The sequence below is a fragment of the Gemmatimonadaceae bacterium genome, assembly GCA_030647905.1.
Taxonomy (GTDB): domain Bacteria; phylum Gemmatimonadota; class Gemmatimonadetes; order Gemmatimonadales; family Gemmatimonadaceae; genus UBA4720.
On the sequence record JAUSJA010000026.1, the window covers coordinates 512215 to 567495 of the forward strand.

A 55281-nucleotide genomic window follows, 5' to 3' on the forward strand; every position below is an offset into this window, starting at 1 on the left:
TGCGGCGTCAATCTCCGCCTGAAACGCCGTCTTCGACTGGCCGAGCATGGTGGCGGAGTTGATCGTCGCGCGCCACGTAGTGGTGAGGAGCTCGGCCGCCTTGAGGAATACCGCGGCGCGATCCTCCCACGACCAGTTGGCCCAGTCGTGCTGCGCTTCGCGCGACGCGGCGATCGCGGCATCCACATCAGCGGCGGTGGCCTTGTGCCAGTCGGCAAGAACATGATGGTGATCGTGCGGCATCACCGACTGTGCCACATCTCCATTTCGCGCCTCACGTCCGCCGATGATACACGGAACGTCCGGCTTCTCGTGCGACATGGAGCGAAGGCGGTCCTTGAGCGCGGTGCGCTCGGGAGATCCGGGTGCGTAGCTCTTCACCGGCTCGTTCACCGGGGGCGGCACGCGGCGATTGCCGTTGAATCCGGAGACGACGCTCGTTGCGGGGGAGTGGGTGGAGGCGGTCATGCTCGTGGTCCTCTGTTGTGGTGCCGATGTGCTCTCAAAGATACCAGTCGCGGGAGTGGCGGCGAACCTCCGTGCATCATTCGCCGCGCGCCGAATAGCTTTAGGGATGCGAAGAACAGCCGGCGGCCTTCTGTTCACCGTCGTCCTCGCCGCGTGCGGCGGAGAGGCGGTGCAGTGGAGCGACATCGTCTACAGCGGCGCGCCCCCGGAGCCGCTGGACGCTCCGGCTGAGACCGTCGAGCCGTCGCTCGCCGCGGGAGCGTGTCGCGCATCGCTTCGGATCGCGTCGGCGGGCGGTGATTCGTTCGCTACATGGTGGCAGGTGCGCCAGGATTCGAGCGTGATGCTGATGGTGTCCCGCGCGGAGCGCGAGCCTGGCGTCGCGTGGTCTCCTCCAGTGATCGCCGATTCCACCGATCATGGCGTGAGAGGCTGCGGGCGTCCCGCGCCCGCCATCGCGGCTGACGCGGTGAGCGGTTATGTGCATCTCGCGTACTTTGCCGAACCGACCAGCGGCGCGGGACTGTTCTTCGCGCACTCGATGGACAGCGCCGCGTCATTTCACTCCCCGGTGCCGATCGTGTACGGTGAAAATCCGTCGCGTGTGAGCGTCGCCGCGGAGGGCGACAGGGTCGCGGTCGCATACGAGGATCCGAACGCAGGGCAGCCGCTGATCGGCATCGCCCTGTCGGCCACGATGGGTCACATCTTCGAGAATAGACTGAACGCGACGAGCGACAACGGGCGCGCGCGGCAGCCGGTGGTGCGACTGGCGGGCGATTCCATCCGGCTGTGGTGGAGAGAGTACTCTCCGTCTCCGACGGTGAACGCGACGCGGCCGATGTACCGTGCTGGCAGATGGGACTGAGCAACGCACGGGGCCGGGAAACTACGGTTGCACTTTTGTTCTGGCGATCTAGCTTCGCCCCTTTGCGGCAATGCGTCGCAACCGTTCCGCGCCGGGTGCGGAGCGTCACCCCGGCATGGAGAAGCGGAATGCACCGAATCGGGAAGCAGCTCTCAGCGTTGATCACTGTCGCGGCGCTCGCCGCTTTCGTTCCAGCGTCAGGCGTGAGCGCGCAGGAGAATCTCGCGAGCCGGTTCACGGCGGGTGCCTTCGGAGGAATCTCCCTTCCCACTGGTGACCTCAAGAACGAAGCGAACGTGGGCTGGCACGCCGGCGCGATGGTCAAGGCCGATGTGTACGGCGCGCTCGATCTGCGGCTCGACGGCGCGTACTCGAAGTTCGGTAAGAAGGACGTGGATCTGGGCACGGCCAAAGTCACGACGAAGACGGGCATTGTGCTTGGAACGCTCAACGCCGTGCTCAACCTGGGTACCGATTCGGCCGCCTATCCCGGCGACAATACAGTTTCTCCCTACATCATCGGGGGATACGGAGTGTACCGGTTCAGCTTCGACGATGTGTGCTCGGGCTCCTGCACGGGATTCAACCTTGTCGGCGACCACACGTATCGCGGTTTCAACATCGGCGGCGGCGCCACTGTGCCGATCAGCGGGATCAGGACGTTCGTCGAGGCGCGATATCACCGCGTCTCCATCTCCAGCAACGAGGGCGGGAACAGAACGATGCTCCTCGCGTCATTCGGCGTGAAGTTCAGATAACCCGACGGACGGCAAGCATGCTTCCTGCCTGAGAACCGCACATGGCCAGATTCCTCGGTGCGCACACGATAAACAACGGCGGCATCCACATGGCGGTGAAGCGCGCCGGCAACGCGGGAATGACCGCGATGCAGCTCTTCACGGCGATTCCGAAATACTATGGCGACAAGGTCTCGATAAAGCCGGAGAGAGTGGAACGGTTCAAGGCGGCGCTGGCGGAGACCAGGATCCGTCCGGAGAACATCGTTGTGCACGCGGCCTACGTTCTGAACGTGGCCACGTCTGATGACGAGAAGTGGATGCGCGCCGCGGGAGGACTGATGAAGGAGCTTGAGCGCTCGAGCGCGCTCGGCGTGGGCACGGTGTGTTTTCACCCGGGGTCCGCGGGCACGAGCGAGAGGTCGGATTCGGCGAAGCGCATTGCTCTCGCGATTACCAGGGCGCTCGAAGCGGTCGATTCATGCACCCGTCTTCTCATCGAGAATACCGCCGGCGCGGGCCGCACCATGGGGAGAACGGCCGAGGAGATCGCGGAGATTCTCTCGCACATTCCGAAGGCGGTGAGAGGGCGGACGGGCTACGGGCTCGATACCTGTCACCTGTTCGCGTCGGGATACGACATCTCGGAATCGAAGAAGACGTTCACGGCGATACTCGATGAATTCGAGGAGAAAATCGGCGAAGCGCCGTCATTCTTCCACCTGAACGACAGCGAGGGCGCGCTCGGCTCGAACAAGGACAGGCACGTGCTGATCGGAGAGGGGCAGATCGGCAGGGATCCGTTCGACTGGCTGATGCAGGACCCGCGGTCGAAAGACGTGCCGCTGATTCTCGAGACGCCTCAAAAGAACTACGACATTGGTGACGACGATCCGTCTCCCGATCCGTACGATGTACGGATGATGGAGCTTCTCTCCTCGTAGAAACCCCGGTTTTCCCTCTTGCAATTGGCTAATGCGGCTATACTTTGCCTCGCGAGACGGCGCACCGGCCTCGGTGTAAACGGGCCACCCCGATTCAATCACTCAGGAGAAGCGATGGCAACTGCGAAGAAGAAGAGCTCGGCGAAGAAGTCCTCGAAGTCAGTAAAGAAGACTCCCGCCAAGAAGAAAGCTCCCGCCAAGAAGAAGGCTCCCGCCAAGAAGAAGGCCGCGAAGCGCGTGCCGAGCGCGGCATTCATGAAGCCGATGATGCCGAGCGCAGCGCTGAGCATGGTAGTGGGAACTGCTCCGCTTCCGCGCACCGAAGTCACGAAGAAGCTCTGGGCCTACATCAAGCGGAAGGGACTCCAGGATTCGAAGAACCGTCGCATGATCAACGCTGACGACAACCTCCGCCCCGTGTTCAACGGCGTTAGGCAGGTCTCCATGTTCGAGATGACCCGCCTCGTCAACAAGCACCTGAAGTAGACAAGCACATTGGCTGTCGCGTCGAACAAGGGGCGTGCTCAAGAGGCGCGCCCCTTTGCGCAGCGGTCCGCGCTGCGCCGGTTCTGGGAGAATTTCAAGGCGCTGCTCAGCGCTCTCTTGTTCTTCATCGTTCTCCGCACCTTCATAGTTGAAGCGTATCGGATTCCGTCGGGGAGCATGATTCCGACGCTGCTCGTCGGCGACTGGCTGTTCGTGAACAAGCTCGTGTACGGGCCCCATGTCCCGTTCACCAGTATCACTCTTCCGGGTTATCGCGATCCCCAGCATCGCGACGTCGTCGTGTTCAAGTCACCGACGCAGGCTGATCAACTGTGGGATCCCAATCCCACTCTCGTGAAGCGGCTGATTGGAATGCCGGGAGACACTCTCTACATGCGGAAGGGAGTGCTTTTCATAAACGGAGTGCAGCAGCGGCAGCCGGGCCCGGTTCCGGCGGACCAGGTGATCGATTCGATTGATCCGCTGTTCGACTGGCAGAAGACGCTTGGGCTTAAGGCATCGAGGTTCGGCCCGGCACCGGCGCAGCCCACGCACGATAACTGGGGACCACTGATCGTGCCGGCGGGGCACTACTTCATGATGGGCGACAGTCGCTACAACTCGAAGGACAGCCGCTACTGGAGCTTCGTCCCGAGGGAGAACATCCGCGGCCAGCCGATGTTCGTGTACTATGCCTACAACGCCGACGACAGCGATCGCCCTCTTCCGTTCATCACCGACATCCGCTGGAGCAGGATCGGGCACTGGATCCACTGAGCTCGGGCCGCCCGATCCGGATTTCTATTCGGCGACGAGTGCGAGCGGCCTGGTGAAGGTCGAGTCGAACGTCACAGCACGGTGATAATCGTCCGGGCGATAATCCGGATCCATGACCACGTAGCGGTCGCCCACGCGAAGGATGTGCACCTTGCGGTCCGGCGACTCCGCGTGCAACGCTCGTCCGTACGCGATCGCGGCGCGAGCGCAGAGAGCAGGATCACTCACCGGCTTCACGTCACGCGACTTGACGCGCATCACGTTGTATACCGCGAGGGTGCGCTCGGCGATTGCGTCCCTGCGTCTCATCAGCGACGTGAACAGCCGCTGATTGTACCGTGCCCCAGGCGCCGGACGCACGCAGCCAGCTTCGTGGGTGGCCGGAAACGCCACGGGGCTAAGCGCCAGAATCGGCGTCGCCGCGACGGCCGCGGCAATCCAGAGTCGAGTATGCATGGCAGGAATACGACTGATCGCTCCGGGCAGAGGTAACCGGCGGCGCCTGTATCAGGCGGCCGGAACCCGCTCGGCACGATGAGCACCGTCTTCGCGTCGCAACCGGGAGTGCCTCCGCAATAACGGGATTCGCGCCGGACAGTACATTCTCCGCATGCGCGATTTCATCGCCAGGCAGAACAGCGAGCGTCTTCGTCAGCGGTTGTCGGCGGGAATCAGGGTTCGCGAGCCGGCGGCATTCGGGAAACTGGCGCGATCGCTTGTGGAGATGGCGCTCATCACCGGTATCGTGGCGCGCGTGTACCGCGCGATGGTGCTGAGCCGTTCCTCGGGCGCGAGTGGCGCCTACATCGCAGTGGCGCTGACCGTCGGCGCACTTTTCCTGCTTCTGATGGCGACGCTGCACCTGAGCCGTTATCCGCTTCGCGACTGGACGTGGCGCGCGCCGGTATTCGCGTTCGCCGAGGGCGGGTTCGAGATGCTGACCAGTCTCGCGTTGATTGGGATGTCGCGCGAGCCGCTCGGCACATCCGCGGCGCATCTGCGCGACTGGCCGGGAATGGCCATCGGCACCGTCGGATGGCGGGTCTTCACGATTTCGTTGTTCGCGCTCCTGCTGGCGGGTGTCGTGAAGTGGGTGCGCTACGTGCTGCTCCGAAAGGAACATGCGGCGTGGACTGACGGGACGGTGAAGGCCGGAATTCGCGGCGAGAGCTTCGTGGAGCGGCGCCGCCCACGCTAGGGTCCTCCCGGGAACCTCGTTATAATTCGAAAGCAGGCATTACAACAACAAGTGGGGTTACGGGATGTACGATGAGAGAATTGTCACGCCGATGCGGCAGGAGCTCACGCGGCTCGGTGTCGAAGAGATGCGGACACCGGAAGAGGTGGACGCCAAGCTGAAGGATGCCAGGGGAACGGCGCTCGTAGTGGTCAACTCCGTCTGCGGCTGCGCTGCGCGCAACGCGCGCCCCGCCGTGGCGAAGGCACTCGAGCATGCAGTGAAGCCCGACGCGCTGACGACCGTTTTCGCCGGCCAGGATATACAGGCCGTGCAGCGGGCGCGCAGCTATTTCACCGGCTACCCGCCTTCCTCACCGCAGATCGGGCTTTTGAAGGACGGCAAGCTGGTGTTCATGCTCGAGCGCCATCAGATCGAAGGACGCACGGCGAACGAGGTCGCCGAGGATCTGGTCGGAGCCTTCGATAAGTACTGCGAGGGGACCGTGGCCGTACAGGCGATGGCCTGATCGCTTGAAGGCGTTCTCGGTTGCAGTTATTTAGTATTAATAAGTGACTAAAGTTTACCGAGAGTAGCTAATCCACCGTCCCATCTCCCTCATCGTCGGCCGCTTGCCGTACATCAGCAGCCCCACCCGGTAGATCCGTGCGGCCAGCCACGTCGCGCCGAGGCAGGCGAGAATGAGCCCGATCAGCGTGCCGACCAGCTCGTACCACGGCACACTCCCGAGACTCAGGCGCAACGGCATGATGATCGGCGCGGAGAAGGGAAGCCACGACATCACGCTCGCCAGCCGCGAAGTCGGATTGAGCAGAATGGGGTTGATGAAGATCGCCGTCGCCACGAGCAGGATCAGCATTGGCTGCACCGCCTGCTGCGCTTCCTGCTCGGTGTTCACGGACGACCCGACTGCCGCGTAGAGCGACGAATAGAAGATGAATCCAAGCACGAAAAACAGCAGCAGCAGCAGCGCGAGTCCGATCGAGATCTCGGGGAGCGCGAAAGGCATGGTGCTGATTCCGAACTTCTGAAGTATCGGCTGCCGCAGCTTGAACATGATGACGGTGGTGATCACCCACAGTATCTGCTGGGTGAGACCCACCGCACCGACGCCGAGGATCTTGCCCGCGAGCAGCGTCTCCGGGGGCACACTCGACACCACGACTTCGGCCACGCGGGTCGTCTTCTCCTCCAGCACTCCGCGCAGGACGTTCTGTCCGTACAGCACGATGGACATGTACAGCAGGAAGGCGATCGCGCCGGCGAAGATGATGCTCACGGTGCCCGATCCGCCGCGCCCCTTGTCCGTGATCCGCTCGGAGTTGAGCCGGAGTGGAATGAACGTCAGAGCGGTTACCTTGCTGGAATCGATTCCGGCGTTGGTGAGCCGCTGCGCCAGGAGCGCCTCCTTGACGGCCGCCCGCAGCCGTTCCATGTCGCCGAGCGATGTGGCGTTTCGGCCGGAGTAGCTCGCTTCCTCGCCACCGATGGTGCGGCTGTCGGCGACGAGATATCCGCTCAACTGCCTCGCCATCACCTGCCTGGTCGCGGTGCTCTCGGCCTGCGTGAGCTCGCCTGGCTTGAGCACCACCACCTGCGGAGGAACGGAGCCCGGCTCGCGGCCGCGGCTCATCACGTCCGCGATGCGCTGTCCGATGCCAGTGGTGGTGGCGTCGAGGATCCGTGTGTTGGTGAACTCGGCGGTCGACTTCGACCGCTTGGCCAGGACCGCCGGAACGATGATCATCGCCCCGAAGAAGAGCGGACCGAAGATCGTCGCGAAGATGAACCACTTCGTGCGGACGCGCTCGAGATACTCGCGCTTGATGATCGCCCAGAGCTTAGCCATGTCCAGTCATCCCCATTTCAACGCCGGCGGCCCCGACTCTCTCGAGGAATATCTGATGCAGCGACGGTTGCACGATCTCGAATCTGTTGATGGAAGCCCCGGCGGTAACGATCCTCTGCAGAAGAGCCTGCGGATCTGCACCCTTCGCCAGCTCGATCTCGAAGTATCGGTTGGAGTCATCCACCCGGTCCACCAGCGATCTGTCGCTTAGTACCGCGGAGACGGCGGCGGATGGCTGGCCGCCAAGGCCAAGTGCAATGTTGCGCGTGCCGTGCGACTGTTTGATCTCGGTGATCGAGCCGTCGAGAACCTTCTCGCCCCGCGCGATGATGCACACCGAGTCGCAGATCCGCTCGGCGTTGTCCATCAGGTGTGTGCTGAAGATGATCGTCTTGCCGCGTTGCTTGAGCTCGACGATGGTGTCTTTCAGCGCCTGCGTATTGATCGGGTCGAGTCCGCTGAACGGCTCGTCGAGGATGATGAGATCGGGGTCGTGCAGCAGTGTGCCGATGAACTGTACTTTCTGCTGCATGCCGCGGGAGAGCTCGTCGATCCTGGAAAGTCCCCAGTCCTTTTCTGCCGTCTTGAGGTCCAGCCGCTCCAGCCACTCGGTGATGCGACGGTCGGCCACGTCCCGCTTCATCCCCTTGAGCTCGGCCAGGAAGCGGAGGATGCGACGAACCTGCATCTTGCGATATAGCCCGCGCTCCTCGGGGAGGTATCCGATGTGATCGGTGAGCGCGGGGTCGTTCGCGGGGCGTCCGAGAATGCGGATGGAGCCCTGATCCGGAGCGATGATGTTGAGGATCATCCGGATGGTCGTTGTCTTCCCTGCGCCGTTCGGCCCGAGAAGACCGTATACGGCTCCGCGCGGAACGCGAAGCGACAGATCGCGCACCGCGACATGCTCGGCGTAGCGCTTGTAGGCGTTATCTATTTCTATGCTGAAGTCGGCCATGTAGTCCAGGTTCTCGCGTTGCCGTACAATATAGGTGTGACATTCCCGGAACGCGGTTGACCGCGAACAGAGTTTACAGGTCGTTCGCACATGCGTTCTCCCGGGACCGCATCCGCTTCGACCGGAACGAGTTGGCGGGCGCGTTTGGCGACATCGGCACCGATTTGCCTCTGCTGGTGGGGATGATTCTCGCGGCGGGTCTTCACAGCGCGAGCGTGCTCGTGATGTTCGGGCTGATGCAGTACATGACCGCGATATCGTACGGCATGCCGATGCCGGTGCAGCCACTCAAGGCCGTCGCGGTGATCGTGATCACACAGAAGATCGCGCCGGGCGTTCTGTACGGCGGCGGTCTGGCGATCGGCATCGCGATGCTCGCGCTCACCGTGACCGGCGGAATTGACTGGCTCGCGCGTGTGGTGCCGAAGGCGGTAGTGCGCGGACTTCAGCTCGGGCTCGGAATTCAGCTGTCGTTGCTGGCGCTCCGCGACTACGTGCAAGCGGACGGCCCTCGCGGATATGTCCTCGCTATCGTCGCATTCGCGCTCATCATCGCGCTCTTCGGCAATCGCCGCTTTCCGCCTGCGCTCCCGGTGATCGCGCTCGGCATCGTCTACGCGCTGGTATTCAAACTGAGCGGCACGGACTTCACGGCCGCAGCAGGGCTGACGCTGCCGCGCATCCAGCCGGTGAGCACGGCGGACATGGTAACCGGGTTCCTCGTGCTCGCGCTCCCGCAGATACCGCTCTCACTCGGGAATTCAGTTCTCGCCACGCGCCAGGTGGCGGAGGACCTGTTTCCGGAGCGACGGATACGCGTGAAGCGCCTCAGCCTGACCTATGCGCTGATGAATCTCGTGAATCCGTTTTTCGGGGGCGTGCCGACCTGCCATGGGTCGGGCGGGCTCGTCGGGCATTACACGTTCGGCGCGAGGACGGGCGGCTCGATCATCATCTACGGCTCCATTTTTCTCGTGCTCGGGTTGTTCTTCGCTCACGGATTCCAGCAGGTGGTGGAGGTATTTCCGCTACCGATGCTGGGCGTTCTGCTCTTCTTCGAGGGTGCGGCACTGATGTTGATGGTGCGGGATCAGGCCGGTGACCGGAACGATCTGTTCATCGCTGTGGTCGTCGGGCTTATCGCCAATGGCGTTCCCTACGGCTATGCCGTCGCTCTCGTGATCGGGACGCTCTTATCATACCTGAGACGCGCACCGGGCAACGCAGATTCGAAGTAGAGCAGGAAGTGTCGAGCCGCTACCTGAGCTCGATGTTCCGGGTAGTCGCAGCCCTCTGGCCGCCTGAATCTCCCGCTTCGATACGAAGCACGTACTTCCCCTTCGGAATCAGGGACAGGTCGAGAACCACAGACCTGGCGGTGACACTCCCGAGCGCCGCTGTCTCGTGCCACGAGATCTTCAACGGGCTGCTTCGCGAAGCGAGGCCGATTGATTCACCAAGGCGGCGGAGCGCTCCCGCCGGGACGCGGGTGAGTGTGAGCGAAACGGGGAGGGCGCTATCGGTTCTCACGAGTCCGTACGCTTCCCAGTAGAGTCCGAGCTTGCGGCGCGCGACCTCGGTACCACCGATCGCCGTTTTCATCGCCGCGCCGAGATCGCCGGCTTCGCTCTCCACCGGCTCGAACAACAGAACGTCCGACATCGTCACCGCGCCTTGCTCGTGCAGGGAAAGCATGAGCCCGGTCCTCTTCCATGCGGCGCGCCGCTTCTCCGTCGCGATGACCTCCAGACTCATGATGGCCGGCCGTGAATCCACAATCACGCTCACCGCCGACCTCGTCCCCTCTGTGAACCCGATGTACGGACTCGAGTTTTCGTCGCGCGCGATCACCAGCGCCGCACCAACGCGCGATGAATCGAGGTCGGCACTATGCGACACGTCGTACGCCACCACGACGAGCGCCGAATCCCCACGCCGGAATACCGCCACCTGCGGATCGAGCTTGAACACGCGTTCCGCCATCACCGGCGCGTAGCGTTCGGCGGACGCATTCGTGTCGAGGTCGAACGCCACCACCGGGACGGAGTCGAGACGCAGTGACACGGGGATGAAATGATAGTTGGGCGTCGCCTCGTGTCCGGAAATCGGTCCGTTGTACGGATCCATGGATGAGCCGCGGTCTCGAGTCCAGTAGCGTGCCCAGCCGTACCGCACGATCATCTCGCGCATGTCGTTCGCCCATCTGAGGTTGAACGTGTTGCGCGCCGGCTCTAGAATGCGCGCCATGGTGTGACGCGCGTAGTGCTCTGTTCGCCTGTCGTTGCCGGCAAGCGACCAGAATGGGTCGGCCATCCACCACAGGCGCTCGGCGACCTCCTCGTTGCGGCCGCATCCCACCCGGCCGAACCGCTTTCGCTGATCTGCGTCGAGAATCGGCGACATATCGGTCCACCGGCACCGCTCGGACGCAGGCATCGCGCGGAGCGCACGTGTGAACGCGCTGTCGGACCCCGCGCCCGACGCTGTCTCGTGAAGAGCGAGGCCCTGGAGCGCGGCGCACCACCACTCTGATGCCTGGCATTCGTTTGCCACTCTCACCGCGGCGGTGTCGTTCCCGGACTCCAGGAGATAGCGCAAACGCTGGCCGGTTATCCATCCGTCGCGTGGCGACTTTGCGGCTGCGCTGTCGAGAGTTGCGAGGAGCGCTGTGCGAGCGCGCCGGATGGACCTCGGGTCCTTTGCCTCGACGGTGTCATCCTCCGAATTCCATTGGCAGAAGCGGCCTATGCGAGCGTCGCAACGATGGGGGTCTCGTCCGCCAAGCTGGAACGGGAGATTCTGGCGCCGGACACTCTCGAAGCGCTCCTGTGCGCGGACGACACGCCGGTGCACCCGGGCCGAGTCGCTCTTCTGCTGTGCAGCAGCGGGATGGGAAGCGAAGACTGCAAGCGCTGCCGCCGTCGTCGTGAGGAATCCCGTCGCATGAAGGAGAGAGGCCCTGCCAGCGCGCATCGCTACATCCCCGCTTTCTCTGCTATTCCGCGCGCTTCGCCAGTGCCGTCTCGAGTGCGTTCCAGGCGAGCAGCGCGCATTTTACCCGTGCAGGAAATCTGGCGACTCCGCTCAATGCGCGCAGCGACCCGAGCGCCGCATCGTCCGCCGCCTGCGCGTCGCCCATGACCATGCTGCGGAAGCGCGCGCTCAGCGCCTCGATCTCGGCGACGCTTTTTCCCTTCACGAGCTGTGTCATCATGGACGCCGACGCCTGCGAGATGGAGCAGCCGCGCCCGGAGAAGCTGAGATCGCCGATCGCATCACCGTCGTAGCGGACGTGAACAGTGATCTCGTCGCCGCAGAGCGGATTCTTCATCACCACCGATGCATCCGGGTTCGCGATCTCACCCTTGTTGCGTGGACGGCGGTAGTGATCGAGGATCAACTCCTGGTAAAGCGCGCCGATCTGCGCCGAGCGGTCAGACGGCGGCATGTCCGAAGATCTCCTTTGCCTTCATGACCCCTTCGATGAGCGCGTCGAGGTCGGTGCGGTCGTTGTAGATGTAGAACGAAGCACGGGCTGTCGAGCTCACGTCGAGACGCCGCATGAGCGGCTGCGTGCAGTGGTGGCCGGCGCGTATGCAGACGCCGTCTCCATCGAGAATCGTCGCGAGGTCGTGGGGATGCACGTCGCTGAGGGTGAAGCTGATGACCCCGCTCCGCAGCGATGGCACGGGTCCGTATATCGTCACGCCGTCGATGGCGGAGAGCCGCGCGTACGCTTCGGCTACGAGCTCGCGCTCGTGCTTCAGCACCTCGTCCATGCCGATCGCGTCGAGATAATCGGCGGCGGCGGCGAGGCCAACGGCGCCAGCGGCGTTCGGCGTCCCCGCCTCGAACTTGTGCGGCAGGACATTCCACGTCGTCGTCTCGTCGTAGACGAACTCGATCATGTCGCCGCCCATCTGGTACGGCGGCATCGCCTCGAGCAGGTCGCGCCGGCCGATCAAACCGCCGATACCCATCGGCCCGCACATCTTGTGGCCGCTGAAGGCGTAGAAGTCCACGCCCAGCTCGTCGAATCCGACGCGCATATGGGGAACCGCCTGGGCTCCATCGCATACGACGATCGCCGATGTCCGCTCCCGGGCCATCCGGACGATCTCGGCGACCGGATTGATGGTGCCAAGCGCGTTCGACACGTGGTTGAACGCGAGGATCTTCGTCTTCGGCGACAGCAGGCCGGCGAGACAGTCGAGGTCGAGCTGCCCGTCCGGCGTCAGCTCGCAGACCTTGAACGCCGCCCCCTTCTCGATGGCGAGCTGCTGCCACGGGACGAAGTTGGAGTGGTGCTCGAGTGCGGTGACGACGATCTCGTCGCCGCGCGAGACATTCTGGCGTCCCCACGACGACGCGACGAGGTTGAGCGCCTCGGTGGTGCCGCGTGTGAACACGAGGCAGTCAGGGTCGCCAAGGCCGAGGAACGTCGCCATCCGGCTGCGGGCGTGATCGTAGCAATCGGTGGCGGCGACCGAGAGCGCGTATGCGCCGCGGTGAGGATTGGCGTAGCTCGTCTCGTAGAAATCGCGAATCGCATCGAGGACGACAGTGGGCTTCTGTGCGGTGGCTGCGGAATCCAGGTAGTGGAGATCCGGGTTGGATGCGAGCAGCGGGAAATCGGCTCGTCGGCTCATCGGGTTTTCTCCGCGTGCGATGCGTGTTCGGGGACGGGATGCAGAGCGCGAAAAGGCCCTCGCCGCACGGCGTGCGACCGTGCTTAAACGACTGTCTGGCAACGACATACGCCATGTTTGCCTAACGCCGGTTCGCTTGACTATCCCGACAAGTTTACTTAGGATTCAATCTACGTCACGAAGTGCCGTAACGCCAAGGAGTTAGGGATGAGCTCGGCAATCGAATCACTGGTCGGTCGGGAATATCAGTACGGCTTCGTCACCGACGTCGAGGCCGACACGATCGGTCGCGGACTGAGCGAGGATGTGGTCCGGCTTATCTCTTCAAAGAAGAACGAGCCGGCGTTCATGCTCGAGTGGCGTCTCAAGGCCTATCGCCGCTGGCTGACGATGAAAGAGCCCCACTGGGGCAACCTTCATTACGATCCGATAGACTACCAGAACATCATCTACTATTCGGCTCCGAAGAGCGTAAAGCCGCTCCAGAGCCTCGATGAGGTGGACCCCGAGCTCCTTCGCGCGTACGACAAGCTGGGGATCTCGCTGACCGAGCAGAAAAAGCTCGCCGGAGTCGCGGTGGACGCGATCTTCGACAGCGTCTCCGTCGGCACGACCATGAAGGAGGAGCTTTCCAGGTACGGGATCATCTTCGGCTCCTTCGGCGACGCGGTCCAGAATCATCCCGAGCTCATCGAGAAGTACCTCGGCACTGTAGTCCCGCACAGCGACAATTTCTTCGCCGCCCTGAACGCCGCGGTGTTCAGCGACGGCTCCTTCTGCTATGTGCCGAAGGGCGTGAAGTGCCCGATGGAGCTGTCCACCTACTTCCGCATCAACTCGGCGGACACGGGACAGTTCGAGCGGACGCTCATCATCGCCGACGAGGGCGCATCGGTCAGCTACCTGGAGGGCTGCACCGCGCCGCGCCGCGACACGAACCAGCTGCACGCGGCTGTCGTCGAGCTGATCGCGCTCGACAACGCGTCGGTCAAGTACTCGACGGTGCAGAACTGGTACGCCGGCGACACCGAGGGCAAGGGCGGCATCTACAACTTCGTGACCAAGCGCGGAAAGTGCGCCGGCGTCAACTCGAAGATCTCGTGGACGCAGGTCGAAACCGGCTCGGCGATCACGTGGAAGTATCCGAGCGTGATCCTGCAGGGCGACAACTCGACCGGCGAGTTCTACTCGGTGGCGGTGGTGAACAACCACCAGCAGGCGGACACGGGCACGAAAATGATCCACATCGGGAAGAACACGAAGAGCAACATCGTGTCGAAGGGCATCTCGGCGGGCCACGGCAACAACTCGTATCGCGGGCAGGTGAAAATCCTTCCACGCGCGACGGGCGCACGAAACTACACGCAGTGCGACTCGATGCTCATCGGCAACGAGTGCGGCGCGCACACGTTTCCGTACATCGAGGTGCAGAACAACACCGCGACGCTGGAGCACGAGGCATCCACCTCGAAGATCGGTGAGGACCAGATCTTCTACTGCAAGCAGCGCGGGCTGAGCGCCGAGCATGCGGTGTCAATGATCGTGAGCGGGTTCTGCAGAGAGGTGTTCCAGAACCTGCCGATGGAGTTCGCCGTCGAGGCGCAGCAGCTGCTTGGCATCACGCTCGAAGGATCCGTCGGATAGAAGGGCCCGGTCACCGGGCCGTCGAATAATTCAACCAGAAAGACATACAAGTGCTTGAAATCAAGAACCTGCACGCCGCCATCGGCGAGAAGGAAATACTGAAGGGAATAGATCTCACTGTCAACGCGGGCGAGATCCACGCAGTGATGGGTCCCAATGGCTCTGGCAAGAGCACGCTGGCGCAGGTGCTTGCGGGACACCCCGGTTACGAGGTCACTGAAGGCGAAGTGCTGTACGACGGACGCAACCTGCTGGAGATGGACCCCGAGGTGCGCGCCCAGGAAGGGATCTTCCTCGCGTTCCAGTATCCGATCGAGATTCCCGGCGTCACCAACGCCTACTTCCTGCGCTCGGCGTACAACGAGATCCGCAAGGCGAAGGGGATGACTGAACTCGATCCGCTCGAGTTTCTCGATCTGATGGACGAAAAGACGAAGCTCATGGACATAGATCCGGCGATGATGAATCGCTCGGTCAACACGGGATTCTCCGGTGGTGAGAAAAAGCGGAACGAGATCCTGCAGATGGCGGTGCTCGAGCCGCGTCTGGCGATTCTCGACGAGACGGATTCCGGGCTCGACATTGACGCGCTCAAGGTCGTAGCGAATGGTGTGAATGCCCTTCGACGCCCTGACAATGCGACGATCGTCGTCACGCACTACCAGCGGCTGCTGAACTACATCGTTCCCGACTTCGTTCACGTTCTCGCGAACGGCCGGATCGTGATGTCGGGTGGCAAGGAACTGGCGTTCGAGCTCGAGGAGAAAGGATACGACTGGATTCCCGGTGCAGCCGCGTGAGTGAAGCGGTGATGCAGGCGGCGCCGCCTTGCGAGCCCGGGTGGCTGCGCGACTTTCGGCGTTCCGCGATGGCCCAGTTCGAGTCGAAGGGATTCCCGACGATGAAGGACGAGGACTGGCATTTCACCAGCGTCGCTCCGATTGCGGAGAGAACGTTCGGCGTCGCGCACCCGGGAGCCCCGGTTTCCGCGGACGTCCTGAAGCGGTTTGCGCATGGGCAAGACTGGCACACGTTCGTCTTCGTGAACGGCTGGCTGGAAAGCAGCGCGGACAGCCTGCCTTCGGGAGTGACCGTCGGCGGTCTCGCCGACGCAATCGAGAACAGCGCCGAGCTCGTCGAGCGTCATCTTGGTAAGCTTGCGACAGCGGAATCGGGTGCGTTCACCGCGCTCAACGCAGCGCGGGCGACCGATGGCGCGGTGATCCGCATTGCCGCCGACGCGGTCGTGGACAAGCCGATCCACCTGCTGTTCATCTCCGATTCCGGCGCCGAGGGCGCGGCGGTGCACACCCGCAATCTCGTTTTTGCGGAGCGACATTCGCAGTGCACGCTCATCGAGAGCTACGTGAGCGTCGGCGGGGACAGCTACTTCACCAACGCGGTGACCGAGGTCTACGTCGCCGACGGGGCGCGGCTCGGCCACTACAAGCTGCAGACCGAGAGCCGCAACGCGTTCCACGTCGGGACGGTGCAGGTGCATCAGTCACGCGACAGCCGCTACGAGTCGTTCTCGTTCGCGACCGGCGCGAAGTTGTCGCGCACAAACGTGTACACCACTCTTGCCGGAGACGCGGCAGAGGCGGTGCTCAACGGGCTGTACATGGTGGACGGCTCGCAGCACGTGGATCACCAGACGCGCATCGAGCACGTCGCGCCGAACTGCCCGAGCCACGAGCTCTACAAGGGCATTCTCGACGGCAACTCGCACGGTGTGTTCAACGGGAAGGTGTACGTACATCCCGAGGCGCAGAAAACCGACGGAAAGCAGACCAACAACAACCTGCTGCTGTCGGATGCAGCGCGGATTGATACCAAGCCGCAGCTCGAGATATTCGCCGATGACGTGAAGTGCACGCACGGCGCTACGGTGGGGCGCCTGGATGACACGGCGCTGTTCTACATGCGGAGCCGCGGGATCGAGCCGGCGCAGGCGAAACGGCTGCTTACCTACGCGTTCGCTGCTGATGTTCTGGAGAAGATCGAGCTGGAGCCGCTCAGGGAATCACTCGAGGCGCAGGTCCTCGAGCGATTCACTGGCTGAACTGCAGAACTGCTGAACTGCAGAACTACGTAAGTTAGAACTACCCGGCGACCGGCTGATGGCTCAAGACTGCGCGGTGGGCTTTGGGCTTGGCTGCGAGGTTGGCCCAAAGCCCACTGCGCCTCACCAAGCCCACCGCCGGTCGCCGGGTAGTTCCATCGTTGTTCTTCAGGTGCCGCCCGCAAGCGTAACACCAGCCCAAGCAGTGCCTGCGGATCGATCGCCCGTCGGCCGGAATCCCGAACCATTTCCTCTGGGCGTGAGCTGCTCGTATCGTCCCGCGATCCAGAAAGCTGCGGCGCTGGAGCTCTGCCATCTGATCGCGCCCGAAAATGCCTGCGACATCGAGCCCGACGTCTCGATCGCCAACTCCGGAGCGAAGAACCTCTTGTAGATATCTCCGCGGGAGAGCGGCGAAGGAACCGAGCCGTTCACGGAGTAACCCGCGATTGCGTAGCCGCCAATCACGAGCATCCGCGGTGACAACAGTCGGCCGAGCTCGATCAATGCGGACGGCGTCACTCCATCGACCGTCGTGCTGACCTTAGCGATCGCATCGGTTCGCACTCTGTGTTCGGTCTCAACGCCCAGACCAAATGCTCCCGTCCACCTGCTTGCGCCGGGAGGAATGCGGATCTCTCCGTGCGCCCGTGCCGATCTCTCCTCCGCATCGAAGCCTTTGCGCGGCGGAAGTACCTGCTCGGCGTGCCCTGTTAACGACGTCAGAACGGCGTCAGCGGTTACCAGAGCGCGGCCATGTATCACGGGAAGTTGCAGCGCGATGCCACCGCTTCCGCTCGTCGTTGCCCAGAGATCTGTCGCGGGATTGTCCTGGTTCTGGCTCGTCAGTCGCTGGCGGAAATGTCCTCCGCCTCCGTACGCAACCCATCGGAACGCGCCACTCCGTCCTCCCAGGCTGACCTGACCTGACCGCGACTCATCCAGCATTCTTCGCGAATAGAACAGATCGGTCTCTCTCGGCAGAATTTCCCGGTAGCCTTCCAGTGCGTAGAGCACCCCTTGCTGCGCATACTCGAAGAGGCTGATCGACTCCTTTCCTCCATTCCAGTTTCCCACAAGTCCTGCCTGTAATCGATCATCATTGAAGGAGCGAACGACCCCAACCCCGACGCCTGACTGCACGGTCCGATTGCGTCGCGCAAACGGCGAAGAGATTGTTGCAGTGTTGCGTGTATCGTAACCGAGCGAAAGCCCGAGCCCCCAGTTTCCCAGTCGCCATCCGCCCGCGCCTTCGAGTCGGGCACGGCTCTGGCGAACGGCCGACGTTGAAGAATCGGTGACGACGAATGGGCTCGACCCGTACGGATCGTTCACGTCGCTTCGGGTGCCGGGATTCTTGATGTTGCGGTTGAAGATCGTCCGGCCGATCAATGCGCCTCTCTTCTCGACCGGCTGCCATCCCATGCCGGAGATCTGCGTGAGCCGCGTCGCAGCCGGATCGAGCGGACGCCGATACGTGCCATCCTGCGTCGAGCGCGCCGCAGCGATGTCGCCTCGCTTGTCGCTCACGTCCCACGGGAGTGCGGCGGGATTGGCGGCACTCCAGAATAGTCCGACCTTGGGCGCAGGCATGAGCAGCGACGGCAATGCAACAGACGCGCTTGGTAACTTCCTCGGCAGATCTCCCTGCGGTGTCAGCGGGCTCCACGTTTCGAGCCACTGAGGAAGATCACGTCCTGATGCGACGCTGAGTGATTGCGCATCGGCAACTGAGACCGGCAACGCCGCTGTTACGATCGAGCCGAGGACGATCAAACCATGAGCTCTCAGCGCCATGCGAAAAGCGCCTCCAACGGCATCGTGACCTCGAGCCCGAATCGTGTTGACTGATAGAAGTTCGGCGCTCTTCCGCCGCCTCCGAATCTGCCGATCTTGTCGAACGCATTGAAGGCGTAGAACGACAGCCGACCATCGAGGGGAAGCGTCTTCGCCGCCTGAAAACTGAACAGCCAGTCGCTCGCGCCATTCTGTCCCGCAGCGATTACGTTGCGACGTGGAATACGGATCGTGAAAAATTCAGGGCGGTTCTTTTCTGTCTCGGGGACAGGCACGAGCGAGCCACCGCGTGTCACGTAACCGACGAACGAAAGGGTGTCCGTGCGGCCGATGTTCTGTTTCCTGTCGCGGAGCGTGTGTTGAATCGTGCCGGTCAAGGCGAGGCCAACCGCGGGCTGGTGATGTATGACTCGCGTGGCCAGCAGGAGGCGTTGACCCGTACGAGCGATCGGATCGTAGTAGGGCGAACGTGGCTGATTCTGCGCGATCTGGAATTCGTCGAAGTTGCCCGCGAACTCGAGCCCATCCTTATCGAGACGACTTTTCACGAGCGCGCTCTGGAATTCGACTCGCGTCCGGATTGGCGTTATCTCCGGAAGGCCTGCCGTCAACTCGAACCCGCTGCTGGTCTGGTCCAGGTTGTTGGCGCGGCGGTCTATGAGTACGGGCACCGAATCCACCGAGCTCGCGGGCTCGACAATGACGGGAGGCTTTCCCGAGCCGGGAGCGGTGTTGGTCAGAGTAAAGTGCTCGCGCAGAAGAAACGTCGGCTCGGCCCTGATTCCAACTCCTCCAGTGAGCTTCTCCCGGAAGGCGACGAAGCTGAGATTTCCGCCGCGGCCGAATCGCATCTCCAGTCCGGCTTCGGCCTTGTCGGCAATGGAGTAATGCAGGTCAGGATTGCCGGGGTCGAATGTGGACGTGGTCAGAACAGCCAGCCGCTCCGCCGGATTGTTGGCGAAGAAGTTCACGTTGATGACGTCGTAGTACTGAAGTGCAGGATACAGATCATCGAGCGACGGGAGTTTCGCCACACGCCCGGCACCAGCGCGCAACCGCAACCACGGGCGCGGCGCAAGCTCCGCATTGAGGCGTGGCTGGATTACACCGTCACGCGAGCCCGGTGCCCAGGTGCCTCCCTGGTGCAGCACGTCGGCACGAACTCCGCCTTGGATGTTGAGGAGCATTCCACTGGCGAAGGAGCGCGAAAGCCGGTCGTCGAGATAGAAGGCGCTAGTCGCGAGAGCCGGAATCTCAGCGTATGTGCGCGGGCGCGCGAACCCGCGCGCGCCATTGAACTGATCCTGGGGTGGAAACTCGATGTCAAACTGATATCCCGCGCCCGAGTTCACTTCACGGCGCAGTTCGCCGCCGAGGCGAATGTCGTGTGAGAAACCGAGCATGTCACGGGGACTGCTCAGCTCAGCGCGTGTATAGAACATTTGCGGCTTGCCGTCCACGTTCACGCGCGCGTTGTAGATGCCCGCCACGTAACGTCCAATCTCGCGGCCCGGTGTGGTTCTATTGGTCACCGGTGTCGTGGACCGCAGCTTGTTCTGCCGCGAGAATGATTCCTGGCGTCCGGCATCGAATGCCCCCGTGAGCTCAAGGCGAGAGCGCTGGCCTATACGGAGCCGTGCGCGCTCAGAGATGCGGAGCCCGGAATCTCGAGATCTTGACTCCATACCCGGGAGTGCTGCCTGCTCCGGCCGCTGATCGAGCAACTGGAAGAAATCGGCGCGCGTATCGAGAACGAGCCGGGCATCGAGCGGGCTGCCGTCGAGCACTGACTCACCGGTTCTCTGCCCGAAAATGGCACGATGGGCGAGTTGGCTGGAAAAGTGCGTTGCTTGGTCGTCGCGGGTGCCGCTGGGCACCCGTGTACGTGCCAGATCTGCTGTCACGCTGCCGGTCTGGTGTGGGCCCAGCCGTGTTCCCCCGACGATGCTTGCTTCGGTGGTTTGCGCATCCGCGCGGAGCGATGCTTCGGGAGGAATTACGCCTGCCCTTGTGTCGATGATGATCGCGCCCTGGGTGAGATCACCGAATCTCGCGGACGGAATTCCGCGGATAACCTCGACACGCTCGATGGTCGTCGCCGGAATTCTGCGAAGGTCGATGCCACCGCCCGCCGAGCTGCTGAAGCCGAGCTCCGCACGTGAGCCGAGTGACTGCAGGTTGGCGTTGTTGGACAGGGGAACGCCGTCGAGGATGATCAGGGTTCCAAACGCGGCGAGCTGCTGGGCAGAGCGATCGGAGGAGCCGGGGTCGCCGCCGGAAATGGGCACAGCCCGAAGCGATATCTGCTGGACGTTGTCGAGGCCGGGCGCCTGGAGAGGTACGCCGGGAAGAAGCTCGAGAATTCCGGAGAGGCTTGCGGCTGTCTGGTTCTTGATCGCTTCCTGCTCTATGACGCTTGCTGTGCCGAGCTCTCCGCGCGCGCGGCTGGCCGGATCGGCCGTCACGGTGATGCCGGTAAGCTCCAGCGCGTGCTTCGCCATCGCGATGTTCCGCCGGAGCTCACCAGTCGCGGGAACGACGATGTTAATGCGCGTAGGTGCATAGCCGATGCGTTGCGCACGGAGAACCTGAGGTCCGGCGGGAGCGCGCCCTATGCGAAAAGAGCCCGTGCTGTCTGTCGTAGCGCCCACACGGGTTCCTTCGAGTGTGACGCTTACCCCGACGAGTGGACGGCTGGTGCTCGCTTCGGTGACCTGGCCGGTGATGTGTGCTTCACCGGCCGCTCCTCCCTGCGCGAAGGCTCTCGAGGAAATCGAGGTCATCGAGCCAATGAGCGTGGCGCCGAGAACCACATACTCAAGCCGTCGTGCGATCGTGAACTTGTCAGTCTTCATATGCTGCATCTTCTCCATCACGGACTCTCGCGAATATGCACGCAGGTAGTGCGGTATGTCAGCCCGTTGATCGAGCTGGAACACGTGCCGTTGGCGACATGGCCTGCTTTTCGGTCGCCGCCGGAGGAGCAGGCGGCCGCAGCGCTTCGTTGACGACTGAATCTTCTACGGCCACTAACTCGATGACTCCGCTTCTCGAGTAGAGAATTCGTCCTTCGGAATTCAGAATCAACGTTTGCGGTACGACTGCTGCGCGCGAAAGGCGTACCAGTTTGCGTTCGGGAAAGACGAGCAACGGAAACGGGAACTTTCCCCTTTTCTGAAATCGCTTTGCTTCCGGAAGAGAGTCCGGAGTGAGACCGAGCACCGTTATTCTGCTCCGAGGCTGTGAGTTGAGTCGCGCTGCGATTCTGCGCCAGGAAGGAATGGTCCTGCGGCAGTACGGGCAGGCCAGTCGGTGAATCTGATTCTTCGCATTGTCTTTCCTGTGGTGTGTGCCGGCAGCCGAGGGGAAATCGGACTGCATTGGTGAATGCGTTCACAGGAGATGACGGAAGATGGTTACCACGTGGGGATGTAACCCACATCCGTCAACAAGGCAGAGGGAGAGACGTGCTCTTTCCTCATGAGCGGCTCGACCGCTCGTCCATTCTTCATGGAGAGAAAAATGCGTAGGACAAAGCTGGTAGCGAGGGCGGCTCTGCTGTTTTCGCTGGTTGGGAGCCTGACGTTCGGCGCGTCAGAAGTTTTCGCTGCCGATCCCGCGAGAACATGTCCGAACGACGGGTACAACGCGTTCGGTGAGTGCGTGAGTTTAGAGAATTGCCAGTTCCTCTGCGAAGGTGTCGGGGGCATTCAGGGCAATTGTATCTCCGCGAACTGCTGCTTCTGCGAACACTGAGGTCAGAAGCCGGCTCGGTCATATGACCGAGCCGGCTCGCGGTCTTGTGCGGGGACGTTCCGCGTTGGTATCATCCGAATAACCTCAAGGAGCTCGACATGTCAGTCTGGGGTAAATTTCGCGGTGCTATGGCCTCGCATCATATTGCTGGGCTCGCCGCTTTCCTGGCACTGGGCTGCTCAGGCGGGGAAGTGAAGATCGTCGATCCGCCCCCCACGGGCAGCTCAGGTCTCAAGATCACCATTGCGCCTGAGCCTGCAGATCAGTCGTTCGCTCAACTCCTCGGCTGGACCAGTGGAATTCCTGGTGCTGAAATCAGAGTCACTCCGCTCGATTCTACCGTCGGCCGTTCTCAGACCTTCACTGCCGACGCCTCTGGATCAGCTTCAGTTTCGGGCCTGGCACCGGAGCAATACGTTGTCGAAGCGAGGAGACTCCTGTCCGCATCTGAACTTGCAAAGTTCGGCACGGGGCGTGACCCGACAGGGTTCGCAGGGAGGGGAACGATTCACGTTTCTCCGACTGTGTCATCGGCCATTGTCACCATTCCTGCCAGCCGCCGCCGATCACTCCTGATTAACGAAGTGTCCTGGCAAGCTGTGTTCCAAGCCCTGCCGGATGGAGCGACCTACTACGATAACGGCTTCATCGAGATGTACAACAACTCGGACACGATTATCCACCTGGATGGGATGACCATCGGACAGCCAATAAATATCTTCCGTAACTACCCGGACTTTCCATGTTCGATGTTCGAGAGGTTTCGCAACGATGCGACGGGAATCTGGGCTCAGGTCATTTTTGTGTTTCCCGGAGCGGGGCAGGATTATCCACTGGCTCCCGGGAAGCTCGTGGTTGTAGCGCAGGACGCAATTGACCATTCCGGTATTTTCCCAGGGTTGCCGGATCTGAGTGGCGCCGCTTTCGAGTTCACTGGAAGACCCGGCGATGTAGATAACCCGGCTTCCGCGAATTTGATTAGCCGTGGGGGTTACACTGCTCCTCACGGGATGCTGAATATGTCGCTCGGTGGAACCATTTTTGTTGCAGCTCCTGTCAACTTTGCGGACCTGGAGAGTGGGCGTGATCCGCGCAATGACAATGTTCTCAGTAAATTTCCGGCGGCCACGATACTTGACACCTTCTCCACCGTGTTCCCAAATGACGACTATCCTGAAAACCCATATTGCTCGGAGCTTGTGAACCGCGCCTTCGACCGCGAAACCGGGAAGTTCTTCTCAGAGTCACGGGGTAGCTTCCAAATCTCCCAATCACGCAGATCGATAGGCGTCACGGCCGACAGCCGGCCAATCGTTCAGAGCACGCGTTCGAGTGCGATGGATTTTGTGAACGGCCCTTTCAGTCCAGGAAGGATGTAGCCGCCCGAGTTCGGCTGAGGCGGACGCGCTCTTAAGCCGTCCGTCGAAACCTGGCGATTACCGTCCCGAGGACGAGCGACAAGTCCTTTGGAATGTCGAACGAGCGAGAACGCGGGTTAAGCGAGGTAAGCTTCAATCGCGAGTTCGTGATCTCCTTCACGCGTTTTACGACGTAGCCCTCATCCGGGCGGCGCGCAACGATAATGTCGTTTATCGTTACCCTCGCTCCAAGCTTCACGACGATGACGTCGCCGTTTTCCAGAAAAGGAGACATGCTTGCTCCCGAAACGTGCAACGCGACGTGCCCCGCAGCAGAATTCCCAAGCGGAAACTCGATCCATCTTTCTGCTTCCTCGTCGAGCAATTCCCGCCCTTCGCCTGCAGCGACTCGGCTGTCAATCAGCGGTACGCATTCGAGCGACGCGGCAATTGGAAACACTTCGCGTACGCGACCCACGACGGGAGCGGGGATGTCGTAGAGATGCATGACAGGCATCTCTTTCATTATACGCTCGGCGGCAAGACGCGCCTCGAGCTGCTCAGCAAAAGTCTGAGCATGTTTCTGAGTATCCCGCTTTTCTTCCACGGTCATCGCGCGCACAGTATCCCTGATGAGCCAGTCAACGAATCCCTCATGATCCAATCCCGTCGCATCAGAGCGTTGCGCAACCAGTTTCTCTATCGAGGGCTGTCTTGATTCAGAATCAGTCATTCTCCCTCCTCTGACTGTCCCAGCTCGGGGACATACTTCGCCAGTTCAGCTCGCTCTTTCTCATCGAGTCTCCTGGCATAGAGAGCTGCCGCGCGCTTCAACCTGTTGCGAAGACGGTGAATTCGAACTTTCGTCGTGGGTGCGGAAATGCCGAGCCAGTTTGCGATGTCGTGAGCAGGAACCCGATAGGATATCCAGGTGAGAACCGCACGATCGGGGTCGCCTAACGGAGCAAGGATCTCGTCGAGCATGGCCGTTAGAACCGCCGGTGCCGGTTCTCGTGCGTAAGAATCCGGTCCAGCGGCAGACCGCAAGGCATGCTCCGAGCAGCAACTGATGATTGCTTCCTCCGCGGAGCCCGCGAGCCTGCTCATTGCTTCACCCGACATCCAATCGCGAGACGAAAGGGTGGCTGTGGAGTCGGGCGCGGGTCTGGTCAAGAGTCGTCTGCATGACTGGCCACGCGCTGCGAACTCTCCTGCGATTCCAGCCATTGTCTCAACTTGCTCGCCCAGCTTTCGAGTCGAGCCGGTTTGGGGAGACGATGATGGTTGAGACGCCGCCTGATCGGTTCGCTCATTTCCGTTGCGAACCCAAGCTGCTCGGCCTCGGAGAGGAGTCTCGACACTTCGGCGGCGAGCCGCCGCGCATCGGCGAGCTTATAGGAACTTGCGATACCAGACCTCTCCCGAATTCTTTTCGCGCGGGCAACCTTGGCCATTTCTTCCGAGCTCGGACGAAAAGTTGATGCCGTGAATCCAAGATTCGCGAGCGCACGCCCGATCGCGGATGTCTCCGTATTCTCGAGACAAGCGTAAGTGTTGATCTGTCCGTCGTCCTCGCGTTCCGAGGCCCACCCAGTCGAGGAAGGAGCCGCATCCTCCGCCGTTCGGAAGACCTGGGACTTGAAGGTGATTTCTCCGTCTTCGCGCGACATCAGCTCAGTGAGAATTCGACCTGTCGGATGACGCTCGTAGAAGAGCGTTATACGGTCGGCGACCAGCGCATATCCGCCACTCCGGATCGAAAGCACCTTTGGCACGTTCACCTTCCAATGCGTCACAAGGAGGACCGAATAAACGCCGAAGCGACAGAATGTGACTTAGCGACCCTCTATTGGTAAGACGTAAACGGGTTACACGGTCAGGCGATGACCAAGCGGGTTGTCGTGACTCGTATCGCGGAGAGACGGTCCGTGCGATCGTGAACGACCACAGGATTACAGTGCTGGTTCCACACGCGCAGCCGCGGCGTGGGATCCGCGCAGGCGAAGCGACTGCTCACCTACACGTTCGCTGCTGATGTTCTGGAGAAGATCGAACTCGCGCCGCTGCGCGAAGCGCTGGAGGCGCAGGTCCTCGAGCGATTCATCGCATGACGAAGTAGTACACCGCCGCCGCGACCAGCAGCAGGAAAAGGAAGCGCGTCGGTACGGCGCTCTTCCTCTTTTCCGACGGTGCCTGAGAGGCGCCGAGGATCGGGTTGGTGATCGTGCTGCGCTTCGTCATTGCATCGGGATCGTGCCCGAGCGGGCTGGCGGTATCCACGACCGACACACCGAGTGGCAGGCGTCCACGGCGGAAGGTCAGCTCCGCCGACCCGATCTCGATGCGGTCGCCGTCGGTGAGCTTCGTCGGTACCGTCGCCGGGACCCCGTTGAGTCGTGTCCCCGTCGCTCCCGTGGGATGGAGAATGAAATCATCACCTTCGGGGCGCACCTCCGCGTGAGAGCGGGACACCGCCGGCTCACGCACGACGATGTTGCTGCCCGCGTCGCGGCCGATGGTGAATGCGCCATCAGACAGTGGGTAGGCCCGGCGCTCGAACTCGTACACGAGGTACGGCGCCTCGCTCATTGAATCGTTTGTCATCCTATCCATGGAAACCGGTTGTAGCGAAATTGCCAGCGTGGTGAAGATGCATCATTCGAACCCTGACTCCGAGGAATTTAATGGCTACGAAACTCGACAAGGTCCTCAAGCGGGAGATCGAGATCGACGGGCAGGCCTACATCGCCGCGATCTCGCCTGACGGGATCAAGGTCACGAAAAAGGGTTTCCGGAAGGGCAACGAGATCTCATGGCGCTCGATCATCAGTGGAGATGCGCAGCTCAACGAGGATCTGAACAGTTCCGTGGAAGCGACTGATACCGGAGTATAGTCGAAGATCGGAATCAGCATTGAACTGGATCGGTGGCTCAATGCTCCCGGGCTGACGATGCCGCCGGAGCTCGGCGCGCGTCGTTGATATGTGGCCGCTGCTCATACTGTCACCATGTTGAGACAATAATTGTCATCGGCAGAGGACAAGAAAAGGGTGCGATCGCGATTCCAAGGGGGAAACTGCAATGGCTCGGCCGTTGCACTCCGGGGTATCAGTTTCTGCGGCCCGAATGCCAGACCGGCAACGGGTGACTGCCCGGGCAGGACACGGAGGACAAGGTGCGAACGATAGTCAGGCTGGCTGGTATCGCCGGAGCATTGACGCTGGCGGCGTGCAGTGGGAAAGATGCGGCGATGAATGCCGATCTGAAGAAGGATCTCGAAATGGCGTCGCGCTCCGACGCGATCTCGCTTCCGACGTCGCAGCCAGCGGCGCAGGTCGTATCGGCTATCGAGCGCACGACTCCGCCGGCACCCCGTCGGATGGCTCCGTCGCAGAGGGTGGCGAAGCATCGGGCGGCTCCGCGCGGAACACCGGCGCCCGTCGAGGTCGAGCAGGCCGATGTGAGCGAGGACGTGCAGCAGACGCTGGTGGAACCATCCCCGGCGCCAGTCGAAGTGGCTCCGCTGCCGAGCCCGCGTCCGCGGCCCGTCGCGTCGAGCGGCGCTGGATCGGGTGACGGCAGCATCGGCCGTGGCAGAGGCGACCAGGGCATCGGCATAGGCACGATTATCGGCGTCATCCTTCGCGGTGGAGTTGTGGACGGCGACCAATGCGATCCGCGCACCGACGGCAGGCGCGGCGGCATTCACACGGCAGTCAACAATCGCATCCCTGTGATCGGGACGTTTCCCGGCAGCGGCCGCATTGGCGGCGGCTTGCCGCGCGGGCGGACGCGCTTCTAGATCTATACTTCACGCGGCGCCGCGGTAATTCACCACTGTGGCGCCGCGTGTTTCGTCATACCGTATCCAACATGAAAAGACATCTCGCACCTTCTTTCGCCCTGCTTCTCGCCGTCGCCGCGCTCGCCGCGTGCAGCGATCGCAAGAGCAACGACGACGTTCTCGCACAGGATACGAGTCTCACGCGCGATCTCGCTCTCGCGAACGAGGACACGGCATCGCGTCCGCAGCTTCAGGACGTGCCGGTGAGCCCGGAGCCGGCTCCCGTCGTCAGCGAGCTCGCGCCCGCGCCGCGTGTCGCGAGAAGAGCAGCAGCGCCAACGCGGACTGTACCGCGCCGTACGACTCCAAGGCCTGCACCGGCTGCTGCAGCGCCAGCCGAGCGTGTCACCGAGAGCGGCAACACCGAGAGGGTCAGCGAGCGCGGCTCTGAGCGACCGCTCGGCGTAGTCTCGGCGGGATCCGAGATTGCCCTCTCTGCCGGCCAGAGGATCTGCACGAACACGAATGCAGTCGGCGACAGGTTCACGGCGCAGATCGCCGATCCCGTGATGGGTGCGAACGGCACCGTGATTCCAGTCGGTGCAACGGCGACCGTATCCATCTCTTCGCTTCACAAGAGCAAGCGCGCGGGCGACAACATCGAGATCGGGCTGCGCGTCGAATCGATCACCTTCCAGGGCAAGACATACCCCGTGAGATCGGAAGTCACCTACGCGCAGGTGGACAAGGTGCGCGCGTCGTCGCGCGGTGATGACACCCGCAAGGTCGTCACCGGCGCGGCGATCGGCGCGGTGCTCGGCCAGATACTCGGCCGCAAGACGAAGTCCACCGTGATCGGCGCGGCGACAGGCGCGGCGGCAGGAGCGGTGGTCGCGAGCCGCAATGCGAACTACGACGGATGCGTGCCGAGCGGCGGCAGGATCACCATCCGGCTTACCGAGCCGCTAACGATTCAGGCGACCGGGTAAATTTGCCGTCGCCTCGAGCAATTGACTCGAGGCGACGCGATCGTCAGGGAGCCTTTTCGTTGACTGTCGGATAGGGCGCGGCGGGATAGGAACCGATCTTCGCGAGGGTGTATTCGCTCGCCCAGAAATCGGGCGGACCGTCGCTGTCCTTGAGAAGCACGGAGTGGCATTGGGCACTAAGGCACACGGCCCGATCTTGAATTCCATCTCGGGGCCGGTCGCTCCCGCAAGCCATCCCTTCGCCGCGGGATCGGATCAGCCGCCATGGCATCCACCACAGTCGTGCTCGATTACCATCTGTCGCCCGCGAAGGATCTGCTCCCGCGTTGCCTGATTCTTCGAGGCATTCGACGTCGGTGTCGCCGTCGCCTGTCCTACGCAACCCGCCACAGTGACGGCAATGAGTGATGAAACACCGGCGAGCCGTGCTCTGCTTAACCATCGCATCATGTTCGTCTCCTTGTTATTTGACTTCGAGAACGCCCATCATCCCATGATCCTCGTGATCAAGGATGTGGCAGTGGAACATCCACTTCCCCGGGTAATCGGCGTAGTGCACGATGAATCGGACAGTGGTGTGCCTGGGCACGTTCACGGTGTCCTTCCACGTCCGCTGCGATACGGGCACTCCGTCGCGGTCCAGCACCTGAAATTGAAATCCATGCAGATGGAACGGGTGGTCCATGCCGACGACGTTTTCGATCTGCCAGATCTCCGTCGCGCCGAGCGGTGCGGTAACGTCCATGCGGTTCATGTCGTGCGTCCTGCCATTGATGAGGCCCTGGCTGAGTACCATCAAGCGGGTCGCCGTCACCTTCGTCGTGTCAAGAACTGGAATCGCGCGGAGCACTTCGGGCAGCTTCACCGGGGTGACCGGCTTCCGGGACGTGTACTGCAGCGTGAGCAGATCGCGCGGCTTGTCCCAGTCGGCTGGCCGCGTCTGCGGTACGTAGCGGTCATACGGAAGTGTCTGCAGCACTGTGCGCTCGCCCGGCCGGCCAGTGCCTCGCACCAGGAGCTCGACGCGTTCGCTGTTGGCGACGAGGATGTCCTTGACCTCGACCGAATGCTCGAACAGCCCGCCATCGTCGCCGATGTGAAGGAACGTATGGCCCGGGATCGCGAGCCGGTAAACGCGGGCGGCCGACGCATTGATGATTCGCCATCGCTGCACCTCGCCGCTTCGGATGCTGATTGTCGGCATCACCTGCCCGTTCACGAAGAGCACGTTGCCTTCGCGTCCGTTCTCCTCGTCAATTTCGCCCGCTAATGATTCCGGATCGGGCAGGTCGATAGATCCGTCGGGGAGGAATTGATTGTCGGAGAGAATCAGGAGGTTGTCGGTCACACCGGCAGGAACTGGATCTACAGGCGGCCGGACGATGATCCCTCCGAACAGACCTTTCGCGATCTGCCGTCAGATGTGACCGGGATGTGCAGGCCGTGCCAGTGAATCGTCGTCATTTCCGGCAGGCGGTTCCGGAAGTGAACGATGACGCGATCGCCTTCGTGCACGTCGAGTGTCGGTCCGGGGACCCTGCCGTTATAGGCATACGCGGGTGTCGTTCCACCCGGCACGATCGACAACCGCGTCGGCTCGGCGGTAATGGTTACTTCTACGGTGTGAGGAACTCTGGAGACGTTGACGAGGACGGGGGGCCCGGGGACGACGGCAACGGATGAAAATGGAGAGACACAATATCAGCGGGGGGGCGTTTCGCGGAAGGAGGATTAATGTCAGAGGATGCGGCGACGCTTCTGGCAGCGGGTTTATCTCCCCGGTTCGGCGGTCAGCCTTCCGCCTCGCACGGTTGCGCCCAGTATTAGCGCTTTCACGCGACGCCTTAACCCGACAGCCGTTGCAGCAGGAGCTTGCGAATGCGCTGCTCGAGCTCGCCGGTCGAGACACACCGAACGGCGCCAGTGCTCGTGCCTTCCACCGATGTCGCAGAGCCTGACACTTCAGTCGTGAGACGGGTGCGGTCGGCGGCCTCAGGCTGCACCGTCGTCGTGATCGAGAGACGAGTCCGATACGCTCCGCTTGCCGAAGGGCCGGCGCCCTGGTTGCCGCAACGCACGAGCTCGGCGGTGCGCTTGCCGGCAAGACGACTCTGCGTATAGCTCCTGATGCCGAAAGTGCGAGTACTGGCGTCGAGGACATCACCCGCGATCTCGAGCTCTTGATAAACCTCCGGCAACAGGGCCCACACCCGATCGGGCGAAGCCGCGACGATGGCGGTGGTTCCTCCCGATTCCTCGTTCAGTCGCACGAAGTTGCCGGTCTCCGTCTCGGTGATGCTGGCGGGCCCTGTGTTTCGTGCGGGAGCAGGAGCCGAACTCGCGGAGGCGCAGGAAATCGTCGCCAGTGCCAGCAGTATCGCTTTCATCGATCGGTTCTCCCGGGTTGAAGTGCATGCAACGGGTCGCGCGTCGGCACAAACTCGATCGGCACGTCCTTCATGAATGTCGCAAGCCAGCGTGCACACTCCTCCATGCCCGCTTCCTCAGAAGGTATATGGCCGATGACGATCAGTCCTTTCTTCTTGCCGACCGTTACCGCATCCACGGCCAGCTGGACCGCCTGCCGCTTGAGACGCTACGCTGAACGGATGCCTGGTCAAGGAGCGGCACAGCCCCTCCCGTGCCAGGCCTATTGCGGCCAGAGCCAGCCGAACGCGCCAGCTGTGAGCAGCGCGTATATGAGTCCGTCCACGGTCGCCTTGATCGTCGTGCTCCATGAGCGACGGTACCAGATGGACATCTGCCACAGCGCGACCGAGTGGCCGATGAATGCCGTCGCGGCTGCGAAGCGGAAGACCTGCATGTATTCCGTGCCGGCGGGAAGCGCGCGCCCGCTGATGTATCCGGCGAAGACCCCAACTGCGAGGAGATACGCGAACCACATGCTGAGGTTGCGCCCCATGGACCAGGGGCCGTTGGGGATGACTGTCAACACCATGTTCGGCCCTTCAGCCATCTTCGCCGCGAATTCCGCGGACTTCATCTCTTCCATGCTTGCCGCGTGGGGCAGCATGTAGTCGCCCGGCGGAATTGCGAAGGGCCGCAGCGCCTGCCTCACTTCATCCTGGTGCGGCACCGCCAGATAGTCCGACTTGTGCCACGGGGAGGCCATGTGGATGATCGAGCTCACGATGAACACGATCACGGCTGACAGCAGTATCGGGAGCCAAAGCGAGGACAGTCCGACCATGACGACCTCCTGATTGGGATTGGGCTTCTCACTCCGCCGTCCGGCAACCGGCGAGACGACGGCACTCATAAATGTGTATGGAAATCATCTTTCGCGACAGTTTCGTAGTCAAATCGCGCGAGCACGGGCTCGATTGACCCTTCGCCGCGGTGGCGGTATACTCGGCCGCTGTTCTTCCTGGTAACACATCTTCGTCTCATCATTGCCCGCCCATGACTTTCGCCGGTGTTGATCTTGGCGGGACCAAGCTTGCCGCCGCGGCCTTCACGGATGACGGCGAGTTGCTGCATCGCGAGAGCATCGCGCTCGCGGGACGCGACGGCGCCGATGTCGGAGCCCTGATCGCTGAGCGCATCAATGCACTGTGCGCGGACTACGACTGTGAGGCTGCGGGCGTGTGTGTGCCGGGTATTTACCGTTCCGCGTCAGGCACCGTCTGGGCGCCCAACATTCCCGGCTGGGATGACTACCCGCTTCTCGACGAGCTGCGCGCAGCCGTTGCCCCGGGCGTGGGCGTCACGATCGACAGCGATCGGGCCGCATGCATACTCGGCGAGACATGGCAGGGCGTGGCGCGCGGCGCTCGCGACGCGATTTTTCTCACGGTAGGCACCGGCATCGGGGCGGGCATTCTCTCCGCCGGTCGTGTGCTTCGCGGTCACGGGGATATCGCCGGCGCGATCGGCTGGCTGGGCCTCGATCGCCCTTTTGCGCAGCGCTACGTGCAGCACGGCTGTTTCGAAGACCAGGCGTCGGGCCCGGGTCTCGTGCGCGTCGCGCGTGATCTCATGCACAGCGATCCGGACTACGGCGGCGAGCTTCGCGAGCGTGGCGATGATCTCGATTCCGGAGATGTCTTCGCCGCACATGATCGTGGCGATCCGATCGCCGTGAGAGTGATGGACAATGCGATCGAGTTGTGGGGCATGGCCGCGGCGAATCTCGTGAGTCTCTTCAATCCACAGATGATAGTGTTCGGCGGTGGAATCTTCGGCCCTGCCTCGAAGTTTCTCGCCCGCATTGACGACGAAGCGCGACGCTGGGCGCAGCCCATTGCCATCGAGCAAGTGAGATTCGTCGTCAGCGAGCTCGGCAGCGACGCGGCTCTCTACGGCGCCGGCCGGCTCGCGATGACATCGGAGGCATGACATGACCACAAGCTCGCGCCGCTCTCTTTTTGCATGCGCATGCCTCGGAATGCTGACGTTCGGCATCGTCCTGACGACGCTCGGGGCGGTGCTGCCGTCCATCATCGAGCGTTTTGGGATAGACAAGACCCAGGCGGGCGCGCTTTTCCTGCTCATGACTTTCGGCATACTCGCCGGGTCGCTTGTGTTCGGGCCGATGGTGGATCGCTACGGCTACAAGGGAATGCTTCTCCTGGCTGCCACCCTCATTGTGGCAGGGCTCGAGGGAATCGCCTTCGCGCCTTCGATGGGAATCCTGCGCGGCGCCATCGCGTGCATCGGATTTGGCGGCGGAATCATCAACGGCGGCGCGAACGCGCTCGTTGCCGACATCAGCAGTGAGGAGAAAGGAGCGAACCTGAATCTGCTCGGCGTGTTCTTCGGCATTGGAGCCGTGGGAGTGCCGTTCGTGCTCGCGACCATGATGAGCAGATTTTCGCATGCGGCGTTGATCGCGGGAGTGGGAGCACTCGTGATAGCGCCTATTGTCTTCATTGCCGTCACGCCATTTCCCGCACCGAAGCAGCCGCAGGGATTCCCGATCGCCGCGGCGGGGCGCCTCTTTCGCGATCCGCTGCTGCTCCTGATGGGATTCATGCTCTTTCTTGAGAGCGGAATGGAGATCACGGTCGGCGGCTGGACGTCCACGTTCGTCAAGGAAGAGCTGGCGGTGGCCGAGCGAAGCGCGCTCATCCTGCTTTCTCTATACTGGATGGGGATGATGCTCGCGCGCCTCGCGCTTGGCTCCATCCTCCGGCGCGGGTCGCCATATCGTGTTCTCTATTCCTGTATTTCGATCGCGCTCGCGGGTGCGGTGATCCTGCTGACGACGAAGAGCGTTCCATTCGCCGCACTGGGAGTGTTCCTCATGGGCGTTGGCTTCGCCGCGACGTTTCCGACAGTGCTCGGTTTCGTCGGAGATCGCTACGCGGCGCTTTCCGGCACTGCCTTCAGTCTTGCGATCGCGATGGCGCTCTGCGGTGGAATGCTGCTTCCGTACGCTGCCGGCGCGCTCGGCGAGAGATACGGCATGCGGGGGTCGTTCGTGATCGTCCCGGTCGCGCTCGTCCTGCTGGCGGGACTGCTCGGAATCCTGTCGCGCCGCTTGCGCACTTCTTCGCCGTAATGTTGATCTCCGTCACTTCATCGGGTTTCACGAATGCTCAGTAAGCGCTGGCTATCCGCGACACGCATGATTCTGGACGACATCGAGAATTCGCAGCTCCCGGCGATTCAGCAGGCGGCTACGCTCATGGCCGACTCGATTGGCGCTGAGCGATGGGTGCATACTTTCGGGTGCGGTCACGCGACGATTCCGGTGGAGGAGATGTATCCCCGCATCGGAGGGTTCGTCGGATTCCACCCCATGGTCGAGCTCCCGCTCACGTTCTTTACCCGCATCACCGGCGAGATGGGGATTCACCAGTTTCTCTTTCTCGAGCGCGCCGAGGGATACGGGAACGCGATCATGAAGAGCTATTCGTTTGACGAGCGCGACACGATGTGGATCTTCTCGCACACGGGGATCAACAACGTGAACATAGACGTTGCGCTGAGAGCGAAGGAGCTGGGAATGCGCATTGTTGCGACGGGATCGGCGGCACAGGCGTCGAAGTCGCGGCATCCATCCGGAAAGACGCTCTTCGAGATTGCCGACGTGGTGATAGACACGCGTGTGCCAGCGGGTGATTCGGCTGTGCCGCTCGTGAATCACACCGACAACGTCGGGCCGGTGTCCACGATGGCGTTTGTCGCCGTGGTATGGATGACGATCACCACCGTTGCGGAGATTCTCGCCGGGCGCGGGGTGAAGCTTTACATCCATCCATCGCACAACGTGCCCGGCGATACGACGGCTCACCAGCGCCTCGACGAAGCGCTGGGTGAGTACAAGCGGCGGATAGCCGGAGTGTGACCCGCGACTACCAGTCCGTCGGCCGGTAGTCCTTGAGGAATTTCCCCCAGACGTGCTCGCCGGTGTTGAATCCGGCGATGATCGGATCCACGATGCGTGCGGCGCCATCCACGATGTCGAGCGGCGGATGGAACCGGTGCTCGGCCGTCTTCCGCGCCGCGATCTCGACCGGATCCTCATCGGTTACCCAGCCGGTATCCACGCTGTTCATGTGGATGCCGTCGGCGCGGTAATCCGCGGCTGAGGTTCGCGTCATCATGTTGAGCGCGGCCTTCGCCATGTTCGTGTGCGGATGGCGTGTGGTCTTGAACCTCCGGTAGAACTGGCCTTCCACGGCCGAGACGTTGACGATGTGCTTGTCGCGTCCCGGGGTGCGCAGCATGAGCGGCTTGAGCCGGGCGTTGATGATGAACGGTGCGACGGCATTCACGAGGTGCACCTCGAGCAGCTCGACCGACGGAACTTCGGCCATCGTCAGACGCCACGAGTTGCGATCGCGAAGGTCTATCTGCTGAAGGTCCTGGTCGAGGCGACCTTCCGGGAAAAGAGCCTTCTGGGCGGCGAGCTCCTCCGGCAGAAGGGGAACCTGCGAGAGCTCCGCCGAGCGCGTAAGCCCGGCAACTTCAGATATGCGTCTGTCCAGAGCGACCGGAGCGGCGCTTCCCTCGGGCAGCATGTGATAACCGCGGAGTCCTTCGTACGTACCGAGGAGTGCACGGACCTTCTCCGGAATGTCGCCGAGCGACGCCGTTTCGCCGGCCATCATGTGCTCGTAGAAATCGGGAGGGCGGCGAACCGTCTGGCAGGCGTTGTTGATGATGAAGTCGAGCCGGTCGCGGGTGGAGAGCAGCTCGCGGCAGAACGCCTCCACGCTCGGTGTGTGGCGGAGGTCCAGTCCGAAAATCTCGAGACGATCACCCCATTCATCGAAGTCCAGCTCCTGCGCGTAGCGGGCGGCGGAATCGCGAGGAAACCGCGTGGTGACGATGAGCTGCGCGCCGGCGCGGAGGAGCTTGATGCCTGCCTGATAGCCGATCTTCACGCGTCCGCCGGTGAGCAGCGCGACCCGGCCGGTCAGGTCGGCAAGCTCGCCGCGCTTGGCGAAGTTCACCTCGGCGCATGGAGGGCAGAGCTGGTCGTAGAAGTGATGCAGCTCCGAGAAATCCTTCTTGCAGATGTAGCAGTTCTGCGTCTCGAGCTGTTCGCCGATCTCCTCATCGCTGTTGACATCGCGCGGCTCGAATCCGGAAGGCGGGAAATAGTTCGGGGTCGTGAAGACGGACTGGCGGTGCAGCTTCCGGATTCCCGTCGCAGCGAGAGCGCTTTCGGCTCGCTGCACTTTTTCCGCTTTGCGCTGGCGCTTGGTGACTTTCAGGAGACGCCGGCGATCGATCGCGTCTGGCCGGGAGACCTGGCCCGCTGCCTGGAGGAGGCGTGTGCGGTCCTGGCGCGGTATGCGCGAGAGAAGCGCGCGGTCTTCGGCGATCGATTCGAGGAGCTCTGTAGCCGCCTGCACGCTCGCTTCGAGCGTGGCAGTACGGACTGGCGGAGCGATCGTGGCGGTACGTGAAGTGGTCGGCATGGCACTGGTAAATCTAGAAGGGAGGGGGTCGATGCCGACTCTTTCGTTGACCCCGGGCCCCTCCGGCAGTTAATGTCTGCCGGTCATGACTGCCGTCCGCGAGCTGCTCCCGTTCATTGCCCCTGACCGACGACGCCTCAAGATCGCGTTCGTGGGCACGCACGGCGTGGGCAAAACCACCCTCTGCTTCGACCTCGCATCGCAGCTCAAGCGTCTCGACCTCGGCGTGGATCTGGTGAAGGAGGTCGCGCGGCGCTGCCCGCTGCCGATCAACGAAGAGACGACGGCAGACGCACAGGCGTGGATACTTCATACGCAGATCGCCGAGGAGATCGCGGCCGCGGCAACGTATGAGGTGGTCGTCTGCGACCGGTCCGTGCTCGACAACTATGCTTACCTCGTCGCGCGGGCCGGACGGCAGTTGGAGCTCGACCCGCTTGTCGGAAGCTGGATCCGCACTTATGACGCGCTATTCAAGGTGCCGGTGCTCGCGGCACCATCGTTCGACGGTACGCGGGCGGTCAGTCGGAGTTTTCAACTGGAAATTGATGCCACCATTAACCAATTGGTGACTGCGTTCGGCGTGGACGTAGTACCGCTTGATCCATCCGATCGAGGCGGGTGGATCAGCGTGGTGATGCGCACGCTCGGCATGCCCGCCCGCCCGCCGCAGACAGATCTCTTCGGCGCGGGCGTAGCGAGCGTCTGAGGCGCGTCGCCAACCGCGGCGGGGATCTCAGACGGCGAAAGGAACGATCCGACGTAAGAGGCCCGCGCGTTTCTGGAGCAGGTAGGAGCCTGCCAGAAGCACGGCGAGCGAATTGGCCACCACGATGGACCACCAGGGCAGTACCGGCCGCATCGGGGTCGTCAGCAGGCCGACCGCGAGGATCGTGACAACGAACCCCGCGGCAATCGCAGAGAGCACCAGGAATCCCTGTGACGGATGTCGCTCGGCGTGGTCCACGAGGCCGGTCACGATAAGCCCGATCGCCAACGAGATCAGAAGGTGCAACCCGTTGTACCAGAAGATCGCTGTCGGGTCGAGCTGAGTCGGGAACTGCAGGATCGAGGGGTCGCGCAGTCCCTGGAAGACGGCCTTGCCCAGAAGATCCACTGTGTATAGGGTCCCGCGCGAAGCGAGCAGATCGAAGGCGCTGTAGAACACGGCCACGGACACGTAGGCGATGAGCCCCACCACCAGCCCATCTCGCGTCGTACGACTTGCGCGCACCATTGATGACCTCCGGAAAGCCTGCCTGTCAACACGCACGTGACCTGAATACATTGTAGCCGGTCGCGATTGCGCGCAAGAATTTCCTGGCGCAGCCGAGCCCACGTTTGAAATGCTCTTACCTCACGGGATCATGAAAAACTTCAGCCTGCTTCCAGTCGCGCTCGTTGCTTTTACTTCCTTCGCCTGCGCCCCAGCGGCGAGCACCGTCCCATCCCCCGCCGGGCAACCGGCTGTCGTCCGAGCTTCGGAAGCGCCGGTCCTGAGGCCGACAGGATACAGGCCGGAGTTCGGTACGATGTGGACGTTCGACGCGCCGCCCCTCGACTACTGGAGAAGCACCTACAACTTCTCCCCGGACAAGGCGTGGCTGGATCACGTTCGTCTCGCCGCGGTCAGGCTGCCCAACTGTTCCGCATCGTTCGTCTCCGCGAATGGACTGGTCATTACGAATCATCACTGCGTCCGCGGCTGCGCCTCGGCTGTCTCACCGCGTGATACCAACTACATCGAAACGGGATTCGTCGCGCGCGGAATGGGGGAAGAGAAGAAATGTCCGGGCTTCTATGTGGATCAGCTCGAGTCCATTGAAAACGTCACAGGTCGCGTGAGGGCCGGGATCACCGCGACGACCGCCGAAGCGCAGGCCCACCAGAGAACCGAGGTGACCGCGCAGATAGAGACGGAGTGCAACCGTCAGACAGGCCTCACCTGTCAGGTCGTATCTCTGTATCAGGGAGGGATGTACTCGCTGTACCGCTACAAGCGGTACGACGATCTTCGCCTCGTCTTCGCGCCCGAGGATCAGGTCGCTTCGTTCGGCGGCGACCCCGATAACTTCACCTATCCACGCTACGACCTGGACGCGGGAATACTGCGCGTCTATGTGAACGACCAGCCGCATAAGCCCGACAACTATCTTCGGTGGAGCACATCGGGCGCGGGCGACGGCGAGCCCGTCTTCGTTGTCGGCAATCCGGGATCGACGGGCCGGCTGAACACGATCGCGCAGATGCAGTTCCTGCGGGATTACCAGTACCCGGCGCAGCTTGCGGGATACGAGCGCACGCTGGCCATATACCGCGAGCTCGCGCGCACTGATCCTGCCGCGGCCCGCCGTTACGAGAACAACGTTTTCTCGCTGGAGAATTCGAGAAAGGCGGTGACTGGTTACAGGTCCGGCCTCACGGACTCGGTGTACATGGCTACGAAGGCCGCGTTCGAGCGCGAGTTCCGCGCGCGACTGGCGGCCGATTCGCGGTTGTCGGCTCAGTATTCCGGGACATACGACGCAATCGCCGCGGCGCAGCGAGAGCTTGCCAGCTTTGACGCCGTGCGTCGCAACAGAAGCTTCGGGCCGACGGTCCCCGCGGGGGGATCGAGACTTCTCAACATGGCGGGGCAGCTCGTCCGCCTTCCCGTTGAATCTGCGTTGCCCGATTCGGCGCGACTCGCGGCGTATCGCGGGAACCTCGCGAACACGATCCGTGCTTCACTGCTTCGAGACCAACCGATTGATTCCGCCTTCGAGAGACTGGCGATCGCCGCGCAGCTGAGGGCCGTCCAGGCCGAGCTGAGTGCCGACGATCCGTTCCTGCGAGCGACGCTCGCGGGCCGGACGCCGGAGCAGGCCGCTGCAGCTCTCGTCAGCGGCACCCATGTTGGCGATGTGGCATTCAGGCGCTCGCTCGTGGAAGGCGGCGCGGCCGCCGTCGCGGCAACGGACGATCCGATGATCGCCCTCGCTCGGCGGATAGATCCGCTCAACCGGGAAGTGCTGGCGCGTGCCGACCGGTTGAATGCGGTCATCACGTCGAATACGGAGAAGGTCGGCCGCGCGCTGTTCGAGACCTACGGCACGGCGCTGCCTCCGGACGCGACGTTCACTCTTCGCATCAGCGACGGAGTGGTAAAGGGCTACCCGATGAACGGCACCATCGCCCCCTACAAGACGGTTTTCATGGGGATGTACTCGCGCTCGGCAGAATTCGATGGCAGGCCGCCATTCGATCTGCCCCGTCGCTGGACGGACCGGAAGGACCGACTCGATCTGACGACGCCTTTCAATTTCGTTTCCACCACGGACATCATCGGGGGCAACTCCGGCAGCCCGGTGATAAATCGCAATGGCGAGGTCGTCGGCCTCGCATTCGACGGGAACATCGAGGGAGTGGCCAACCGCTTTCTGTATCAGTCGGAAAAGCAGCGCACGGTGAGCGTGAGCTCACAGTCAATCGTCGAGGCGCTCAGGAAGGTGTATGACGCGGCGGCGCTGGCAACCGAGCTTCAGGGAAGGTGAGGTGACGCTGTTTCCGACTGACGTCGCATGAAGCTGCTCGTCGTACGCCACGCCGTGGCGATGGACAGGGAAGAGTTCGCAAAGACGGGGCAGTCCGACGACCTGCGGCCTCTCACGGCTGACGGCGCGCGCAAGATGAAGCGAGCGGCCAAGAGGCTGCGCGCAGAAGTCGAGACGCTGGATCTGCTGGTGACAAGTCCCCTTGTGCGCGCCGTTCAGACAGCAGACATCGTTGCCAATGCGTACGGGACCGGCGTTGCCGGAACCACGACGTCGCTATTGCCTGACGCTCCGCTGGAAGAATTCGAGAAGTCCTGCTCCGGGCTTCGCGGGAAGGAGATCCTTGCCGTTGTCGGGCATGAGCCGCACCTCAGCCGCCTGGTTACCTGGCTTCTGACGGGGCGGCGGGAGTCGCGGCTTCGCCTCAGGAAGGGCGGGGCGTGTCTGCTGGAGTTCGAATCGCGAGTACGCCGGGATTCGGGAACGCTGATCTGGCTGCTCACGCCACGTCAACTGGCTACGAGGTCACGATAGTCGTCGTCGAGCGAGCAAGTGTGCGTGGTTGCGCAGCGCTTTCCATATGTGGAGACGTCGCCTCAGGCGTAAAGCTCGGCGCGGGAGAGCGGAACGCCCGCACGCCCGTTGTCGGGCTTCGAAAAGAGGGTCTGGTTGACGCTGATTCGGCCTGTCCTGAACCGATGGGCAGACGCGGCGAAGTAGAGGCGCCATGCTCGCCATGTGGGACGCCCGACGAGCCGCACGGCGTCGCTCTCGTGGTCCTCGAGGCGGCGGATCCAGTGCTGTAGCGTCAGGTCGTAATGCTCCCGCACGTTCTCGACATCGCGAACCTCAAATCCCGCCCGCTCCGCGGCGAGATTGACCTCGCTTAGCGCGATGAGCTCGGAATCGGGGAACACGTACTTCGTCATCGGCGACGTTCCAACTATGAGATGATTGAGCGGATCCTTGAGCATTGAGCCGACGGTTCTCTTCGGTGCGGTCGCTTCGCGGGAGATTCCATGGTTGAGGAAGAGGCCGCCCGGCCGCAGCGCACTGCGGATGCGGCGAAAATACTCCGGCAGCCGCGCCCGGCCGACATGCTCGAACATGCCGATGCTCGCAATCTTGTCGAAAATCTCTCCCGACATGTTGCGGTAGTCGAGCAGGCGGATCTCGATGCTCCCCTTGAGTCCCGCGGTCGCGACCCGTGCGGAGGCGAGCTCGTACTGCCGCTCGCTCAGCGTGATGCCCACACCGGTGATGTCGTAATGCTCGGCGGCGTAAATGAGGAGGCCGCCCCACCCGCAGCCGACGTCGAGCATGTGATCACCGGCGCGAAGCCGGAGCTTCCGGCAGATCTGCTCCAGCTTGTACTCCTGTGCCGCCGCCAGATCCTCGTCGCAATTCCGGAAGTACGCGCAGGAATAGATCATGCGCGGATCGAGAAAGAGCTGGAAGAACTCGTTCCCCAGATCGTAATGGTAGACCACTGCGGCGCGGTCACGCTCCCGCGTGTGCTTCGCTCCTGAAAGATGAGCCGCCGCCAGGGTCCTCGTGTGTGAGGCGCCATTGCTTCGCGGGAGCGCGCGCCAGAGACGGATCAGTGCCGCAAGATCGCGGGGAGCACGCGCGGCGGTGCGGCAAGCCTCCACGACGGGAAACGCGCTGCAGATGTCGCCTTCTATCTCCAGGTCACCGTTCAGAAAGGCTTCGCCGAGGGAAGCCTCTACCGGCGGACGGAACATGTTTCGGAGGGCGTCGGGAGAGGCGATCACCAGGGTGAACGCCGCCGTTCCGTCCGCGGGAAGAAGTGTATCAGCCCCCGTGCGGACGTCGAAGCCGCGGGGGGCGGGGAAGAGCCGTTCGAGGAACGCGTGCGGGGCTGACATGCTGCCTCCGTCAAACGCTTTAGCGGTGAGTGGATTACTGCCTGCGTCCTCGAACGTGCGCATCATTCGTACCGCCTGCCCGCAGACAACGATAGTGAGCTTGTGGGAATCATCGCTCGACCAGGATCCACCGCAGGCCGCCAAATCGACGTCGAGCTTCTGCGAGGAGTTTCGCCATCTTGTAGTGGTCAATAAACAGGTCAGAGGGTGCAGTGACTGAGAAAGACGTCGAGTTCGACCTTTTAGTGATAGGCGCGGGACCGTGCGGGCTTGCGTCGGCGATATCCGCGCAGCGTGCTGGATTCGATGCAGTTGTGGTTGAAGCGCAGGTGGTGGTAAGCACCATCGCACAATACCCGACCTATGCGCGGTTTTTCTCGACCGCGGAAAAGCTCTCGCTTGGAGGAGTACCCTTTGTCGTCGCGACGGAGAAGCCATCACGTCGAGATGCGCTGGCGTACTATCGAGCGGTCATTCGGCACTTCGGCCCAACATTCGACAAGAAGATCAAGCCGTGGGTGCTGCCCGATTTCGTGAATCGAACGAAGGAGGGAGAAATCGCCGTGCGGTGGGACAGCCGGGTCAGTGCCATCGAGAGCGACAGCGTGCTCATAACGGGGCCATCGGGAGAGGAGCGGTTGCCGGCCACCTTCGTGTATGTGATGACGGGCTTTGCTCCGACGCTGGATCTGCTGCGCCAGGCCAAGGTCCCCATCGATGCGCAGACCGGCATTCCAGAGCACGATCCGGCAACGCTCGAGACATCGGTCCCGGGAATCTTCATCGCGGGCGTAGTCGTGGCAGGTTACGACGCGAACAAGGTCTTCATCGAGAACGGCCGATACCACGGCGAGAAGATCGTGGCGCGGCTGCTGGGACGAAACGCTCCAAGTGAACCAAAGCTCAGCGTGGAGCTGGATACGTAGGGCCCGTGGCCTGCGTTCTTTTCCAGTGCAACTATGCCCTCTCGCAGGTGCCACTATATTGAATGCAATGACAGGGGTGCCCGCCCTCCCGCCGAAATCCGACGGAAGCGCGAGCTGAGAAAGTCCCTCAGAACCTGATCCGGCTAGTACCGGCGTAGGGAGTCAACATGGAAGCACGCACGCAGATGCGATACGCGCGTCAGGGCGAGATCACTGACGCAATGCGCTTCGTCGCCGAGCGCGAAGAGATAACCCCCGAGACAGTCCGCGACGAAGTGGCGCGAGGCCGCCTCGTCATCCCCGCCAACATTCGCCACCTGGCCGGCGCGCTCGAGCCGATGTGCATCGGCAAAGTCGCCAGGGTGAAGATCAACGCCAACATCGGCAATTCGGCGGTCTCCTCCGACATCAACGGGGAGATTGAAAAGCTGAGCATGGCGGTCAAGTACGGCGCCGACACGGTGATGGACCTCTCGACCGGCGGCAACATAGATGCGATCCGGCAGGCGATCATAGATACGTCGCCGGTCCCGATCGGTACGGTCCCGATCTATCAGGCGGTGCAGCAGGAGAAGGAGCTCGAAGAACTCACCGCGCAGGACCTGCTCGACATGATCGAGCACCAGGCGAAACAGGGCGTGGACTACATGACGATTCACGCAGCGATTCTCATTGAGCACCTGCCGCTCGTCCACGGACGCACGACGGGAATCGTGAGCCGAGGCGGCTCGCTCCACGCCGTGTGGATGATGCATCACCGCAAGCAGAATCCACTTTACGAGCATTTCGAAGAAGTCCTCGAGATCCTCCGCTACTACGACGTCACGATCTCGATCGGCGACTCGCTGCGCCCGGGCTCACTCGCCGACGCGAGCGACAAGGCGCAATTCGCCGAGCTCGACACGATGGGCGAGCTGACGAAGCGTGCGTGGGAGTACGACGTTCAGGTGATGATCGAAGGACCCGGCCACGTTCCGATGGATCAGATCGAGATGAACGTGAAGCGCGCCAAGCAAGTCTGCCACGAGGCGCCGTTCTACACGCTCGGCCCCCTCGTCATAGACATCTCCCCGGGCTACGACCACATCTCGAGCGCGATCGGCGCCGCTCTCATCGGCTGGCACGGATCGGACATGCTCTGCTACGTCACGCCGAAGGAGCACCTCGGACTTCCCAATGCCAACGATGTGCGCGAGGGAGTGATCGCGTACAAGATCGCGGCGCATGCGGCAGACGTTGCGCGCGGGAGGAAGGGGGCGAGAGATCGCGACGACGCCCTGTCGCGTGCGAGATACGCATTCGACTGGAAGGAGCAATTCCGTCTCGCCCTCGATCCCGAGCGCGCGCAGGAATACCACGATGAGACGCTTCCCGCGGAGTACTTCAAGAGCGCCGAGTTCTGCGGAATGTGCGGGCCGAAATTCTGCTCGATGCACCACTCGCGCACCATCGAAGAGGGGATCGCGCAGCTGGCGCGCGAGCGCGAGGTGGCGGAGCAGGGGGAGCTCGCCGGCGTGTGAGTCGGGCGATCGGCCTCGCCATTGTTTCCGGTGTACGCAGGGGCGTGTCATTCGATGGCGCGCCCCTCGGCCGTTCAGTTGCTGGAGTGAGATGACTCGACGAATTCCATGTATCGTGGCCTTGCTGTTCGCCGCCGGATGCGCGACAGCGAGACAGCCAATCCCTTGGCCGCCGGTGAGTCCGTCCGTCACTCCCGCCGACGCCGCCTATTTCGCAACGCATCCGTTGATGGTCCCGGTGGCCGGAATCTCGCCGCGGGATCTGCGGGATTCGTTCAACGACGGGCGCGGCGACGGCCGGATTCATCGTGCGACCGACATCCTCGTACCGCGCGGAACGCCAGTCGTCGCCGCGATCTCCGGCGAAATCGTCCGCCTGAGACAGAATTCCTCGGGCGGAATCACGGCTTACCTCGTGGATGATGAGAGACGCTATGTGTACTATTACGCACATCTCGATCACTACTCGGATCGCGTCACGGAAGGGCTCAAGGTTGACCAGGGCTTCGTGATCGGATACGTCGGCACGAGCGGCAACGCTCCACCCGACACGCCGCACCTTCATTTCCAGGCGATGCGGCTAAGGAACGGACAGCGCGACTGGTGGAACGGCGCGCCGGTGGACGTACGCTCATTCATGACCACGAAGGGGAAGATCCACGAATGATAGGCAGCGAGCGCGCCGCCCTGAGGGCGGAAGCGCATCACCTGACCGCGACGGTGCACGTTGGACAGCACGGCCTGACGCCCGCGCTCGTCACGTCACTGGACGACGCGCTCAGGACCCACGAGCTCGTCAAGGTGAAGCTGGGAAAAAGCGCGGAGCTCAAGGCAAAGGACGCCGCTGGCCAGCTCGCGAGCGCCACTCAGTCCGAGGTCGTCCAGGTGATCGGACGAACCGCGACTTTCTATCGGGAGAATCCGGATCTCGACAAGAAAAAGGGCGATCTTCCACCCTGGCGGCGATGAGTTGCGCCGTTCCTTCCTTGGAACGTTTTTGTTACAAAAGCTGATCGAGACGCTCCCGGATTTATGTTCATTCAGGCACATTCGCCCGCAACCGGTGGACGCAGCCTATGTATCGTGTGCTCAACGACTTATCGATAATGGCCTGCCGTTAACAAATGTCTATTTGGTATCCCCTTAGAATAAGCTAACCACCGGTTGGTATCATCATGTCACCTCGTCCACGTACCGTAGAAGACTCCGCGATTCTCGACGCCGCTTTCCGTGCACTCAGCCGGATCGGCCCCGAGCATCTGACCCTCGCCGACGTCGGCGCCGAAGCCGGCCTGTCCGCCGCCACGCTGGTGCAGCGATTCGGATCCAAGCGCGATCTCCTGCTCTCGCTTTTCCGCCACGCTACGGGAGCGATCGACGAGGGATTCCTGTCGGCCGTCCTGGCCAACGACTCTCCGCTCGACTCGTTGTTCGCGGCGGCAATTGGCCGCGCGGGCCCGACCGACGGACCTGCGTCCATCGCCAACCGAATGGCGTTCTTCCTCTCGGGGATCGATGATCCCGAATTCCACGAACACGCGAGGGGACCACGCCCGTCGCGTCGTGGAAGGCTACAAGGGCATGCTCGACGGAGCCGATCGCCCGGGGGCAAAGCTTCCGTCTTTGCCCCCTGTGACCGCATAACATCGCCAATACGTAATTCGGTTTCCGCTACGGCACATCGCAGTAGCGGCTGGCGCCCGCGGGCCTATCTTGAATTGTACCTCTTCGCTGGAGAGCGAGATTGGGCGCAACCGCGGCTATCGCCGTAATGAGACGGAAGGAACGCGAAGTGCGTGCGGAGTTTTACGCCGCCGGGGCCACCATAGCGGCCAATGCCATGTCAATGGCGGATTTGCGACTGGATGACAGCATGGCGCTGCGCCGGCTCCGCAGGCGCGCGGTAATCCGGGAAGCTTCCCCTGGACTCTTCTATTTCGACGAAGATGTCTGGCACGCGCTCCACGCGATGCGGGTCCGCATGGCGCTCCTCCTCGTCGGCACCATCGTACTCTTCGGTCTGCTCATCGCGTACGGCTCGGTCTCGCTAAAGTGACCGGCCGGCGGTGTTGATATTCGACACCTCCGGTCTATTTTTCGCATACGATTCACCGCAAAACAGAGCCGATAAATGCCCTACGTCATTACCGAAGCCTGCAAGGATACGAAGGATAGAGCGTGCGTGGACGTCTGCCCCGTGGATTGCATCTACGAAGGGCCGGACCAGCTCTACATTCACCCCGACGAGTGCATCGACTGCGGAGCGTGCGAGCCCGAGTGTCCTGTGACGGCCATCTTCCCCGAAGAGGACGTCCCCGCGAACCTGAAGGAGTACGTGCAGATCAATCGCGACGTGTTCAAGAGCCCCGACCCGCCAGGACGCCCCAACCGCTGAGGATCGTCACCCGCGGAGTCGCATCGCACCAAACGAAAAGCCCGACCCATTGCGGGTCCGGTTTTTTATCTCGTGAAGTAATCCTTCGCGATGAATGCGCCGACGAGCACCGCGTACTGGAGGAAAGTGCTGATCTCGCTTCGCCACGCCTCGCGCCAGTCGTTCTCGCCGGTCGCCGGCTCGTCGGGTTTCCGCGGAAGCCACCGGGGCGCGGAGTTCTTGTAGTCCAGGTACTCGCGTCCGAACGTGGACTCGAGCACTCCCTCCTCATACCGCACGATAAGACTGTACTCGGCCGCGAACAACAGCACCGCGACCGGAAGGAACCACATCACTCCCGAGATGACGCAGAAGCCGATCCACACGAGGAAGTTTCCGTTGTACAGCGGATTCCTGCTCCACGCGAAGATGCCGTAGGTCACGAGCCGCTGCACGTCGCGCGAGCGACGGCGCGTCTTGGTTCCCGCGGCGGCAACACCCGCGAGCCGGAAATACTCCCCGATGGCGATCAGCACTCCGCCGATCACCCAGCGGCTCGGCGACGTCGTTCCCCTGTTTATGAGCGGGATGCCAAGAAAAAGGATCGGCAGCCATCCGCGATTCCGGAAAAGGATCGCGCCTATCCGCGCCGACGGTGACAGCTCCGCGGCGCTGACCTGCTGCCGCGGCGGCACAGGCTGGTCTTCCTCCCTCGTCACTTCGCTCGGCAGCTCCGGCCAACCGGGCATCAATCCCCCCACGGGGAAAAAATCTCGCGCCACTCGTCGGGAACCGGCATTGGCTTTCCCTCGGGAGAGAGCGTGACGTACACCACCTTCGCCTCGCAGACAGGCGCGCCGCGCTGGTTCGTCGCGACCTGCCTCACGGTGAAGCTGGTCTTGCCGATCGCCTGCAGTCCGGTGCGGACTATGAAGTCGTCGCCGGGCAGCGCGGGAGTGCTGTACGAGGCCTCGACGTGCCGCACCACCGCCCACTGCGCGCGCTTGACGTAATCCTCGAACCGCATGTGTTTCTCGAGCGCACTCCATCGCGCGCGCTCGAGAAGCATGAGTATGTTCGCGTGGTTAACGTGCCCGGCGGTATCGCAGTCGCTCGGATAGATATGGATCTTCAGTTCGTCAGACATGATGCGTCAAAAGTTAACACGGGGTCTGCACGATCGTGGATTTGTGTCTGCACCGGTGGCTGCCTGACCTGCTAGATTGGCTGAATGGCCATTTTGGATTCAGAAGCGCTGCTGTACATAGAGACCGAGCAGGAGGCGGACGACTTCCTGGACGACATCTCGGGAGTGCGCGAAATCGCCGTGGATACCGAGGGGGCGAGCTTCCATCGCTTCATTGATCGAATCTATCTCCTGCAGCTCACGACGCGCGAACGGAGTGCGATCATAGATCCGCTTCCCATCGGCATGCCGAAGCGGCTTGGCGAAATCCTTCAGGATCCGGACGTCGAGGTCGTGTTCCACGACGCCGACTACGACCTGCGGCTACTGCATCAGGATTACGGCTGGCATGTGAACCGGATCTTCGACACGCGCATCGCCGCCCAGCTTCTTGGCATCAAGGCGTTCGGGCTTGCGGCCCTGCTGGACCAGTTCTTCGGAGTGAAGCTCGACAAGAAGCATCAGCGGGCCGACTGGTCGCTGCGTCCGCTGACGCGGGGGATGCTCGACTACGCGGCCCAGGACACGCGGTATCTGCTGGATCTCCGCGATCAGCTCAAGGCGCGGCTGGAAAAACTGGGTCGGTGGGAGTGGGCGAAAGAGGAGTTCGATCGGCTCGAGGGAACGAAGTGGGAGGAAGACGATTCCTCGATGGCTTTCCTCAGGATCAAGGGCGCGCGCGACCTGACGCGCCGCGAGCTGGCGCTGCTGCGCGAGCTGGTGCCGTGGCGCGATTCCGTCGCGCGCGAGGTGGATCGGGCGACGTTCCGTGTGATGGGCAACGAGGTGCTGCTCGATATCGCGCGTACCGCGCCGCAGACAGTCAAGGATCTGTCGAGTCTCAAGGGAATGCCGCGCGGCATCCTCGATCGCAGCGCGACCGCCGTTCTCTCGGCGGTGAAGCGCGGTCTCGAGGTGGCTGAGGAGCACCTGCCGCGGTTTCCGCGCTCGCCGAAGTGGGAGCGGGAGGATGATCTCGATGCCAGGGTGTCGAAGCTGAAGATGGTGCGCGATGCGGCGGCAACGCGTCTTTCGCTGGATCCCGGCGTTCTCTGCTCGCGCGAGCGGCTCGAGGCGGTCGTTCGGAGAAAGCCGTCGAGTGTGAAGGACCTCGAGGAGATCTCCGGTCTGCGGCGGTGGCAGATCGCGGAGATGGGCGAGGATTTCGTTGGGGCATTGAAGTCGTAGTGTTTCCGCAGTACCACGTGGTCTCTGATTAAAACCCGAGGTACGCCCTCACGCGCGGCTCCATTTTCTCCGGAGTCCAGAAGGGCGTCCACACGAGGTTCATGTCCACGCTCTCGACACCGGGGAGCGTTTTTATCTCCTGCTCGGCGTTGCTCATGATCTCGTGGCCCGAGGGACAGCCCGGTGACGTGAGGGTCATGTCCACCTTCACCTTCGTGCCCGTCACGCTGATGTCGTAGACGAGACCCAGGTCGAGGATGTTGAGATTGAGATCCGGGTCCTTTACGCGGCGAAGGGCCAGCTTGACCTGATCCTCGCTAACGACACCAGGGGTATCGGAGGATTCCTCGCCTGTGGCGACGCTCAGCGGGATGGCTCGCCCTTCGGCGATGCTGTCATCCACGACGGTGGGTCTGTCGTCGCTCGTGGAGTGCGGCGTTACCGCGGCCGCGGCGGTATCGGGATGATCACTCATCCAATAAACCTAGTGGTGTTTCGTCGTCCGCGAAGACTTCCTGACGGCCTTCTTCACCGTTTTTTTCTTCGCGGACGCGGCCGAAGAGTGCTTTGATTTCGCCGAGCTGCTCTTCACCGCGGCGCGCTTTGCTTTCGCCGAGCGGTTCGCCTTCGCCGATCTGGATTTCGTCGCCTTCGCGGTTCTCGCGGCCGTGCACTTCACGCGACTGCGCCTGCTGCGCGCGCTGCGTGCTCTGACTGCCTTCGCGCAGCGCACCGGATGTGGCTTGGGCCGCGTCCACCCGATCTCTTCGTCGGCGCGGAACGCGATCGGCATTGCCAGTATCGGCGTCGGACCGTCGAGAACGGCGAGAACTGCGGCATCAGAAAGATCGGAGCGCACGTCGGAGATGATCCTTGCCGGGCGCTGTGCTCTCGCCGCGTGCACGCGGTTGGTGAGCAGCACCACGAACATCTCGCGATCGGGGTCGATCCAGATGGATGTGCCGGTGTAGCCGGTGTGTCCATACGCGCGCTCGGTCAGATACTTGCCCGAGCCGTAATCACCGTCGGCGGTGTCCCAGCCCAGCGCGCGGTGTCCCGCCGCGCGGCGTGTGAACAGCGAGACGGTCGAGTCGGTGAGGATCTGCACGCCGTCGTAGGTACCGCCGTTCAGCATCATCTGGGCGAAGATCGAGAGGTCGGCAGCGGTGCTGAACAGACCCGCATGTCCGGCGATTCCGCCCAGCGCGTACGCGTTCTCGTCGTGCACTTCGCCGCGCAGCGGATATCCGCGCGGAGGAGTGACCTCTGTCGGCGCGATGCGGTAGCGCAGCGAATCTGCGGGGCGATAGAAGGTGTCGTGCATACCCAGCGGTCCGAACACGCGATTCGCAAGGAACACGTCCAGCCGCTGGCCGGAAATCTCCTCGACGATCATGCCGAGTACGTCGGCGCCGAGATCGGAATAGACGTACGCGGAATTGGGGCGGTACTCGAGCGTAGTCTCGAGGACCATGTCGCGCGCTTCCTTCGGGCTGTGCGCGCTCCGCCAGAGATCGCGGCCCGCGGGAAGTCCGGAGCGGTGGGTCAGGAGCTCCCGAACAGTCACCTGATCCTTGAGGCCGCCGGAGAACGCCGGGAGATAGCGGAGCACCGGCGCATCGAGATCGATTTTCTTCTCGTCGTACAGCACCATCACCGCGGTCGTCGTGCCGACGACCTTGCTGAGCGACGCGATGTCGTAAATGGTGTTTTCGGCCTCAACGGGGGAGCTCATGTTGGACCAGGAGAGCCTGCCGAACCCTTTCTCCCACACCGCGGCGCCCTTGCGCCCGACAACGACCGCCGCACCCGGATACCCACCCGCTGTTATTCCGCGCTGCACAACCCGGTCGATGGACTCGAGACGTGACGCGGACATGCCTACAGCGTCGGGTGCCTTTGGCGGCAGGCCGTCCCCACCATGGGCAAGCGTGAGGGCGATCACAATTACCTTCAGCAATTCGAACTCCTTCCCTGCTATCTACTCGCAAGACTCCAGATATGTTCCGGGTTCCCGGGAACATGGCCAGCCCGGACATCGGCTGCGAAAACATCATATATAGGGGGTGACGACCGGTCCAGGCGGTAGTCACGGCGATTCATAGTAATACGTGACTGCGAGAAGACCAGATTTTTTTTCGGGAGATTTGAGCACTTGTTTGCTTTCACGATCCGGAGGAAACCCCCGCCTCCACCCCCGTGACTAACTTGAAGACGGGATGCAAACCGACCAGCTAGAGCTTCAGCGCGCCATTAAAGGCGATGAGGCGGCGATGCGGCAGCTATGGCTGCGGCACTCGCCGCACATCGACGCCGTTGTTCGCCGCCTGTGCGGGGACCACGACGTCGCGGCTGACATCGCGCAGGAAGTGTGGATCCAGATCTTCAGGGCGCTCCCGGGTTACAGGGGAGAGTCGCAGTTCGGGACGTGGGCCCACCGGATCGCGGTGAACCGCACCTTGAACGCGCTTCGGAAGATCAAGCGGATCGCGAAGATCGAGACCGAGATCGAGGACGACAGCGCGTTTGTCGAAGGGGACAGCGACAGGACGTTCCTCGCCGAATCAATAGACCAGGCGATGGGGCAGCTCTCTCCGGGAGCGCGGACGGTGTTCGTGCTTCACGATATCGAGGGCTACACTCACGAGGAGATCGGGAAGGAGCTCGGCATCACGTCGGGCGGATCGAAATCGCAACTGTTCAAGGCACGCGCCAAGCTTCGCCGGCTGCTGGCGCATGTGGTGGATGAATCAAGGGCCGGCACTGGAATGACACATGTTGCCCCTGTCTGAAAACGCATTGGACGATCTCGTCGCTCGCGAGCGCGAGCGAGGCGCGCCTCCTCTGACGAACTGGGATTCGCTCGCCGTGCAGCTGCGCGCGGAAGGACTGATACGGGATTCCGCCGTTTCGCGGTTTGCGGGAAGCACGTGGATGCGTGTCGCCGCCGGACTCGCGCTGGCGGTGGGAGGCGCTGCAGTCGGACGCGCGTCGGCGGGCGCTTCGCTCATGCCTGCTCGTGTTGCCCAGACCGCTTCATCGGACGTGACTCCCGCGACCGCCACGGCGCCGCAGTTCAAGTCGCCTGGAGAGGCGTGGGACGTTCTCAACCGCGCGGGTGAGGAATACCAGCGCGCGTCGGCATATCTGTCGGCGAGCAACACCGAAGTGCCGATGCCGGCCAATCCGTCGCAGTATCGCACGCGTCTCGCGGCGCTCGATGGCGTGATGACCGAGATCCGCGGCGCGCTGAAGGAGGCGCCGGAAGATCCAGTGATAAATCAGTACTACCTCGCGACGGTCGGTGCGCGCGAAGCAACTCTCCGCCAGCTCGGGACGACACTGCGTCCAGCCGGCGTTAGTCTCAATCGGTTTTAAGGGATGCGGGACATGCGGCTAGCGAAATCATCGCTGGGAATCAGCCTTATCGCGCTTCTCGCCGTCGCCCCGGCGACGGTACGCGCGCAGGAGCCGCCGAAGGGGTGGGTCGGAGTGGTCATCACGACGGGCATCGGCCAAGCCAATGAGTCGGGGGCGATGGTGTTCAACGACTATCCGGTGATCGAGTCAATCGAGCCCGGATCTCCCGCTGAGAAGGCCGGGCTGCAGACGGGCGACCTTCTGATCTCGATCAACTCGCAGGATTTCCGGAAGAATCCGATCCCCATGAGCAGTCTTCTCGTGCCGGGACAGAGGATCACCTTCCGCTACAAGCGGAACGATGTCCTCAGGAGAATCAGTCTCGAGGTGGTCGAGCGTCCGGTGAATACGTCGGGACGCGTCGTTCTCTCGATCATCGGTCCGGCTCCGTCGGAAGGCGCCGGCACGCGCGCGCGCACCGAGGCGACGATGAGCCGCCCCGTGCGCACGAGAATCGCGCTGCCTCCGATGGTATCCATTGCGCCGATCGCTTTCGGTACGGGAACGCCGTTCATCGGAATCGCCGGCGCCGAACTGACTCAGCTCAACGCCGATCTCCGCGATGCGCTCAACCTGAAGGGCGACGGAGTGTTCGTAATCAACGTTGCGGTCGGCACACCGGCCGGTGACGCAGGGCTCAAGAGCGGGGACGTGATCGTCCGCGCGGCCAAGGAAGCGGTGCAGAATCCCGGCGAGCTGATTCGCCTCATGCGCGCGTCGGTGGACAATTCGCTTCAGCTCCAGGTGTTGCGCAAGCGCAAAGCCCAGACGATCACACTGCGCTGGTAATCAGTCGAGCTTCCGCCCTGACCATTGCAGGCGTGCAGTCGTATCAGGCTCCATCTTACTTCTGTCAACATCCAGCAGAGGGCTTGTGGATTCGTTCAAGGAAGACCGCTCCATCTGTGGGTGCGGCAACGTGCATGGAATCCGCCGTGTGGTTCTTACGGGCGGGCCCGGAGCGGGAAAATCCGCCGTGCTCGAGCTCGTCAAGCAGTCGTTCTGCCCCCACGTGATGGTCCTCCCTGAATCGGCGGGAATCGTTTTCGGCGGCGGATTTCCACGGCGCCCTGACCTCGGCGCGTCGCAGGCGGCGCAGCGCGCGATCTTCCACGTTCAGCGCGAGCTCGAGAACGCCGCCGAGGGTCAGAACCCAGCGGTGATTCTCTGTGATCGTGGAACCGTGGATGGGGGAGCGTACTGGAGCGGTAGTCCGGACCTGTGGACGTCCGTGGGGACGACGCTCCCGGCGCAGCTTGCCAGGTACTCAGCAGTGATCCACCTGCGTGTTCCTTCCGCGGACGGCGGATACAACAACAACAATCTGCTTCGCGTGGAGTCGGCAACGGAGGCGGCAAAGATCGACGACCGGATCGCGCAGTTATGGGCCAAACATCCTCACCGCTTCTCGGTCGAGCCAGCGGAGAGTTTCCTGGTCAAAGCCGCCCGAGTTCTCGAGATACTCAAGGAACTCGTCCCGGAGTGCTGCCGCCACCACATCGTTCCGCTCTCGAAGCTGGAGTAGGCAACCGCTCGGCATCCGCGGGTGTGTCTATGTCCAGCGCCGCCGTGTCCAGAGGTACCGCCGTTACCTCGCCGCGATTTTCGCGAAGCCAGCGGCCGGCGCCCGTATCGCCGGTGAGCTTCATCAACGAAGGCATGTGCTCTCTGCCGAATATCGCCGGCACGCCGAGAGTGCCAGCGTACTCTGACGCTACGATGCGACGACCCTGCCCGAACCTGTTGACGAGGCCCTGAAGCGCCGGGGCGTCTACAAGCGGCTGATCGGCGAGCATCACGAGAACTCCATCGTAAGACGTCTGGTGATCGAGAAAGCGCAGACCCGCGGTGAGCGACGACGCCAGACCGCTCTTCCACTGGTGATTGACGACGATCTCGACCGTCAGCGCACCGAGCGAGGGGACGATTTCATCGGCATTGGCGCCGACCACCACGATGACGGGTGCCAGTCCCGCGGCGAGGGCGGCCGACGCCGCGCGGCGCACCAGCGTCTCGCCGCCGTGCATCAACAACTGCTTCGGTGATCCGAAACGCGTCGAGCCGCCGGCCGCGAGTATCACAGCCCCGATGACCGCCGTCAGATCTCCGTCGTCGCCGATGACGGCGACTCGTGCAGCGGGCCTTTACGGTCGCGCAGATGGCCGCCCGCCCGGCGACTGGTAACGGCCGACACTTCGGCGATGATCGAGAGCGCGATGGCGTCCGGCCCATCGCCTCCGATGTCCATTCCCACTGGTGCGAAGAGCCGTTCGTCTCCGCGCACGGTTTCGCCAGCCGATGTCATTTCGGCCAGTATGCGCTTCGTGCGCGCCCGGGGTCCGAGCACGCCAATGTAGACGACGTCTGACTCGAGGAGCGCGCTCACGTAATCGAGATCCCGGGCGTAATGGTGCGACATGACGACTGCCGCGGTGTGCCCGTCGAGGGCGACTGCATCAGCGAGCCGGATCGCATCTTCGCATTCGACGACAGTCGCTCCCGGAAAACGCTCGGCATGAGCGTGCTCAACCGGCCGATGATCCACGACGGTGAGATTCCAGCCAAGCTCCACTCCAGCCTTCACGAGGGGCACGACGTCCGGACCGCTGCCACAGATGACGAGTCTAACCGCCGGAACCACCACCTCGAATGCGATTGCGACGGATCCATATTCCCGCGTGAGCCCGCGTCGCCCGGCGTTCAGCGCTTCAAAGGCATCGGCTTCAGCCGCGGCGAGCTCGGTGCGGTAGCCCCAGTCGCCGACTGTCTGTATTTCCCTCCCGGTGAAGAGCGCATGCGCCCCGAGAGCGGGAGCGCCTTCGGCGCCCGAGGATCGCATGACGGACGCGAGCACGGACGGGGCTGCGAACTCGAGGGCCTGCTCGAGCAGAACGGCGAACGCGCCGGCCTGCATCGGCGGCAGCGGTTCCAGCAGCACGTCGATGAGGCCGTTGCAGCCGAGGCCGAGTCCCCATGCTGCGTCGTCGTCGCCTCGCGTGTCGTAGGTGACGACGATCGCGCGTGCA

Annotated in this window: 60 protein-coding genes and 1 riboswitch (2 of these 61 cut by a window edge); of the genes, 33 read left to right on the top strand and 27 right to left on the bottom strand. The window is 62.6% G+C overall.

Features of this window, described 5'->3' with window-relative positions; genetic code table 11:
- Positions 1 to 468: the 5' portion of an L-glutamate gamma-semialdehyde dehydrogenase gene (gene pruA, locus Q7S20_08560; protein ID MDO8501883.1), read on the bottom strand. Its footprint begins 1200 nt before the window's first position; only the first 468 of its 1668 coding nucleotides appear in the window; it begins with the start codon at positions 466 to 468; the stop codon falls past the left edge of the window.
- Positions 469 to 574: 106 nt separating this feature from the next.
- Here pruA and Q7S20_08565 point away from each other — a divergent pair, with 106 nt between their 5' ends.
- The 5 genes from Q7S20_08565 (at position 575) to lepB (ending at position 4280) form a co-directional block, all read left to right on the top strand.
- On the top strand, positions 575 to 1336 hold the full coding sequence (locus tag Q7S20_08565; GenBank protein MDO8501884.1) for a hypothetical protein: 762 nt from the start codon (positions 575 to 577) through the stop codon (positions 1334 to 1336).
- A 128-nt stretch (positions 1337 to 1464) separates the two neighbouring features.
- Positions 1465 to 2094, top strand: a complete 630-nt coding sequence (locus Q7S20_08570) for a hypothetical protein (protein MDO8501885.1) — start codon at positions 1465 to 1467, stop codon at positions 2092 to 2094.
- Positions 2095 to 2135: 41 nt separating this feature from the next.
- Entirely contained in the window at positions 2136 to 3017 is an 882-nt protein-coding gene (locus tag Q7S20_08575; protein ID MDO8501886.1) for a deoxyribonuclease IV, read from the top strand.
- Between the two features lie 114 nt (positions 3018 to 3131).
- A complete protein-coding gene (locus Q7S20_08580) occupies positions 3132 to 3503 on the top strand; it encodes an SWIB/MDM2 domain-containing protein (protein ID MDO8501887.1) in 372 nt (123 codons plus the stop codon).
- 9 nt (positions 3504 to 3512) lie between these two features.
- The gene (lepB, locus tag Q7S20_08585; GenBank protein MDO8501888.1) at positions 3513 to 4280 is read left to right on the top strand and encodes a signal peptidase I; all 768 of its coding nucleotides are present in this window, start codon (positions 3513 to 3515) and stop codon (positions 4278 to 4280) included.
- Positions 4281 to 4304: 24 nt separating this feature from the next.
- Here the strand turns inward: lepB and Q7S20_08590 are convergent, their stop codons facing one another.
- Entirely contained in the window at positions 4305 to 4736 is a 432-nt protein-coding gene (locus Q7S20_08590; GenBank protein ID MDO8501889.1) for a hypothetical protein, read from the bottom strand.
- Between the two features lie 154 nt (positions 4737 to 4890).
- On the opposite strand from Q7S20_08590, the gene Q7S20_08595 reads away from it, so the two are divergent.
- Both Q7S20_08595 and Q7S20_08600 read left to right on the top strand, forming a co-directional pair.
- Entirely contained in the window at positions 4891 to 5478 is a 588-nt protein-coding gene (locus tag Q7S20_08595; protein ID MDO8501890.1) for a hypothetical protein, read from the top strand.
- 64 nt (positions 5479 to 5542) lie between these two features.
- Positions 5543 to 5986: a BrxA/BrxB family bacilliredoxin gene (locus Q7S20_08600; GenBank protein ID MDO8501891.1), complete on the top strand. Its 444-nt coding sequence runs from the start codon at positions 5543 to 5545 to the stop codon at positions 5984 to 5986.
- A gap of 54 nt (positions 5987 to 6040) precedes the next feature.
- On the opposite strand, the gene Q7S20_08605 is transcribed toward Q7S20_08600, so the two are convergent.
- Positions 6041 to 7327, bottom strand: coding sequence for an ABC transporter permease (locus tag Q7S20_08605; GenBank protein MDO8501892.1), 1287 nt, complete (start codon positions 7325 to 7327; stop codon positions 6041 to 6043).
- Entirely contained in the window at positions 7320 to 8285 is a 966-nt protein-coding gene (locus Q7S20_08610; GenBank protein MDO8501893.1) for an ATP-binding cassette domain-containing protein, read from the bottom strand. Before Q7S20_08610 ends, Q7S20_08605 begins: the two co-directional genes overlap by 8 nt.
- A 56-nt stretch (positions 8286 to 8341) precedes the next feature.
- Here Q7S20_08610 and Q7S20_08615 point away from each other — a divergent pair, with 56 nt between their 5' ends.
- The gene (locus Q7S20_08615) at positions 8342 to 9523 is read left to right on the top strand and encodes a putative sulfate/molybdate transporter (protein MDO8501894.1); all 1182 of its coding nucleotides are present in this window, start codon (positions 8342 to 8344) and stop codon (positions 9521 to 9523) included.
- A 19-nt stretch (positions 9524 to 9542) separates the two neighbouring features.
- On the opposite strand, the gene Q7S20_08620 is transcribed toward Q7S20_08615, so the two are convergent.
- From Q7S20_08620 to Q7S20_08630, 3 genes are read right to left on the bottom strand one after another with little or no spacing between them, the layout of a single operon-like run.
- Positions 9543 to 11258, bottom strand: coding sequence for a hypothetical protein (locus tag Q7S20_08620; protein ID MDO8501895.1), 1716 nt, complete (start codon positions 11256 to 11258; stop codon positions 9543 to 9545).
- 22 nt (positions 11259 to 11280) lie between these two features.
- Positions 11281 to 11733: an SUF system NifU family Fe-S cluster assembly protein gene (locus Q7S20_08625; protein MDO8501896.1), complete on the bottom strand. Its 453-nt coding sequence runs from the start codon at positions 11731 to 11733 to the stop codon at positions 11281 to 11283.
- Positions 11720 to 12934, bottom strand: coding sequence for a SufS family cysteine desulfurase (locus Q7S20_08630; protein ID MDO8501897.1), 1215 nt, complete (start codon positions 12932 to 12934; stop codon positions 11720 to 11722). Before Q7S20_08630 ends, Q7S20_08625 begins: the two co-directional genes overlap by 14 nt.
- 207 nt (positions 12935 to 13141) lie before the next feature.
- On the opposite strand from Q7S20_08630, the gene sufB reads away from it, so the two are divergent.
- Genes sufB through sufD form a run of 3 tightly spaced genes read left to right on the top strand, consistent with a single transcriptional unit; the run spans position 13142 to position 16640 of the window.
- Entirely contained in the window at positions 13142 to 14578 is a 1437-nt protein-coding gene (sufB, locus tag Q7S20_08635; protein MDO8501898.1) for a Fe-S cluster assembly protein SufB, read from the top strand.
- Between the two features lie 50 nt (positions 14579 to 14628).
- A complete protein-coding gene (gene sufC / locus Q7S20_08640; GenBank protein MDO8501899.1) occupies positions 14629 to 15378 on the top strand; it encodes a Fe-S cluster assembly ATPase SufC in 750 nt (249 codons plus the stop codon).
- Positions 15375 to 16640: a Fe-S cluster assembly protein SufD gene (gene sufD, locus Q7S20_08645; protein ID MDO8501900.1), complete on the top strand. Its 1266-nt coding sequence runs from the start codon at positions 15375 to 15377 to the stop codon at positions 16638 to 16640. Before sufC ends, sufD begins: the two co-directional genes overlap by 4 nt.
- A 168-nt stretch (positions 16641 to 16808) precedes the next feature.
- Here the strand turns inward: sufD and Q7S20_08650 are convergent, their stop codons facing one another.
- Together Q7S20_08650 and Q7S20_08655 are read right to left on the bottom strand one after the other, a co-directional pair.
- The gene (locus Q7S20_08650; protein MDO8501901.1) at positions 16809 to 18437 is read right to left on the bottom strand and encodes a hypothetical protein; all 1629 of its coding nucleotides are present in this window, start codon (positions 18435 to 18437) and stop codon (positions 16809 to 16811) included.
- Positions 18428 to 21292: a TonB-dependent receptor gene (locus tag Q7S20_08655; GenBank protein MDO8501902.1), complete on the bottom strand. Its 2865-nt coding sequence runs from the start codon at positions 21290 to 21292 to the stop codon at positions 18428 to 18430. Before Q7S20_08655 ends, Q7S20_08650 begins: the two co-directional genes overlap by 10 nt.
- Before the next feature lie 999 nt (positions 21293 to 22291).
- Between Q7S20_08655 and Q7S20_08660 the strand changes: the two genes are divergently transcribed.
- Positions 22292 to 23572 (top strand): DUF4876 domain-containing protein, encoded by a 1281-nt coding sequence (locus Q7S20_08660; GenBank protein MDO8501903.1) that lies wholly within the window; start codon positions 22292 to 22294, stop codon positions 23570 to 23572.
- Positions 23573 to 23603: 31 nt separating this feature from the next.
- On the opposite strand, the gene Q7S20_08665 is transcribed toward Q7S20_08660, so the two are convergent.
- Complete coding sequence (locus Q7S20_08665) at positions 23604 to 24284, bottom strand: S24 family peptidase (protein ID MDO8501904.1); 681 nt, start codon at positions 24282 to 24284, stop codon at positions 23604 to 23606.
- A 436-nt stretch (positions 24285 to 24720) separates the two neighbouring features.
- Complete coding sequence (locus Q7S20_08670) at positions 24721 to 25326, bottom strand: hypothetical protein (protein ID MDO8501905.1); 606 nt, start codon at positions 25324 to 25326, stop codon at positions 24721 to 24723.
- Between the two features lie 210 nt (positions 25327 to 25536).
- Between Q7S20_08670 and Q7S20_08675 the strand changes: the two genes are divergently transcribed.
- Positions 25537 to 25662: a hypothetical protein gene (locus tag Q7S20_08675; GenBank protein ID MDO8501906.1), complete on the top strand. Its 126-nt coding sequence runs from the start codon at positions 25537 to 25539 to the stop codon at positions 25660 to 25662.
- Here the strand turns inward: Q7S20_08675 and Q7S20_08680 are convergent.
- Positions 25652 to 26155, bottom strand: coding sequence for an FHA domain-containing protein (locus Q7S20_08680; protein ID MDO8501907.1), 504 nt, complete (start codon positions 26153 to 26155; stop codon positions 25652 to 25654). The genes Q7S20_08675 and Q7S20_08680 overlap by 11 nt on opposite strands.
- An 80-nt stretch (positions 26156 to 26235) precedes the next feature.
- Here Q7S20_08680 and Q7S20_08685 point away from each other — a divergent pair, with 80 nt between their 5' ends.
- The 3 genes from Q7S20_08685 (at position 26236) to Q7S20_08695 (ending at position 28324) form a co-directional block, all read left to right on the top strand.
- On the top strand, positions 26236 to 26445 hold the full coding sequence (locus Q7S20_08685) for a hypothetical protein (protein ID MDO8501908.1): 210 nt from the start codon (positions 26236 to 26238) through the stop codon (positions 26443 to 26445).
- Positions 26446 to 26726: 281 nt separating this feature from the next.
- On the top strand, positions 26727 to 27353 hold the full coding sequence (locus tag Q7S20_08690) for a hypothetical protein (protein MDO8501909.1): 627 nt from the start codon (positions 26727 to 26729) through the stop codon (positions 27351 to 27353).
- 71 nt (positions 27354 to 27424) lie between these two features.
- Positions 27425 to 28324: a YMGG-like glycine zipper-containing protein gene (locus Q7S20_08695; GenBank protein MDO8501910.1), complete on the top strand. Its 900-nt coding sequence runs from the start codon at positions 27425 to 27427 to the stop codon at positions 28322 to 28324.
- A 255-nt stretch (positions 28325 to 28579) separates the two neighbouring features.
- Here the strand turns inward: Q7S20_08695 and Q7S20_08700 are convergent, their stop codons facing one another.
- From Q7S20_08700 to Q7S20_08720, 5 genes are all read right to left on the bottom strand, one after another.
- Positions 28580 to 28774, bottom strand: a complete 195-nt coding sequence (locus tag Q7S20_08700; GenBank protein MDO8501911.1) for a hypothetical protein — start codon at positions 28772 to 28774, stop codon at positions 28580 to 28582.
- 13 nt (positions 28775 to 28787) lie between these two features.
- Positions 28788 to 29672 carry a multicopper oxidase domain-containing protein gene (locus Q7S20_08705; protein MDO8501912.1) on the bottom strand — a complete coding sequence of 295 codons (885 nt, stop codon included), beginning with the start codon at positions 29670 to 29672 and terminating at the stop codon, positions 28788 to 28790.
- Positions 29673 to 29689: 17 nt separating this feature from the next.
- Positions 29690 to 29902: a multicopper oxidase domain-containing protein gene (locus Q7S20_08710; GenBank protein MDO8501913.1), complete on the bottom strand. Its 213-nt coding sequence runs from the start codon at positions 29900 to 29902 to the stop codon at positions 29690 to 29692.
- Positions 29903 to 30168: 266 nt separating this feature from the next.
- Complete coding sequence (locus tag Q7S20_08715; GenBank protein MDO8501914.1) at positions 30169 to 30711, bottom strand: hypothetical protein; 543 nt, start codon at positions 30709 to 30711, stop codon at positions 30169 to 30171.
- Between the two features lie 263 nt (positions 30712 to 30974).
- The gene (locus Q7S20_08720; GenBank protein MDO8501915.1) at positions 30975 to 31604 is read right to left on the bottom strand and encodes a hypothetical protein; all 630 of its coding nucleotides are present in this window, start codon (positions 31602 to 31604) and stop codon (positions 30975 to 30977) included.
- A 143-nt stretch (positions 31605 to 31747) separates the two neighbouring features.
- Here Q7S20_08720 and Q7S20_08725 point away from each other — a divergent pair, with 143 nt between their 5' ends.
- From Q7S20_08725 to Q7S20_08735, 3 genes are read left to right on the top strand one after another with little or no spacing between them, the layout of a single operon-like run.
- Positions 31748 to 32683: an ROK family protein gene (locus Q7S20_08725; protein MDO8501916.1), complete on the top strand. Its 936-nt coding sequence runs from the start codon at positions 31748 to 31750 to the stop codon at positions 32681 to 32683.
- 1 nt (position 32684) lies between these two features.
- Positions 32685 to 33848: an MFS transporter gene (locus Q7S20_08730; protein MDO8501917.1), complete on the top strand. Its 1164-nt coding sequence runs from the start codon at positions 32685 to 32687 to the stop codon at positions 33846 to 33848.
- Between the two features lie 33 nt (positions 33849 to 33881).
- The gene (locus Q7S20_08735; protein ID MDO8501918.1) at positions 33882 to 34637 is read left to right on the top strand and encodes a sugar isomerase domain-containing protein; all 756 of its coding nucleotides are present in this window, start codon (positions 33882 to 33884) and stop codon (positions 34635 to 34637) included.
- A 7-nt stretch (positions 34638 to 34644) separates the two neighbouring features.
- Here the strand turns inward: Q7S20_08735 and Q7S20_08740 are convergent, their stop codons facing one another.
- A complete protein-coding gene (locus Q7S20_08740; GenBank protein ID MDO8501919.1) occupies positions 34645 to 36219 on the bottom strand; it encodes an SDR family oxidoreductase in 1575 nt (524 codons plus the stop codon).
- An 85-nt stretch (positions 36220 to 36304) separates the two neighbouring features.
- On the opposite strand from Q7S20_08740, the gene Q7S20_08745 reads away from it, so the two are divergent.
- On the top strand, positions 36305 to 36928 hold the full coding sequence (locus tag Q7S20_08745) for an AAA family ATPase (GenBank protein ID MDO8501920.1): 624 nt from the start codon (positions 36305 to 36307) through the stop codon (positions 36926 to 36928).
- A gap of 27 nt (positions 36929 to 36955) precedes the next feature.
- Here Q7S20_08745 and Q7S20_08750 read toward each other — a convergent pair whose 3' ends face one another.
- Positions 36956 to 37456: a hypothetical protein gene (locus tag Q7S20_08750; protein MDO8501921.1), complete on the bottom strand. Its 501-nt coding sequence runs from the start codon at positions 37454 to 37456 to the stop codon at positions 36956 to 36958.
- A gap of 130 nt (positions 37457 to 37586) precedes the next feature.
- Here Q7S20_08750 and Q7S20_08755 point away from each other — a divergent pair, with 130 nt between their 5' ends.
- On the top strand, positions 37587 to 39752 hold the full coding sequence (locus tag Q7S20_08755) for a S46 family peptidase (GenBank protein MDO8501922.1): 2166 nt from the start codon (positions 37587 to 37589) through the stop codon (positions 39750 to 39752).
- Positions 39753 to 39779: 27 nt separating this feature from the next.
- Complete coding sequence (locus tag Q7S20_08760) at positions 39780 to 40286, top strand: histidine phosphatase family protein (protein ID MDO8501923.1); 507 nt, start codon at positions 39780 to 39782, stop codon at positions 40284 to 40286.
- A 62-nt stretch (positions 40287 to 40348) separates the two neighbouring features.
- Here Q7S20_08760 and Q7S20_08765 read toward each other — a convergent pair whose 3' ends face one another.
- Entirely contained in the window at positions 40349 to 41641 is a 1293-nt protein-coding gene (locus Q7S20_08765) for a class I SAM-dependent methyltransferase (protein MDO8501924.1), read from the bottom strand.
- A 212-nt stretch (positions 41642 to 41853) separates the two neighbouring features.
- Here Q7S20_08765 and Q7S20_08770 point away from each other — a divergent pair, with 212 nt between their 5' ends.
- The 4 genes from Q7S20_08770 to Q7S20_08785 all read left to right on the top strand — a co-directional run bounded on the left by Q7S20_08770 (position 41854) and on the right by Q7S20_08785 (position 45056).
- A complete protein-coding gene (locus Q7S20_08770) occupies positions 41854 to 42567 on the top strand; it encodes an NAD(P)-binding domain-containing protein (GenBank protein MDO8501925.1) in 714 nt (237 codons plus the stop codon).
- A 62-nt stretch (positions 42568 to 42629) separates the two neighbouring features.
- Positions 42630 to 42745, top strand: a riboswitch (TPP riboswitch).
- Positions 42735 to 44087 carry a phosphomethylpyrimidine synthase ThiC gene (thiC, locus tag Q7S20_08775; protein MDO8501926.1) on the top strand — a complete coding sequence of 451 codons (1353 nt, stop codon included), beginning with the start codon at positions 42735 to 42737 and terminating at the stop codon, positions 44085 to 44087. Its footprint overlaps the riboswitch before it by 11 nt.
- A gap of 91 nt (positions 44088 to 44178) precedes the next feature.
- A complete protein-coding gene (locus tag Q7S20_08780; GenBank protein MDO8501927.1) occupies positions 44179 to 44754 on the top strand; it encodes a M23 family metallopeptidase in 576 nt (191 codons plus the stop codon).
- Entirely contained in the window at positions 44751 to 45056 is a 306-nt protein-coding gene (locus Q7S20_08785; GenBank protein MDO8501928.1) for a YhbY family RNA-binding protein, read from the top strand. The genes Q7S20_08780 and Q7S20_08785 overlap by 4 nt, the downstream gene beginning before the upstream one ends.
- A gap of 209 nt (positions 45057 to 45265) precedes the next feature.
- Here Q7S20_08785 and Q7S20_08790 read toward each other — a convergent pair whose 3' ends face one another.
- A complete protein-coding gene (locus Q7S20_08790) occupies positions 45266 to 45448 on the bottom strand; it encodes a hypothetical protein (protein ID MDO8501929.1) in 183 nt (60 codons plus the stop codon).
- Between the two features lie 410 nt (positions 45449 to 45858).
- Here Q7S20_08790 and Q7S20_08795 point away from each other — a divergent pair, with 410 nt between their 5' ends.
- Complete coding sequence (locus Q7S20_08795) at positions 45859 to 46143, top strand: hypothetical protein (GenBank protein MDO8501930.1); 285 nt, start codon at positions 45859 to 45861, stop codon at positions 46141 to 46143.
- Between the two features lie 75 nt (positions 46144 to 46218).
- The gene (locus tag Q7S20_08800) at positions 46219 to 46482 is read left to right on the top strand and encodes a ferredoxin family protein (protein MDO8501931.1); all 264 of its coding nucleotides are present in this window, start codon (positions 46219 to 46221) and stop codon (positions 46480 to 46482) included.
- A 65-nt stretch (positions 46483 to 46547) separates the two neighbouring features.
- Here the strand turns inward: Q7S20_08800 and Q7S20_08805 are convergent, their stop codons facing one another.
- Positions 46548 to 47210, bottom strand: a complete 663-nt coding sequence (locus tag Q7S20_08805) for an isoprenylcysteine carboxylmethyltransferase family protein (GenBank protein ID MDO8501932.1) — start codon at positions 47208 to 47210, stop codon at positions 46548 to 46550.
- Positions 47210 to 47608: a thioesterase family protein gene (locus Q7S20_08810; GenBank protein ID MDO8501933.1), complete on the bottom strand. Its 399-nt coding sequence runs from the start codon at positions 47606 to 47608 to the stop codon at positions 47210 to 47212. Before Q7S20_08810 ends, Q7S20_08805 begins: the two co-directional genes overlap by 1 nt.
- 84 nt (positions 47609 to 47692) lie before the next feature.
- Between Q7S20_08810 and Q7S20_08815 the strand changes: the two genes are divergently transcribed.
- Positions 47693 to 48835, top strand: coding sequence for an HRDC domain-containing protein (locus Q7S20_08815; protein ID MDO8501934.1), 1143 nt, complete (start codon positions 47693 to 47695; stop codon positions 48833 to 48835).
- A gap of 28 nt (positions 48836 to 48863) precedes the next feature.
- Here the strand turns inward: Q7S20_08815 and Q7S20_08820 are convergent, their stop codons facing one another.
- Together Q7S20_08820 and Q7S20_08825 are read right to left on the bottom strand one after the other, a co-directional pair.
- Positions 48864 to 49310 carry a metal-sulfur cluster assembly factor gene (locus Q7S20_08820; GenBank protein MDO8501935.1) on the bottom strand — a complete coding sequence of 149 codons (447 nt, stop codon included), beginning with the start codon at positions 49308 to 49310 and terminating at the stop codon, positions 48864 to 48866.
- 9 nt (positions 49311 to 49319) lie between these two features.
- Positions 49320 to 50795 carry a serine hydrolase gene (locus Q7S20_08825; protein ID MDO8501936.1) on the bottom strand — a complete coding sequence of 492 codons (1476 nt, stop codon included), beginning with the start codon at positions 50793 to 50795 and terminating at the stop codon, positions 49320 to 49322.
- A 259-nt stretch (positions 50796 to 51054) separates the two neighbouring features.
- Here Q7S20_08825 and Q7S20_08830 point away from each other — a divergent pair, with 259 nt between their 5' ends.
- The 4 genes from Q7S20_08830 to Q7S20_08845 all read left to right on the top strand — a co-directional run bounded on the left by Q7S20_08830 (position 51055) and on the right by Q7S20_08845 (position 53780).
- Positions 51055 to 51627, top strand: coding sequence for an RNA polymerase sigma factor (locus Q7S20_08830; GenBank protein ID MDO8501937.1), 573 nt, complete (start codon positions 51055 to 51057; stop codon positions 51625 to 51627).
- Positions 51611 to 52213 (top strand): hypothetical protein, encoded by a 603-nt coding sequence (locus Q7S20_08835; protein MDO8501938.1) that lies wholly within the window; start codon positions 51611 to 51613, stop codon positions 52211 to 52213. The genes Q7S20_08830 and Q7S20_08835 overlap by 17 nt, the downstream gene beginning before the upstream one ends.
- 12 nt (positions 52214 to 52225) lie before the next feature.
- Positions 52226 to 53044, top strand: a complete 819-nt coding sequence (locus tag Q7S20_08840) for a PDZ domain-containing protein (GenBank protein MDO8501939.1) — start codon at positions 52226 to 52228, stop codon at positions 53042 to 53044.
- Between the two features lie 85 nt (positions 53045 to 53129).
- Positions 53130 to 53780 carry an ATP-binding protein gene (locus Q7S20_08845; protein ID MDO8501940.1) on the top strand — a complete coding sequence of 217 codons (651 nt, stop codon included), beginning with the start codon at positions 53130 to 53132 and terminating at the stop codon, positions 53778 to 53780.
- On the opposite strand, the gene Q7S20_08850 is transcribed toward Q7S20_08845, so the two are convergent.
- Positions 53719 to 54336 (bottom strand): nucleotidyltransferase family protein, encoded by a 618-nt coding sequence (locus tag Q7S20_08850; GenBank protein MDO8501941.1) that lies wholly within the window; start codon positions 54334 to 54336, stop codon positions 53719 to 53721. The two genes, Q7S20_08845 and Q7S20_08850, sit on opposite strands and share 62 nt — an antisense overlap.
- Before the next feature lie 17 nt (positions 54337 to 54353).
- Positions 54354 to 55281: the 3' portion of an XdhC family protein gene (locus Q7S20_08855; GenBank protein MDO8501942.1), read on the bottom strand. Its footprint extends 215 nt past the window's final position; the window shows 928 of its 1143 coding nt (coding positions 216-1143); its start codon lies off the right edge, out of view; it ends in the stop codon at positions 54354 to 54356.

Bases quoted from the DNA above. Each gene is read 5' to 3' on its own strand.
- Q7S20_08680 (MDO8501907.1), bottom strand. From the start codon at position 26,155: ATGACAAACGATTCAATGAGCGAGGCGCCGTACCTCGTGTACGAGTTC.
- Q7S20_08810 (MDO8501933.1), bottom strand. From the start codon at position 47,608: ATGTCTGACGAACTGAAGATCCATATCTATCCGAGCGACTGCGATACC.
- Q7S20_08735 (MDO8501918.1), top strand. From the start codon at position 33,882: ATGCTCAGTAAGCGCTGGCTATCCGCGACACGCATGATTCTGGACGAC.
- thiC (MDO8501926.1), top strand. From the start codon at position 42,735: ATGGAAGCACGCACGCAGATGCGATACGCGCGTCAGGGCGAGATCACT.
- Q7S20_08605 (MDO8501892.1), bottom strand. From the start codon at position 7,327: ATGGCTAAGCTCTGGGCGATCATCAAGCGCGAGTATCTCGAGCGCGTC.
- Q7S20_08650 (MDO8501901.1), bottom strand. From the start codon at position 18,437: ATGGCGCTGAGAGCTCATGGTTTGATCGTCCTCGGCTCGATCGTAACA.
- sufB (MDO8501898.1), top strand. From the start codon at position 13,142: ATGAGCTCGGCAATCGAATCACTGGTCGGTCGGGAATATCAGTACGGC.
- Q7S20_08700 (MDO8501911.1), bottom strand. From the start codon at position 28,774: ATGATGCGATGGTTAAGCAGAGCACGGCTCGCCGGTGTTTCATCACTC.
- Q7S20_08820 (MDO8501935.1), bottom strand. From the start codon at position 49,310: ATGAGTGATCATCCCGATACCGCCGCGGCCGCGGTAACGCCGCACTCC.
- Q7S20_08655 (MDO8501902.1), bottom strand. From the start codon at position 21,292: ATGAAGACTGACAAGTTCACGATCGCACGACGGCTTGAGTATGTGGTT.
- Q7S20_08760 (MDO8501923.1), top strand. From the start codon at position 39,780: ATGAAGCTGCTCGTCGTACGCCACGCCGTGGCGATGGACAGGGAAGAG.
- Q7S20_08620 (MDO8501895.1), bottom strand. From the start codon at position 11,258: ATGCGCGCTGGCAGGGCCTCTCTCCTTCATGCGACGGGATTCCTCACG.
- Q7S20_08815 (MDO8501934.1), top strand. From the start codon at position 47,693: ATGGCCATTTTGGATTCAGAAGCGCTGCTGTACATAGAGACCGAGCAG.
- Q7S20_08565 (MDO8501884.1), top strand. From the start codon at position 575: ATGCGAAGAACAGCCGGCGGCCTTCTGTTCACCGTCGTCCTCGCCGCG.
- Q7S20_08745 (MDO8501920.1), top strand. From the start codon at position 36,305: ATGACTGCCGTCCGCGAGCTGCTCCCGTTCATTGCCCCTGACCGACGA.
- Q7S20_08590 (MDO8501889.1), bottom strand. From the start codon at position 4,736: ATGCATACTCGACTCTGGATTGCCGCGGCCGTCGCGGCGACGCCGATT.
- Q7S20_08780 (MDO8501927.1), top strand. From the start codon at position 44,179: ATGACTCGACGAATTCCATGTATCGTGGCCTTGCTGTTCGCCGCCGGA.
- Q7S20_08785 (MDO8501928.1), top strand. From the start codon at position 44,751: ATGATAGGCAGCGAGCGCGCCGCCCTGAGGGCGGAAGCGCATCACCTG.
- Q7S20_08795 (MDO8501930.1), top strand. From the start codon at position 45,859: ATGAGACGGAAGGAACGCGAAGTGCGTGCGGAGTTTTACGCCGCCGGG.
- Q7S20_08750 (MDO8501921.1), bottom strand. From the start codon at position 37,456: ATGGTGCGCGCAAGTCGTACGACGCGAGATGGGCTGGTGGTGGGGCTC.
- Q7S20_08610 (MDO8501893.1), bottom strand. From the start codon at position 8,285: ATGGCCGACTTCAGCATAGAAATAGATAACGCCTACAAGCGCTACGCC.
- Q7S20_08730 (MDO8501917.1), top strand. From the start codon at position 32,685: ATGACCACAAGCTCGCGCCGCTCTCTTTTTGCATGCGCATGCCTCGGA.
- Q7S20_08740 (MDO8501919.1), bottom strand. From the start codon at position 36,219: ATGCCGACCACTTCACGTACCGCCACGATCGCTCCGCCAGTCCGTACT.
- Q7S20_08570 (MDO8501885.1), top strand. From the start codon at position 1,465: ATGCACCGAATCGGGAAGCAGCTCTCAGCGTTGATCACTGTCGCGGCG.
- Q7S20_08835 (MDO8501938.1), top strand. From the start codon at position 51,611: ATGTTGCCCCTGTCTGAAAACGCATTGGACGATCTCGTCGCTCGCGAG.
- Q7S20_08800 (MDO8501931.1), top strand. From the start codon at position 46,219: ATGCCCTACGTCATTACCGAAGCCTGCAAGGATACGAAGGATAGAGCG.
- Q7S20_08685 (MDO8501908.1), top strand. From the start codon at position 26,236: ATGGCTACGAAACTCGACAAGGTCCTCAAGCGGGAGATCGAGATCGAC.
- Q7S20_08720 (MDO8501915.1), bottom strand. From the start codon at position 31,604: ATGAGTGCCGTCGTCTCGCCGGTTGCCGGACGGCGGAGTGAGAAGCCC.
- Q7S20_08575 (MDO8501886.1), top strand. From the start codon at position 2,136: ATGGCCAGATTCCTCGGTGCGCACACGATAAACAACGGCGGCATCCAC.
- Q7S20_08665 (MDO8501904.1), bottom strand. From the start codon at position 24,284: ATGACTGATTCTGAATCAAGACAGCCCTCGATAGAGAAACTGGTTGCG.
- Q7S20_08580 (MDO8501887.1), top strand. From the start codon at position 3,132: ATGGCAACTGCGAAGAAGAAGAGCTCGGCGAAGAAGTCCTCGAAGTCA.
- Q7S20_08600 (MDO8501891.1), top strand. From the start codon at position 5,543: ATGTACGATGAGAGAATTGTCACGCCGATGCGGCAGGAGCTCACGCGG.
- Q7S20_08805 (MDO8501932.1), bottom strand. From the start codon at position 47,210: ATGCCCGGTTGGCCGGAGCTGCCGAGCGAAGTGACGAGGGAGGAAGAC.
- Q7S20_08625 (MDO8501896.1), bottom strand. From the start codon at position 11,733: ATGCCGCCGTCTGACCGCTCGGCGCAGATCGGCGCGCTTTACCAGGAG.
- Q7S20_08840 (MDO8501939.1), top strand. From the start codon at position 52,226: ATGCGGCTAGCGAAATCATCGCTGGGAATCAGCCTTATCGCGCTTCTC.
- Q7S20_08765 (MDO8501924.1), bottom strand. From the start codon at position 41,641: ATGTCAGCCCCGCACGCGTTCCTCGAACGGCTCTTCCCCGCCCCCCGC.
- Q7S20_08725 (MDO8501916.1), top strand. From the start codon at position 31,748: ATGACTTTCGCCGGTGTTGATCTTGGCGGGACCAAGCTTGCCGCCGCG.
- Q7S20_08830 (MDO8501937.1), top strand. From the start codon at position 51,055: ATGCAAACCGACCAGCTAGAGCTTCAGCGCGCCATTAAAGGCGATGAG.
- Q7S20_08660 (MDO8501903.1), top strand. From the start codon at position 22,292: ATGTCAGTCTGGGGTAAATTTCGCGGTGCTATGGCCTCGCATCATATT.
- Q7S20_08715 (MDO8501914.1), bottom strand. From the start codon at position 30,711: ATGAAAGCGATACTGCTGGCACTGGCGACGATTTCCTGCGCCTCCGCG.
- Q7S20_08755 (MDO8501922.1), top strand. From the start codon at position 37,587: ATGAAAAACTTCAGCCTGCTTCCAGTCGCGCTCGTTGCTTTTACTTCC.
- Q7S20_08630 (MDO8501897.1), bottom strand. From the start codon at position 12,934: ATGAGCCGACGAGCCGATTTCCCGCTGCTCGCATCCAACCCGGATCTC.
- Q7S20_08695 (MDO8501910.1), top strand. From the start codon at position 27,425: ATGAAAAGACATCTCGCACCTTCTTTCGCCCTGCTTCTCGCCGTCGCC.
- Q7S20_08595 (MDO8501890.1), top strand. From the start codon at position 4,891: ATGCGCGATTTCATCGCCAGGCAGAACAGCGAGCGTCTTCGTCAGCGG.